The 57,439-nt window shown below is 61.9% G+C and carries 52 protein-coding genes and 1 tRNA gene; 34 read left to right on the top strand and 19 right to left on the bottom strand.

The annotated features are described in order from the left end of the window. The first annotated feature begins 114 nt into the window (after window positions 1-114). On the top strand, window positions 115-1,374 hold the full coding sequence (locus tag JQ580_RS25200; RefSeq protein WP_212282899.1) for an adenylate/guanylate cyclase domain-containing protein: 1,260 nt from the start codon (window positions 115-117) through the stop codon (window positions 1,372-1,374). A gap of 114 nt (window positions 1,375-1,488) precedes the next feature. Here the strand turns inward: JQ580_RS25200 and JQ580_RS25195 are convergent, their stop codons facing one another. Next, the gene (locus JQ580_RS25195) at window positions 1,489-2,733 is read right to left on the bottom strand and encodes an MFS transporter (RefSeq protein ID WP_212282898.1); all 1,245 of its coding nucleotides are present in this window, start codon (window positions 2,731-2,733) and stop codon (window positions 1,489-1,491) included. Window positions 2,734-2,901: 168 nt separating this feature from the next. Between JQ580_RS25195 and JQ580_RS25190 the strand changes: the two genes are divergently transcribed. The 5 genes from JQ580_RS25190 to JQ580_RS25170 all read left to right on the top strand — a co-directional run bounded on the left by JQ580_RS25190 (window position 2,902) and on the right by JQ580_RS25170 (window position 12,481). After that, on the top strand, window positions 2,902-4,254 hold the full coding sequence (locus tag JQ580_RS25190) for an Nramp family divalent metal transporter (protein WP_212282897.1): 1,353 nt from the start codon (window positions 2,902-2,904) through the stop codon (window positions 4,252-4,254). A gap of 662 nt (window positions 4,255-4,916) precedes the next feature. Next, the gene (locus JQ580_RS25185; RefSeq protein ID WP_249134414.1) at window positions 4,917-7,940 is read left to right on the top strand and encodes an ATP-binding protein; all 3,024 of its coding nucleotides are present in this window, start codon (window positions 4,917-4,919) and stop codon (window positions 7,938-7,940) included. After that, window positions 7,937-9,217 (top strand): cytochrome P450, encoded by a 1,281-nt coding sequence (locus JQ580_RS25180; protein WP_212282895.1) that lies wholly within the window; start codon window positions 7,937-7,939, stop codon window positions 9,215-9,217. Before JQ580_RS25185 ends, JQ580_RS25180 begins: the two co-directional genes overlap by 4 nt. A gap of 19 nt (window positions 9,218-9,236) precedes the next feature. Continuing rightward, the gene (locus tag JQ580_RS25175) at window positions 9,237-11,048 is read left to right on the top strand and encodes a hypothetical protein (RefSeq protein WP_212282894.1); all 1,812 of its coding nucleotides are present in this window, start codon (window positions 9,237-9,239) and stop codon (window positions 11,046-11,048) included. Between the two features lie 44 nt (window positions 11,049-11,092). Beyond that, the gene (locus JQ580_RS25170) at window positions 11,093-12,481 is read left to right on the top strand and encodes a Dyp-type peroxidase (RefSeq protein ID WP_249134413.1); all 1,389 of its coding nucleotides are present in this window, start codon (window positions 11,093-11,095) and stop codon (window positions 12,479-12,481) included. Window positions 12,482-12,502: 21 nt separating this feature from the next. On the opposite strand, the gene JQ580_RS25165 is transcribed toward JQ580_RS25170, so the two are convergent. From JQ580_RS25165 to hemB, 3 genes are all read right to left on the bottom strand, one after another. Further along, complete coding sequence (locus JQ580_RS25165; protein WP_028144274.1) at window positions 12,503-13,279, bottom strand: arginyltransferase; 777 nt, start codon at window positions 13,277-13,279, stop codon at window positions 12,503-12,505. Between the two features lie 141 nt (window positions 13,280-13,420). Further along, a complete protein-coding gene (locus JQ580_RS25160) occupies window positions 13,421-13,960 on the bottom strand; it encodes an RDD family protein (RefSeq protein ID WP_212282892.1) in 540 nt (179 codons plus the stop codon). A gap of 133 nt (window positions 13,961-14,093) precedes the next feature. After that, complete coding sequence (hemB, locus tag JQ580_RS25155; protein WP_212282891.1) at window positions 14,094-15,155, bottom strand: porphobilinogen synthase; 1,062 nt, start codon at window positions 15,153-15,155, stop codon at window positions 14,094-14,096. A gap of 134 nt (window positions 15,156-15,289) precedes the next feature. Here hemB and JQ580_RS25150 point away from each other — a divergent pair, with 134 nt between their 5' ends. The 12 genes from JQ580_RS25150 (at window position 15,290) to JQ580_RS25095 (ending at window position 25,950) form a co-directional block, all read left to right on the top strand. Beyond that, on the top strand, window positions 15,290-15,790 hold the full coding sequence (locus JQ580_RS25150; protein WP_212282890.1) for a DUF6163 family protein: 501 nt from the start codon (window positions 15,290-15,292) through the stop codon (window positions 15,788-15,790). Window positions 15,791-16,311: 521 nt separating this feature from the next. Further along, window positions 16,312-16,830, top strand: a complete 519-nt coding sequence (gene ldtR / locus JQ580_RS25145; protein WP_018320040.1) for a transcriptional regulator LdtR — start codon at window positions 16,312-16,314, stop codon at window positions 16,828-16,830. 200 nt (window positions 16,831-17,030) lie between these two features. Further along, window positions 17,031-17,267 (top strand): hypothetical protein, encoded by a 237-nt coding sequence (locus JQ580_RS25140; RefSeq protein WP_212282889.1) that lies wholly within the window; start codon window positions 17,031-17,033, stop codon window positions 17,265-17,267. Between the two features lie 37 nt (window positions 17,268-17,304). Then, complete coding sequence (locus JQ580_RS25135) at window positions 17,305-17,526, top strand: hypothetical protein (RefSeq protein ID WP_094977594.1); 222 nt, start codon at window positions 17,305-17,307, stop codon at window positions 17,524-17,526. Between the two features lie 250 nt (window positions 17,527-17,776). Beyond that, window positions 17,777-19,075 (top strand): serine hydroxymethyltransferase, encoded by a 1,299-nt coding sequence (glyA, locus tag JQ580_RS25130; protein ID WP_212282888.1) that lies wholly within the window; start codon window positions 17,777-17,779, stop codon window positions 19,073-19,075. A gap of 15 nt (window positions 19,076-19,090) precedes the next feature. Next, on the top strand, window positions 19,091-19,573 hold the full coding sequence (gene nrdR / locus JQ580_RS25125; protein WP_094891832.1) for a transcriptional regulator NrdR: 483 nt from the start codon (window positions 19,091-19,093) through the stop codon (window positions 19,571-19,573). Further along, a complete protein-coding gene (gene ribD / locus JQ580_RS25120) occupies window positions 19,570-20,718 on the top strand; it encodes a bifunctional diaminohydroxyphosphoribosylaminopyrimidine deaminase/5-amino-6-(5-phosphoribosylamino)uracil reductase RibD (RefSeq protein ID WP_212282887.1) in 1,149 nt (382 codons plus the stop codon). Before nrdR ends, ribD begins: the two co-directional genes overlap by 4 nt. Next, on the top strand, window positions 20,718-21,326 hold the full coding sequence (locus tag JQ580_RS25115) for a riboflavin synthase (RefSeq protein WP_212282886.1): 609 nt from the start codon (window positions 20,718-20,720) through the stop codon (window positions 21,324-21,326). The genes ribD and JQ580_RS25115 overlap by 1 nt, the downstream gene beginning before the upstream one ends. Before the next feature lie 110 nt (window positions 21,327-21,436). After that, complete coding sequence (gene ribH / locus JQ580_RS25110; protein ID WP_212282885.1) at window positions 21,437-21,928, top strand: 6,7-dimethyl-8-ribityllumazine synthase; 492 nt, start codon at window positions 21,437-21,439, stop codon at window positions 21,926-21,928. A 2-nt stretch (window positions 21,929-21,930) separates the two neighbouring features. Next, window positions 21,931-22,422 carry a transcription antitermination factor NusB gene (gene nusB, locus JQ580_RS25105; RefSeq protein ID WP_212282884.1) on the top strand — a complete coding sequence of 164 codons (492 nt, stop codon included), beginning with the start codon at window positions 21,931-21,933 and terminating at the stop codon, window positions 22,420-22,422. A 174-nt stretch (window positions 22,423-22,596) separates the two neighbouring features. Then, on the top strand, window positions 22,597-23,595 hold the full coding sequence (gene thiL / locus JQ580_RS25100; protein WP_311982482.1) for a thiamine-phosphate kinase: 999 nt from the start codon (window positions 22,597-22,599) through the stop codon (window positions 23,593-23,595). Window positions 23,596-23,829: 234 nt separating this feature from the next. Then, the gene (locus tag JQ580_RS25095; protein ID WP_212282882.1) at window positions 23,830-25,950 is read left to right on the top strand and encodes a sodium-translocating pyrophosphatase; all 2,121 of its coding nucleotides are present in this window, start codon (window positions 23,830-23,832) and stop codon (window positions 25,948-25,950) included. Between the two features lie 196 nt (window positions 25,951-26,146). On the opposite strand, the gene JQ580_RS25090 is transcribed toward JQ580_RS25095, so the two are convergent. Together JQ580_RS25090 and JQ580_RS25085 are read right to left on the bottom strand one after the other, a co-directional pair. Continuing rightward, window positions 26,147-27,148: a Bug family tripartite tricarboxylate transporter substrate binding protein gene (locus JQ580_RS25090; RefSeq protein WP_212282881.1), complete on the bottom strand. Its 1,002-nt coding sequence runs from the start codon at window positions 27,146-27,148 to the stop codon at window positions 26,147-26,149. Window positions 27,149-27,265: 117 nt separating this feature from the next. Continuing rightward, window positions 27,266-27,751, bottom strand: a complete 486-nt coding sequence (locus JQ580_RS25085) for an outer membrane protein assembly factor BamE (RefSeq protein ID WP_212282880.1) — start codon at window positions 27,749-27,751, stop codon at window positions 27,266-27,268. Between the two features lie 98 nt (window positions 27,752-27,849). Here JQ580_RS25085 and JQ580_RS25080 point away from each other — a divergent pair, with 98 nt between their 5' ends. The 10 genes from JQ580_RS25080 (at window position 27,850) to JQ580_RS25035 (ending at window position 38,686) form a co-directional block, all read left to right on the top strand. After that, a complete protein-coding gene (locus tag JQ580_RS25080) occupies window positions 27,850-28,413 on the top strand; it encodes a ubiquinol-cytochrome C chaperone family protein (RefSeq protein WP_212282879.1) in 564 nt (187 codons plus the stop codon). Beyond that, on the top strand, window positions 28,410-28,994 hold the full coding sequence (locus tag JQ580_RS25075; RefSeq protein WP_212282878.1) for a YceD family protein: 585 nt from the start codon (window positions 28,410-28,412) through the stop codon (window positions 28,992-28,994). Before JQ580_RS25080 ends, JQ580_RS25075 begins: the two co-directional genes overlap by 4 nt. A 298-nt stretch (window positions 28,995-29,292) precedes the next feature. After that, complete coding sequence (gene plsX, locus JQ580_RS25070; protein ID WP_212282877.1) at window positions 29,293-30,354, top strand: phosphate acyltransferase PlsX; 1,062 nt, start codon at window positions 29,293-29,295, stop codon at window positions 30,352-30,354. Then, window positions 30,351-31,331 (top strand): beta-ketoacyl-ACP synthase III, encoded by a 981-nt coding sequence (locus JQ580_RS25065; RefSeq protein WP_212282876.1) that lies wholly within the window; start codon window positions 30,351-30,353, stop codon window positions 31,329-31,331. The genes plsX and JQ580_RS25065 overlap by 4 nt, the downstream gene beginning before the upstream one ends. A 134-nt stretch (window positions 31,332-31,465) precedes the next feature. Further along, entirely contained in the window at window positions 31,466-31,807 is a 342-nt protein-coding gene (locus JQ580_RS25060) for an integration host factor subunit alpha (RefSeq protein WP_212282875.1), read from the top strand. Between the two features lie 26 nt (window positions 31,808-31,833). After that, window positions 31,834-32,418, top strand: coding sequence for a MerR family transcriptional regulator (locus JQ580_RS25055; RefSeq protein WP_212282874.1), 585 nt, complete (start codon window positions 31,834-31,836; stop codon window positions 32,416-32,418). 111 nt (window positions 32,419-32,529) lie between these two features. Then, a tRNA-Pro gene (locus tag JQ580_RS25050) sits at window positions 32,530-32,607 on the top strand. Window positions 32,608-33,048: 441 nt separating this feature from the next. Beyond that, a complete protein-coding gene (gene hsdR, locus JQ580_RS25045) occupies window positions 33,049-35,493 on the top strand; it encodes an EcoAI/FtnUII family type I restriction enzme subunit R (RefSeq protein WP_212282873.1) in 2,445 nt (814 codons plus the stop codon). A 2-nt stretch (window positions 35,494-35,495) separates the two neighbouring features. Beyond that, the gene (locus tag JQ580_RS25040; RefSeq protein ID WP_212282872.1) at window positions 35,496-36,950 is read left to right on the top strand and encodes an N-6 DNA methylase; all 1,455 of its coding nucleotides are present in this window, start codon (window positions 35,496-35,498) and stop codon (window positions 36,948-36,950) included. Next, a complete protein-coding gene (locus JQ580_RS25035) occupies window positions 36,947-38,686 on the top strand; it encodes a restriction endonuclease subunit S (protein ID WP_212282871.1) in 1,740 nt (579 codons plus the stop codon). The genes JQ580_RS25040 and JQ580_RS25035 overlap by 4 nt, the downstream gene beginning before the upstream one ends. 199 nt (window positions 38,687-38,885) lie before the next feature. On the opposite strand, the gene JQ580_RS25030 is transcribed toward JQ580_RS25035, so the two are convergent. Continuing rightward, a complete protein-coding gene (locus tag JQ580_RS25030; protein ID WP_212282870.1) occupies window positions 38,886-39,692 on the bottom strand; it encodes a helix-turn-helix domain-containing protein in 807 nt (268 codons plus the stop codon). Between the two features lie 143 nt (window positions 39,693-39,835). Here JQ580_RS25030 and JQ580_RS25025 point away from each other — a divergent pair, with 143 nt between their 5' ends. The 4 genes from JQ580_RS25025 (at window position 39,836) to JQ580_RS25010 (ending at window position 43,702) form a co-directional block, all read left to right on the top strand. Next, a complete protein-coding gene (locus JQ580_RS25025; protein WP_212282869.1) occupies window positions 39,836-40,816 on the top strand; it encodes a Bug family tripartite tricarboxylate transporter substrate binding protein in 981 nt (326 codons plus the stop codon). Window positions 40,817-40,818: 2 nt separating this feature from the next. Next, the gene (locus JQ580_RS25020) at window positions 40,819-41,715 is read left to right on the top strand and encodes an MBL fold metallo-hydrolase (protein ID WP_212282868.1); all 897 of its coding nucleotides are present in this window, start codon (window positions 40,819-40,821) and stop codon (window positions 41,713-41,715) included. 156 nt (window positions 41,716-41,871) lie between these two features. Then, a complete protein-coding gene (locus JQ580_RS25015) occupies window positions 41,872-42,633 on the top strand; it encodes an IS5 family transposase (RefSeq protein ID WP_212282867.1) in 762 nt (253 codons plus the stop codon). A gap of 94 nt (window positions 42,634-42,727) precedes the next feature. Continuing rightward, on the top strand, window positions 42,728-43,702 hold the full coding sequence (locus tag JQ580_RS25010; protein WP_212282866.1) for a hypothetical protein: 975 nt from the start codon (window positions 42,728-42,730) through the stop codon (window positions 43,700-43,702). A gap of 39 nt (window positions 43,703-43,741) precedes the next feature. On the opposite strand, the gene JQ580_RS25005 is transcribed toward JQ580_RS25010, so the two are convergent. Then, window positions 43,742-44,749, bottom strand: coding sequence for a DUF4238 domain-containing protein (locus JQ580_RS25005; RefSeq protein WP_212282865.1), 1,008 nt, complete (start codon window positions 44,747-44,749; stop codon window positions 43,742-43,744). Window positions 44,750-44,890: 141 nt separating this feature from the next. Between JQ580_RS25005 and JQ580_RS25000 the strand changes: the two genes are divergently transcribed. Beyond that, a complete protein-coding gene (locus tag JQ580_RS25000) occupies window positions 44,891-47,482 on the top strand; it encodes an AAA family ATPase (RefSeq protein WP_311982487.1) in 2,592 nt (863 codons plus the stop codon). 19 nt (window positions 47,483-47,501) lie between these two features. Here the strand turns inward: JQ580_RS25000 and JQ580_RS24995 are convergent, their stop codons facing one another. The 4 genes from JQ580_RS24995 to JQ580_RS24980 form a co-directional block, all read right to left on the bottom strand. Further along, entirely contained in the window at window positions 47,502-47,705 is a 204-nt protein-coding gene (locus JQ580_RS24995) for an AlpA family phage regulatory protein (protein WP_212282863.1), read from the bottom strand. 89 nt (window positions 47,706-47,794) lie between these two features. Beyond that, window positions 47,795-48,235, bottom strand: coding sequence for a hypothetical protein (locus JQ580_RS24990; RefSeq protein ID WP_212282862.1), 441 nt, complete (start codon window positions 48,233-48,235; stop codon window positions 47,795-47,797). Continuing rightward, window positions 48,235-48,459 (bottom strand): hypothetical protein, encoded by a 225-nt coding sequence (locus JQ580_RS24985; protein ID WP_212282861.1) that lies wholly within the window; start codon window positions 48,457-48,459, stop codon window positions 48,235-48,237. Before JQ580_RS24985 ends, JQ580_RS24990 begins: the two co-directional genes overlap by 1 nt. A gap of 225 nt (window positions 48,460-48,684) precedes the next feature. Beyond that, window positions 48,685-52,131 (bottom strand): phage tail tape measure protein, encoded by a 3,447-nt coding sequence (locus JQ580_RS24980; RefSeq protein WP_212282860.1) that lies wholly within the window; start codon window positions 52,129-52,131, stop codon window positions 48,685-48,687. A gap of 518 nt (window positions 52,132-52,649) precedes the next feature. Here JQ580_RS24980 and JQ580_RS24975 point away from each other — a divergent pair. Continuing rightward, complete coding sequence (locus JQ580_RS24975; RefSeq protein ID WP_212282859.1) at window positions 52,650-53,342, top strand: recombinase family protein; 693 nt, start codon at window positions 52,650-52,652, stop codon at window positions 53,340-53,342. 381 nt (window positions 53,343-53,723) lie between these two features. On the opposite strand, the gene JQ580_RS24970 is transcribed toward JQ580_RS24975, so the two are convergent. The 7 genes from JQ580_RS24970 to JQ580_RS24940 all read right to left on the bottom strand — a co-directional run. Then, on the bottom strand, window positions 53,724-53,987 hold the full coding sequence (locus tag JQ580_RS24970; RefSeq protein ID WP_212282858.1) for a hypothetical protein: 264 nt from the start codon (window positions 53,985-53,987) through the stop codon (window positions 53,724-53,726). Between the two features lie 13 nt (window positions 53,988-54,000). Continuing rightward, a complete protein-coding gene (locus JQ580_RS24965; RefSeq protein ID WP_212282857.1) occupies window positions 54,001-54,381 on the bottom strand; it encodes a hypothetical protein in 381 nt (126 codons plus the stop codon). Continuing rightward, window positions 54,381-54,572: a hypothetical protein gene (locus JQ580_RS24960; RefSeq protein WP_039227405.1), complete on the bottom strand. Its 192-nt coding sequence runs from the start codon at window positions 54,570-54,572 to the stop codon at window positions 54,381-54,383. Before JQ580_RS24960 ends, JQ580_RS24965 begins: the two co-directional genes overlap by 1 nt. 613 nt (window positions 54,573-55,185) lie before the next feature. After that, window positions 55,186-56,151 carry a helix-turn-helix domain-containing protein gene (locus tag JQ580_RS24955; protein WP_212282856.1) on the bottom strand — a complete coding sequence of 322 codons (966 nt, stop codon included), beginning with the start codon at window positions 56,149-56,151 and terminating at the stop codon, window positions 55,186-55,188. Window positions 56,152-56,193: 42 nt separating this feature from the next. Then, on the bottom strand, window positions 56,194-56,373 hold the full coding sequence (locus JQ580_RS24950; protein WP_212282855.1) for a ribbon-helix-helix protein, CopG family: 180 nt from the start codon (window positions 56,371-56,373) through the stop codon (window positions 56,194-56,196). Window positions 56,374-56,504: 131 nt separating this feature from the next. After that, the gene (locus JQ580_RS24945) at window positions 56,505-57,008 is read right to left on the bottom strand and encodes a hypothetical protein (protein ID WP_212282854.1); all 504 of its coding nucleotides are present in this window, start codon (window positions 57,006-57,008) and stop codon (window positions 56,505-56,507) included. After that, window positions 57,005-57,439, bottom strand: a 435-nt coding sequence (locus tag JQ580_RS24940) for a tyrosine-type recombinase/integrase (protein WP_212282853.1), incomplete at its 5' end; no start/stop codon positions are given. The genes JQ580_RS24945 and JQ580_RS24940, both read right to left, overlap by 4 nt.

The raw sequence follows: 57,439 nt of genomic DNA, 5'->3' as shown, positions 1-57,439 counted from the left end.
CCGCGGCTGCGGCATGTTTGGCCTGCCGCGGACGGGAGACTGAGACGGCGCCTTTGGTTGCATGACGTTCGTGCGTGGCCTTCCGCTCGTCACGAATGCACGCCATAATGGCGCATGCAATTGACCTCGCGCCTTGCACTGATGAACTGGCTGACCGGCCAGGGGCTCACGGGCCTGCCCGAAATCGAGCTGCTCCGCGGCTTCTGCGAGCGCTGCTGCGCCGAAGGGCTCGACCTGTCGCGCGCGCTGGTCGTGATCGACACGTTGCATCCGATCTACGAGGGCCGCGGCTTCCGCTGGAGCGACCGTCCCAGCAACGAGAGCGACGCGTTCGAATACGGCTCGACCGCCGACGGCGACGCTGCCGCAAGCTGGCGCCGCTCGGTGTTTTTCCACATGCTGGAGAATGGCCACGACGAGATGGTGATCGATCTCGCCGACGCACCGTCGCTGGATTTTTCGCAGATCGGCGAGCTCGCCGAAAAAGGCCACAAGCACTATCTCGCCTTCGTGCATCGCTTCGGCGAGAATGGCGCGCTCGGCCTGATGGACTGCCTTTATTCCTGCTGGACGACGCGCCGCGATAGCGGCTTCAGCGACAGTGAGCTGGAGGCTTTGCGCGATCTCGTGCCGGTGCTGGGGCTCGCGATCAAGTCGGCGCAGCAGGTCGACATCGCCCGCACGCTCGGCCGCGTCTATCTCGGCCGCGACGCCTCCGAGCAGGTCTTGCGCGGGCGCATCTCGCGCGGCGTCACCGAGCGTATCAATGCCGTTCTGTGGTATTCGGATTTGCGCGGCTCGACCGGGATCAGCGAGAGTATCGCGCCCGACGAGATCATCCCGTTCCTCAACGACTACGCGCAGGCCGTCATCGACCCGATCCACGAGGCCGGCGGCGACGTGCTCAAGCTGATCGGCGACGGCGTGCTCGCGATGTTCTGGGGCGAGGACATGGCGGATGCGCGCCGCGCGGCGCTGCGCGCCGAACATCTGTTCCGCAAGAACATCGCGGCGCTGAACAAGCGGCGCGAGGCCGCTGGCCGTCCCACCACCTCGGCCTATATCGGCCTGCATGTCGGCGAGGTCTTCTACGGCAATATCGGCAGCGAGGACCGGCTCGACTTCACCGTGGTCGGCCCGACGGTGAACGAGGTCAGCCGCATCGCCTCGATGAGCCGCTCGGTCGACCGCGAGCTGCTGGCCTCATCCGAATTTTATCAGGGCCTCGATGCCGCCGGGCGACGCTATCTCGTCTCCACCGGCCGCTACGCCCTGCGCGGCATCGGCCGGGCGCAGGATCTCTACACGCTCGATCCCGAAGTCGACGCCAGCGAGCCGGTGACGGGCAGCTACGAGCGGTATCTGGCGAACTAGCCCGGCTGTTTCCACGTACGCTGTCATCGTGAGTGAAGCGCAGCAATCCAGGCTGTCCCAGCGGAAAAATCCTGGATTGCTTCGTCGCTGCGCGCCTCGCAATGACGGTTGTGGTCAGCACCGCGCCGCAACCTCGTCGCCCACCATGCCCGGCTGCCGATCCAGCGCCACCGCCGGCGACAGCCAGATCACCAACGCCTGCAGGCCGAACACGGCGGCTGCGAGGTAGAGGCACACTTCCGCGCTCCAGAGGCCGCCGACGATGGCGCCCAGCGCCGAGCCGAGCGGGCGGGCGCCGTAGCTCATGATGTTGATGGCGGAGACGCGGCCGAGCAGGCGCGGCGGCGTCACCGACTGGCGCAGCGTCGTGGTCGAGATCACCCACAGGATCGGTCCGACGCCGAGCAGGAAGAAGCTCAGCGCGGCGAGAAAGGGCGAGGGGACCAGCACCGTCAGCGCCATCACCACCGCCGCAACGAAGCCGGTAACCGGGCCGAGGCCGACCACGGTGCCGAAGGCGATGCGCCGCATCACGCGGGTGGCAAGCAGCGCGCCGATCACCATGCCGACGCCGTACATGGTCAGCACCGTGCCGATTCCGGCGGCGGTGAGACCGAGATGGCGAACGGCATAGGGCACGAACACCGCGATCTGCAGGAACCAGCCGGTGTTGAAGATGAACTGGGTGATGAACACCGGCCGCAGCAGCTTATGGTGAAACACGAACGCCGCGCCCTCGCGGATGTCCTGCGACGGATGGCGCCGCGGGGCGGGCGCGCGTGCGGGTTCGTAGATGCCGGACAGCAGCACGACAGCGACGGCCGAGAGCGCCGCGGCAAAGCCGAAGGCCGGGCTCGCGCCCCACCAGCCCACCAGTGCGCCGCCAAGGGCAGGGCCGCTGGCAAAGGCGACGGTGCGCGCGAGCTCGATGCGGGCATTCGCCGCCGGCAGGAGATCGGAGCTCACCAGGGAGGGCACCAGCGCCGGAGCGGCCACGCTGTAGACGACGGTGCCGCACACGGCTGCGAAGCCGAGCAGCGCCAGCAGCGGAAGATTGAGCGCGTCGAGCGCGAGCAGCAGCACGATTGTCCCTAGGGCCACAGCCCGCAGCGCCTCGGCGCCGGCCATCAGCGAGCGCCGCGCGATGCGGTCGGCGAGCAGGCCGGCCGGAATTGCGAACAGCACGAAGGGCAGGGTCAGCGCGGTCTGCAACAGACCAGTCTGGCCTTCCGCGACCCCGAGCGTGAGCACGGCGACGATCGGGGCCGCGGCCAATGCGATCTGCTCGGCCGACTGGGCCGCGAGGTTGGACCAGGCGAGGCGGTTAAACGTGTCGGGGAGGCGAGGCGGCTTTGACATGGCTCATTTTCTGCAATGTCGGGTTGGCGCCAGTATCCGGCGCAAAGGGCCGCCGCACCCACCCGTTTCCCGACACGGCGGCGGATCACGGGCCGGAGCGGGGCCCCAAGCCACTAGATGCAGTTGCAAATGAGTTGCAATAAGCCGCGAACTCGGTATTCTGCTCGCATGGATGCCCGAACGCCTGATTTGACCCCCGACGCCGCCGGCTGGCGCGCTGATGCGCCCGTCACCAAGAGCCTCCCCGAGGTCAACGCCTCGGTTGCCGTCCCGGTTGGTGGCGTCTGGTGGCGCCGGCTGCTCGCCTTTGTCGGGCCGGGCTATCTGGTCTCCGTCGGCTACATGGACCCCGGCAATTGGGCGACCGACCTCGCCGGTGGCTCGAAGTTCGGCTACACGCTGCTCTCGGTCATCCTGCTCTCGAACCTTATGGCGATCCTGCTGCAGTCGCTGGCGGCACGGCTTGGCATCGTCACCGACCGCGACCTGGCGCAGGCCTGCCGCGGCACCTATTCGCCGCCGGTCAACTTCCTGCTCTGGCTGGCCTGCGAGGCGGCGATCATCGCCTGCGATCTCGCCGAAGTCATCGGCACCGCGATCGCACTGAAGCTGCTGTTCGGCATTCCCCTGATCGGCGGGGCGCTGCTCGCGGCGCTCGATGCCTTCCTGCTGCTGCTCCTGATGAACCGCGGCTTCCGTTTCCTCGAAGCCTTCGTCATCGCGCTGCTCGGGGTGATCGCGGTCTGCTTCGCGGTCCAGATCGTGGCGGCGGCGCCGCCGGTCGCCGCGGTCCTGCACGGCTTCATGCCGAAGAGCGAGATCTTCACCAACCCCGAGATGCTCTACATCGCAATCGGCATCATCGGCGCGACGGTGATGCCGCACAATCTCTATCTGCACTCCTCGATCGTGCAGACGCGCGCCTATGAGCGCAACGACGCGGGCCGCCGCGAGGCGATCAAATGGGCGACGACGGACTCGACCATCGCCCTGATGCTGGCGCTGTTCATCAACGCCGCGATCCTCATCGTGGCGGCGGCGACCTTTCACAAGAGCGGCCATTCCGACGTTGCCGAGATCGGCCAGGCCTTCGAGCTGCTGTCGCCGCTGCTCGGCCTCGGAATCGCCTCGACCTTGTTCGCGGTGGCGCTGCTCGCCTCGGGCCTGAATTCGACCGTGACGGCGACGCTCGCCGGCCAGATCGTGATGGAGGGCTTTCTCGACCTGCGCCTGCCGAGCTGGGCGCGCCGCCTGCTCACGCGCGGCATCGCCATCATTCCGGTGATCGTCGTCACCGCGATCTATGGCGAACGCGGCACGGCGGACCTCCTGGTGTTCAGCCAGGTCGTGCTATCGATGCAACTGCCCTTCGCGGTGATCCCGCTGGTTCGCTTTGTCTCCGACCGTCGCAAGATGGGACAGTTCGCGATTCCGGGATATGTCGCGGCGATCGCCTGGATCGTCGCCGGCGTCATCGTGGTCTTGAACGTGAAGCTGCTGGTGGACACGCTGTTCGGGTGAGGACGGCGGCGATCCGTACGGCCCGTCCAAGTGGGGCGTGCTCGACCGCCCCCGATCAGACAGCGGGTATGACCTTCCCGAATGCGAACCTCCGCCCCCCGCGAGATGTGTCGGATGGCGATTTGTTCCCGGTTTTCGCGCGCAGGTTGGCTGAGGGACATGTCGGGATCGGTTTGGTTCACTGTCACTTTTCAATTTGTGCGACAGGCGTATACGGGTTGCAATTGCTGGCCGGGCGTACAATAATAACCCGTGTTTCAGCATTGATTTTGCTTCCGGCGGGATGATCGGCGGATCCTGCGCCGGACCAGAGCGGCAACTGCAATTATCCGGATTCATCTTTCGGTTGTGCGCGAATATGATTGGCGCACGAATATTTGGTTTGATCTTTTGGATTGATCGACAGCTTGATTTCTACTGAGCGGGTGCGCGCCTCGAAGAGGCGATGTTCAAGCCAAGACGCATTTGTAATTCGTTCAAGTCATTGATGAGTGTGTGCTGCCGTGACCAGGTGCCCCGCTTGTTCAGCCAATATTTCCCCTGAGCATCGCTTCTGCTCTCAATGCGGCGCGAGTCTCAATCGTAACGCGGAAGAGCCGGGCGCCCTGAACCGCGATGCGCGCGTCGTTGAGCTGCACCATCATATTCCGGTTCGCTCGCAGATGCTGACTGAAAACAAGCAGGTCAGCGTGCTGTTCGTCGACCTCTGCAATTCGACCTCGCTGGTGCAGCATGTCGACCCCGAGGAAGCCCGCGCCTATCTCGGCAGGGCGCTGGACCGGTTGGCTGAGGCGGTCGAGACCTATGGCGGCACGGTGAGCCAGTTGCTCGGCGATGGCCTCGTCGCCTTGTTCGGCGCACCCGTGGCCCAGGAAGACCACGCCCTGCGGGCGTGCCTTGCCGCTCTCAAGATGCAGAGAGCATCCATTCCCGGCCACGACATCGGTGGCATCGTCAGCCCGATGCTGCGCATCGGTATCAACTCGGGCGAGGTGCTGGTCGGTATCGTCGGACAGTACCGATGGTCCCATTACGGCGCGGACGGAAAGACGATTCATCTCGCGTCGCGGCTCGAGAAGATGGCGCCGCCCGGCGGCATACTGATCAGCGCCGCGACGCAGCGGCTGGTCGCGCAGCAGATCGACACGCGTACGGCCGGCGTGCGGGCCGTACGCGGACTCGATGTTCCGATCGAAGTGCATGAAGTCGTGGTGGAGACCGAAAGTTCGGCGGCCGCGCCGTTGACGCGGAAGCCACGCTGGGCGCCTCTGATCGGACGCGAACACACGCTGAGAATCCTCGAAGAGACGTTGCAGACCGTTCAGACGTCCGGCATGCGAACGATCGGGTTGTGCGGCGATGCCGGGATCGGCAAGTCGCGCCTGATCGTCGACTGGATGGACAGCCTCGCACGAGAGGGGATCGAGATCTGCTTCTCGCAGGCAAGAGGGTATGCGAGCACGCGTGCCTACAGTACCGCCACCGATCTGACCGCAAGTCTGGTCGGGCTTCCGCAAACCAGTGCGGCCGACATTCGGGATTCCGCCAAGCAGGCGTTGATGGCGGAGTGGCCCGATGACGGCGCCGAGCATCTGGCGGCGGTCAATGATCTCCTGGGACTTGCGGCGCCGGATAAGGCCTGGTTGGCGCTGAACCCGGCGCAACGACGGCGCCGGATCGGCGAGGCGTTGCTTTGGCTCGTGCGCAGGCGCGTGCGGTCTGGCGCATTCGTGCTCGCGCTCGAGGATGTCTTCCTGGCCGATCGCGAGAGCCGGCGGCTGTTCGAGGGCCTGCTTCCCAAACTTCAGGGCCTGCCGGTCCTGATTTGCGTCACCTATCGTCCGGATTTCGAGCACCAGTGGGGGCGGGCGTCCTGGTTTGCCGAGCATACGATCGAGCCGCTCGGGGATGGAGAGATGCTCCGGCTCGCCCGCGCTTGTCTCGGCGACGATCCGTCCGTGCTCGGCATCACGAGCGAACTGGTCTCGCGCGCCGACGGCAATCCCTTCTTCCTGGAGCAACTCGTTTTTACGCTGATCGACGACGGATCGCTGGAGGGAACCCCCGGCGCCTACCGCTTGCAGAGGCCTTTCGGCGAGCTGCGCGTGCCGGGCTCCATCGCGGCGGTGATCGGGGCGCGCGTCGACAGGCTGCCCGACGCAGCCAAGTCGGCGATCGAGGCCGCGGCCATCCTCGGGGATCCCATCACGCACGACCTGGTTGCCGCGATGCAGGCCGTGGACCTCGAGCGCGCCGAAGAGTTGTTGGGTCTCTGTGTCGCGTCCGGCTTGTTGACGGGCCCGGATCAGGCGAGGAGCTCGCGCGGGTCGCACGCCTTCGCGTTCCGTCATGCGTTGGTTCGTGACGTCGTGCTCGGCGTCCTCACGCGTGCCAGGCTCAAGGCGCTGCATCGCCAGGCCTTCCTGGCGCTGCATGCGCAGCCCGGCGCGACCGATGTCGATGCCGCGCCGGCCCTGGCGCATCACGCCTTCGGGGGCGAGGAATGGGAGCAGGCGGCAAAATTCTCCGTCAAGTCGATGGCTCGTGCCATCTCGCGCTCGGCCAATCGGGAGGCCGTCCAATTGCTGGAGAAGGGCATTCAGGCGGCACAACGCGTCGAGGGAGCGACGACGGCGCAGACCCTTGAGCTCGCGCTGCGACTGGAGGCCATCGGTGCAATGATGGCGCTCGGGCAGATCGACGAGATCTTCGACAACATGGAGCGGGCTGAAGCCATCGCCGTGCAACTGAACGATCAGCGTGCAAGGGCAGCGGTTTCGACCGAGACCGCAGTATTTCTCTGGATGCGCGGTCGTTTCGAACAAGGGCTGCGCTACGCTTCGCAGGGCCTTGAAGCGGCGCGCCTCGCACAGCGTCGCCACATGATGATGGCGGCGCATCAGGCCCGCCTGATGCACTTGCATGCGCTCGGCCGATACGCGGAAGCGGCTGCCGAAGGCCGAGGCCTGCTGTCCGATTACCAACGCGAACTATCGGCGCACTATGTCCAGCCCGGCTGGGCCGCGATTCCGATCGTCAACCTGTACGCGTTTCTTGCCAGCACGCTGTGGCGCCTCGGGGATGGCGCCGCTGCCGATGATTTCTGTGCCAGAAGCTATGAGATTCTATCGAACATCGATCACCCATATTCCCGTCTGTTGATCGACACTGTCCAATCGCAGATCTGGATCGAACGCGACGAGCTCGACCGTGCCGAGTTCTTGATGCGCACGGGTGTGCAGCAATGCATGATGTACAACGTGCCGACCATGCTTTCCGTGTGCACCGGCGTTCTCGGCAGCGCGCTGGCGCGCAACGGCAAGGCCGCAGAAGCGGTGCCCATGCTGGAGAAGGGATTCGCCGATCGCATCTACGAGGCAGCCGGGCCTTACGGCAGGACGTTCATGCGCGTGAGCCTGGGCGTCGCCTATCGCAAGGTCGGCCGACTGGACGATGCGATGGTTGTCGGACGCAAGGCGGTGGAGCAGGCCGCTGAGGAATACGGACACCAGACCGAAGCCCTGTACGAGCTTGCGGAGACCTTGCGGCAGGCCGGCGATCTCGCAGGTGCCGAAGCGCATTTCAAGCGAGCAGCCGAGGCGGCGGAGCGTCTGGGCATGCCTCATTGCCGCAGACGGGCCGCCGCGGCGCTCGCAGATTGGCGGAAAGACGGGTACGCAGCATGAAACTCTCGACCTATGAACCCGACGCGTTGCCGCCGGGAGCGCGCAGTCTCTCCTACGGTCTGTTCTGCTGGCTCAACCGCCACACGACGGTTCTGCGTGCGATCGGGGCGCTGCTTCGGCGCTGGCCTGCGATCGGCGGCCGGTTCGGCGTGGTGGCACGTGCCAGCGCTGTCAAGGATGTGCTGGAGCGCACGCGCAGCTTTTCAAACACGGCGCATGCGGCCAACATGGTTTCCGGCGACTATCTGATCGGGATGGATCCCGGCCCGACCTACACGGCCGACAGAGATCTGGTGCACGAGCGCCTCGACGCCCTCGACGTTCCAAACGCGTCCGACGAGGAAGCCAGGAAACGGATCGCTATCCTTCAAGCCGGCGAGCGCACTTTCGATCTGATCGAAGGTTATCTGATGTGGGTCGTATTCCACGCCATGAAGCCGCTGTTCGGATCGGCGACCGACGCAGTGGTCGCGGGATCAACGGACCAATCTGCGCAAGGCGCCGTCGATGAGGGCCTGCAACGGCAGTACATGCTGGAGATCCGGTATGTTGCCGGTCAATTGCTGGCCGGCAGCCTGGCGACACTCGAGCTTCGGCGGCGGGCGGAGACCTGCGGAGATGCGCTTCAGGCGCGCATCGATCGCGTGACCGGCCCCATCGGCACCGCGTGGGGTATCAAGAGCGCATCTGAAGACATCGAACGAAACGCGGTCGGGCTTGCCTGGATTTCGCATCCGGTCACCGTTCAGTCGGGAGCCCTCGTCGTGCAGGAACTCCTCGGCCGCCCCAAGGTCTACGACCAGCTGTGGTTGCGGGCCAGGAGTCTCGGGGATCGCGTCTGGATCGACGCCGATTTCCGCAGAGACGTGCGCGACCATGTGCTCGAGCTCATGCGTTTCCGGCCGATCTTTCCGCTGTTGGCGCGCGACGTGCCCCGCGACACGGAGCTGCAGACGGGCGCCCGGCAAAACGCCAAATGCCCAGGTGGCGGCAAGATTTCCCTGCTGTCGGTCGCTGCTCTGTTCGATCCGAGCGCGGTCCCCGACAGCGGTCGTTTTTGTCCCAATCGCAACTGGGGCAAGGAAGATCCCTTGCGCTATCTCATGTTCGGATATGGCTATCGCCAATGTCCTGCCCGGGACCACGCGGTGGACATCCTGACGAGCGCTCTCATCGGATTGCTGACGTTGCCCCGGCTGCAACTGGCGCGCGGCGAAGGCAAGGCCATCACCTATGATGGGCCGCTGATGTTGTCCATGCGCATGCGGATCACCTGAGCGAGCGGAGAACACGGTCATGCTCGAGATCGTCCGGCAGCAGATGGTTTGCATCGTTGCGCCAGGCTGGAGCGGCGGGGCCAGGCTTTCAGAACCGTGTCGCAAGGCGTTGGACCGTCTCTTGCACGACGTCGCGGTGGTTCACTTCGCGTCGATCGGGCTGCTGCCGGCGGTGGCTGGTGCCGCAGATAAGCGGCCGTCGCTTCTGCTAGAGCTTGCGGTCGAGGAGGGCTTCCGCCCCTACGATCTGCTGTATCGGCTCGTCTACCATCCCGATGGGGCAATGTGGGCGCTGTTCGGCAGCATGATCGTTCCCAACGTCGCGGAGCCGACGGCACAGCAGAAGCAGCAATTGCTCGATAAGCTGATGAGCTGGCACAGCATCGCTGATGGCGGCTTCGTCGGCGCCCGCGACCGGTCGGTCCGGCAGATCGAAATGGAGAAGGACCTGCTCGATCGGGCGCGCGTCGAGGCGCGGAAGCTGAAGTCGAAATACAGCAACGATCGCGCCGCATTTGCGCTGGCGCTGTCACGTTGGGCTTACGCCAATCCCGATTTCGGATGGGCCGCCACGCCTGCGCCGCGATCCTATTGGCGCGGGAAGGGGGCGGGCATCGGTGCAAAGCTCATTTATCCCGTGGCAGCGATCGTGCTGTGGTTCCTGTTGCTCGGGATCGTCTGGACCCTGCCACGGGCCTCTAGCTGGTTCTTCGGCGCACCGGGAGAGGTGGGTAAGGCCATCGAACACGTCATCACCGGGACAACCGAATGCCTGTTCACGATGAGCTGGCATGGGCTGCTGGCGCTTGGGATCATTGTCTTCCTCGTCTGGCTGTTCCTGGTGCCGCTGCCTGCACAATTCGTGTCCTGGAGGCGCTGGCTGAACAGCGTTCAGCAAGAGCTGGATCGGCCGACCGAGACGCTGTCGTCGCTCGCCACCTATGTGGGCGGCTGGGTGATCGGCGTGCCCGTGCTCCTGGCCGTCTTCCTGTGCGCCATCGCCTACACGTTCGCTCCGTTGGCCTATGCGCTGGCTCCGGACTATATGCATCAAGTCATCGAACCGAAGCTGCCAAAGCTGACCGGGTTGCAGATCACGGCGATCGCGGTCGTCGCGATCATCGTCGTGCTTTGCATCGGCGCGCTGTTCTACCGGCTCAATCGCTATTTCACAGGGGCGAGCAGGACGTTCTTTCACCCGCTTGAAGAGGACGTTCCGCGCGCCCAGCAGATCCATCCGTCGGTCGAGCGTTGCGAGGCCGAGTTGGTCGACGGCACCCAGCACATGTTCAGCCTCACGGAGCTGCGCGGTCCGCAATGGTGGAGCGCATGGTGCATCCGCGCAGCGCTGCGCATCGTGACGTTTGCCGGACGGGTGTTCTTCACGCGAGGTTGGCTCGGCAACGCGCCAGGCATCCATTTCGGCCATTGGCACATCATCGACGGCGGTCGCCGCTTTCTGTTCTGCTCGAACTATGACGGCAATTTCGGCGGCTATCTCGACGACTTCATCAACGGCGCGGCCGTTGGCACCACGCTGGCCTGGCGCTGGACCGAGCTTCATCCGCGCGCGCCGGCATTGGAAGGTCAGCCCGGTATTGCAAACGCCCGCAGCTTTCCGCCGACGCGCTTTTTGGTTTTCCGCGGCGTCAAGTGCGAGCTGAGGTTCAAGTCCTATGCACGCGACAGCATGCTCCCGCATCTCTACCATTTCGACGCCTGCAACCGGACGGTCGACCAGATCAATCTCGCGACCGGACTGCGCGACGCCTTGTTCGGCGAGCGTAACGCGCACAACGACGATCTGATCATGAGGGCCATCGAGACATGAAGCACGCTCCGCGTCTCTCCGAGCAAAGCCACGACATCCAGGGCATGCTGAAGAGCGGCTTCGGCTGGCTCAAGTCCAGCCGATTTTGGCTGCTGACGATCCGTGACGGCTGTGAGGACCAGGCGCGAGGCTGGCTCGCGCGTCTGCTCGACAGCAAGCTGGTCGTCAGTGCCAAATGCGTCGGGAAGGGCAAGGCCAAGCCGGAAGCGTCGATCACGGAGGCCGTGTCGGTTGCTTTCAGTTTCGCAGGGCTCAAGCAACTCGGCTGTGCCGAGGCCGAGACGCATCCGTTTCCGACGCCCTTCAGCAGCGGCATGGGAAGCGCATTGCGCCGGGACCTGTTGAGAGACGCTCCGCGTGACGAATGGCGCTGGTCGGATGTCGAGGGCGTCGACGGTCGCCAGACCGTCCACATTCTCGTTGCGCAATGGTGGATGCTCGACTCAACCACGCGCATGGAAGAGCCGGATCCGGCCGTGTTCGTTGTCAGCACCGTCGAAAACAATCCCAGCTCGTTCGCGTGTCCGGACGGCAAGTTGCGTGAGCCGTTCGGCTTCCGCGACGGCTTGGCGCAGCCGGTGATCCGCGATCTCCGGGACGAGGAGGGTGCCACGCCGCAGCAGGCCCGAAAGGACGCCCGGTCTTTCTATGACGATCGTGTCGTCGAGCCCGGCGAGTTCATTCTGGGCTATCGAAACGAGTACGACGAACTCACCTACTGCCCCGACGTGAAGGGGTGGCCGCAATCGGGAAATCGCTTCACGCTGAACGGGAGTTACCTGGCGGTGCGGCAGATCGAGCAGTATGTCGATGCCTTCGATCAGTTCAGGAAAGCGAATGGCCAGGACGTCTGCGAGAAATTGATGGGTCGCCGCCAGGATGGCATGCCGCTCGGATGGCAGGGGCCTCCGGGGTCGGACTCGGCAGCCGACGCCTTCCGTTATCGCGTCGCGGACGCAAACGGCTTCGTCTGTCCGAAGGGCTCCCACATCCGTCGCTCAAACCCGCGCGACTCCCTGGGGATCGATGTGGAATCGAGCATCAAATCATCGAAGCTGCACCGGCTGCTTCGCCGGGGGCGCCCTTTCCGCGAGCAGACCGCCGCTGGGCATCGCGACGGCATCTTCTTCATCGCGTGCAACGCCGATCTCGAGCGCCAGTTTGAATTCATCCACCAGCGCTGGCTGCAAAATCCCCGTTTCGGCACGCTCGACAAGCAGGCCGATCCGGTCGTGGGGGCACCGCCCGGCGGTGGGACCTTCACCATTCCGGGATCGCCGAGCGGGAGCGAAGTCACGCTGGCTTCGTTCACCGGGACGCTCGGTGGCGGCTACTTCTTCCTGCCCGGGATCGCGGCGCTCAAGTTCATCGCGCAGAATCGCGCCGGCGCGAAGCTCGGCTCAACACTCCGCGTTGAAGCGGCGGCCTCCTGAAGGGCTCGATCCTGGAAAGACTCAATCCTGCGGCTCGGATGCCGCATCGCCCTGCGCGTCGACACGCAGCCAGCCCGACGGCGCGAGGCGCTGCTGCGGCAGGAAGCGGGCCTTGTAGTCCATCTTCTTGGAGCCTTCGATCCAGTAGCCCAGATAGACGTAAGGCAGCCCTTGCCGGCGGGCGCGGGCGATGTGGTCCAGGATCATGAAGGTGCCCATCGAGCGGCTGACCTGGCCCGGCTCGAAGAACGAATAGACCATCGACAGCCCGTCGCTAAGCACGTCGGTGAGAGCGACGGCGATCAGCTCCTCGCCGCGGCCGGTGATGCCGCTGTCGGGGCCGCGCTTGCGGTATTCGATGATGCGGGTCTCGACATGGCTGTCTTCCACCATCATGGCGTAGTCGAGCACGGTCATGTCGGCCATGCCGCCGTGGCGGTGGCGGGCGTCGAGATAGGCGCGGAACACTGAATATTGCTCGGAGGTCGGCACCGCGCTGCGCTGCTCGCCGATGATGTCGGAATTGCGCGCCATCACCTTGCGAAAGTTGCGGGAGGGGCGGAACTCGTTGGCGACGACCCGGACCGAGACGCAGGCGCGGCACTGGTCGCAGGCCGGCCGGTAGGCGATCGACTGGCTGCGGCGGAAACCGCCATGGGTCAGGAGGTCGTTGAGGTCGCCGGCGCGCTCCCCCACGAGATGCGTGAACACTTTTCGCTCATGCCGGCCCGGCAGATAGGGGCAGGGCGAGGGCGCCGTGAGGTAGAATTGGGGGGTGTCGCGCGAGTGCTGGGTCAAGGGACGTCGTGGGCCTCCGAAGTGAATAACAGCATCGCGCTACGAAAGCCCCCGGTCAATTGGCCTACTCGGCAGGTCAGATCAGCGATCAGCTTAGCGGACCCCGGTTAGCAGGCCGTTGATCGCGAGGGCCTTGGGTGATCACCAGGTTCTTGCCGTCTGTGCCACCGGCGCGCGAACGGAATTGTTGATCACGACCGTTCCCAGTACGAAATCATGCAGCAGGCGGCGGCGGCCGTTGAACAGGCCGATCAGCACCACGAAGGGCGTCAGGAACGAGACCGTGACCCAGAACAGCACCGCATGGGTGGCGCCGAGCACGAAGTAGCCCGGCGCGCCGTACCAGGTGCGCAGCTCCAGGTCCATCACCCGCATCCCGATCGTCGCCGATGAAGGACCGCCGATGCAGGCGCCATAATAGACGATGGCCCAGATCACGGAGGCCGGCCAGGCCAGCCAGAACAGCGCCCAGCCGATGCCGAGTGTGACCACGCCGAACACGGCGATGAAGATGTAGCCGAGGATGACCGGCACCGAGATCACGACCATGTCGATCAGGAACGCGAACACCCGCCGCGTCGCAACGCCGCGAAACAGTTCCGGGTGCAGATAGGGGTCGTAGGCGTGCGGCTGCGCCCCGCCGTCATTGCGCCACGTATTGCCCGAATCCGAATACGACATGTCCATCTCCCAAGGATTTCTCCCGTGGCAGGACATGGGAACAGGTCATCCCCGTGCCAAGGGCACCCGGACATTAACAAGCCGAAATATTCCGGCGATTCGGGGGCGGTGGGGGCGAGGGGTTCGCGCGCAGTCAGGCTTGGCTGCGCAGCTTCTCCGCCGCCTTCGGCGCGAAATAGCTCAGCACGCCATCGGCGCCGGCGCGCTTGAACGCCAGCAGGCTCTCCATCATCGCGCGCTCGCCGTCGAGCCAGCCGTTGTTCGCGGCGGCCGCGATCATCGCGTATTCGCCGGAGACCTGGTAGGCGAAGGTCGGCATCGCGAAGGTGTCCTTCACGCGGCGCACCACGTCGAGATAGGGCATGCCGGGCTTCACCATCACCATGTCGGCGCCCTCGGCGATGTCGAGCTCGACCTCGCGCAATGCTTCGTCGGTATTGGCGCTGTCCATCTGATAGGTGCGCTTGTCGCCGGTGAGCGTCTTGGCCGAGCCGATTGCGTCGCGGAACGGGCCGTAGAAGGCGGAGGCGTATTTGGCGGCGTAGGCCATGATCTGGACGTCGGACAGGCCGGAGTGATCCAGCCCCTCGCGGATCGCGGCAACGCGGCCGTCCATCATGTCGGAGGGCGCGATGATGTCGCAGCCGGCCTCGGCCTGCACCAGCGCCTGACGCACCAGCACCGCGACCGTCTCGTCGTTCAAGATCCTGCCGTCCGAGATCAGGCCGTCATGACCGTGGCTGGTGAACGGATCGAGCGCGACGTCGCAGAGGACGCCGATGTCCGGGAATTCCTTCTTAATTGCCCGCACGGCCTGACAGACCAGATTGTTCGGGTTGGTCGCTTCCGAACCCTCCTCGTCGCGCAAAGACGGCTCGGTGTAGGGAAACAGCGCGAGGCAGGGGATGGTGAGCTTCATCGCGCGCTCGGCCTCGCGCACCGCCTGGTCGACGCTGAGGCGCTCGACGCCGGGCATCGATGCGACCTGCTCGCGCTTGTTGTCGCCGTCGATCAGGAACAGGGGCCAGATCAGGTCGTCGGTGGTGAGCACGTTCTCCCGCACCATCCGCCGGGCCCATTCGGCTTTGCGGTTGCGGCGCGGCCGGACGGTCAGATCGAGGGCATGGGGCACCGCAGCACCCTCCCGGCGCGAGACCTCGCGCAGTTCGATCGGACGTCCGTATTTGATCGCCATCACTCTTCCTCCGGCTGGAATTATTCTTATACCAGCTCGCATGGTTCCCGCCACCGCGGCTTGACCTGCCGCAAAGCAGAATTGACCGGAAGGCCGCCGATTGATTTTGCCGCCCGAAGCAGCCAGAAGGGGCCATGTCCGAGATCACCACCCGCGATGCGGCCCGCGACGGCAGCCCCAGGGACGCCGTCCGAGACAGTGCCAGAGACAGCGCGATGTCGGTGGCTGCGATCTCGTCGGAGCGCCCGGAGTCCGACGACAATGTCTGGACGCGGCGGCTCGTGCTGTTCCTGCGGGTGATGGCGCTGCTCTCGATCCTCAAGGGCCTCTATCATTGGGCGCAGGTGACCGGCTTCGTCGGCGGTGAGGACGAGGCGTTCGAGAACCAGTCGATGGCCTGGCAGGCCGCCACCGTCTATTTCGCGGTGATCGAACTCGTCGCTGCGGTCGGCCTGTGGCTGGCGACGCCGTGGGGCGCGGTGGTGTGGCTCACGACCGTTGTGTCGATGGCGGTGATCGAGCTGATGTTCCCAGGGATCTATGGCGGCAGCCTGATCGTGGTCGGCGTCGAAGCCTTCATGCTCTCGGCCTATCTCGCACTCGCCTGGATGGCCGCGCGCGAGCGACCGCCATAGCGCGCAGGCGATTCCAACATTCACTCTCTTGTTCGGCGTTCACGCTCGTGCCCCGGACGCAGCGCAGCATGTAGTGATGCGCTGCTGAGCCGCGGCCCATTCGTCCACGAGCTCGTTTGTGGCCCCGGGTCCCGGATCTCGCTTCGCTCAGTCCGGGACACGAGAGCGCAGTTGTGCCGATTTGGTTGACCGCTGGTTGCCTAAAATTCGAGGTAACTTTTCGTTGACCTCGTGCATCCCGCCACAGCTGTTACGCGGCCGTTTCGAAACGGAGCGGGGCTGTTCTGGAATGCGACAAGGGCGACGGACGGAGGGTGAACAGGACCTTGCGAAGGTCAATAGAACGTTGCGAAAAGCCCTTGTGGCACAGGCTTAATCCGCAATTCACTGTCTTAAATTCATGATCTCTTTATTCTCTTATTTAAGCCGATCTTCAAACGCCCCCCTTAAGTTGCACCTATCAGGCGGGACACAAGTTTCGTCGAATAAGTGTCGATAAAAACGACAACAGGGGAAGTGTCATGATGAAAGCCGTCGCAACTGCGGCAGATACCGCGGAGCGCGTCTCCGGCCAGCAGGGTTCGGTGCAGTCGCTCTATCTGGAAGCCTTGACTCTGGTGGAGCGGCTGCATCGCCGGCTGCTCGACGTGATCAAGGACGAATTCGATCGCCGCGGCCGCGCGGACATCAACTCGGTGCAGGCTCTCCTGCTTTACAACATCGGCGACAAGGAGCTGACCGCGGGCGAGCTGCGCACGCGCGGCTACTATCTCGGCTCGAACGTCTCCTACAATCTGAAGAAGCTCGTCGAGCTCGGCTTCCTCGATCATCAGCGCTCGCGCGTCGATCGCCGCTCGGTGCGCATCCGCCTGACCCCGCAGGGCCAGGAAGTCCGCCGCATCGTCGATGCGCTCTACCAGAAGCACGTCAAGACGGTGGAGCAGGTCGGCGGCATCTCGGGCGAAGAATTCTCGACCCTCAACAAGTCGCTGCACCGCCTGGAGCGGTTCTGGACCGACCAGATCCTGTATCGGCTCTGAGTTTTAAACGGGATAGGCCAAGCCGGCCCGCAACAAGACCGGCAAGCCGACCAAACGTGCCTTAACTTCCCCAGCGCATCGGCCCGGAGTTGCCCCGGACCGGTGCGTTTTGCATTTTTGCACATGCGAAGAAAATCTTGCGGTCCCATGGAACCAGTTCCGGGCTTTGCACTTATTTCCTTCGGATCGGAGACAGGGCGATGCTGATCGAGCGCGGGCTTCAGGCGATGAATGTGGAACTCGTCAGCGAGGCTTACGCCATCGCCGCGAATTACCTCCGCCGCTCCGGCGCAATGCCCGACACGCTCGTGACTGATGAGCGCCTGCTCGGGATCATCGTCAAACTGCTGCACAACGGCGAAATCAACAAGATCAGGCTTGCCAACAAGGCGATCGCCCGGTTCCAGGCGCAGGCGGAGGCCCGCGCGGTTGCCTGATCGACAATCCCAGAACTTCGCACAACCAGAGGGTGCCATGGAAGCCGCCATCGACCGCATCATGCAGACCTACGACATGCTTGCCAACCGCACCGCCGCGGCAAGCGAGGAGGCGAGGGCCAAGGTCACGAACTACCTCAACACCCTGATGGAAGCTGGCGAGAAGGACACCCACAGGTTGACGGTGTGCGGCCTGACCTATCTGCGCCAGCTCGACGGCAGCGTGGACCCGGTGAAGGCGGGTTATACCGGCCTGTGAGGCAGCCGGCGGCAGGATGATGAGTTAGGGCCAAAGCGGCCCCGTTGCGACGCGGCGCTGGGCGGTTCCAAGCTCAGCCCAAACGCCGCAAACCGCTATCCTCCACCATATCTTGCACAAATATCCCGCCCGACCCGCAAACCCTTGGCCTGTTGCGGGCGATGTGGTAGATCGCGCTCGCCGCTTCCGATCGCCACACCAGACCGCCCGTAGCCCGCCAAAAGGCTGCGGCGGTGGAGATATTCGCAAGATGACCTTCGCCAAAACCGCCTCCGCGCCCGATTCGTTTTTCACCGCCTCGCTCGAGCAGGCCGACCCGGAAATCGCCACCGCCATCAAGGGCGAACTCGGCCGGCAGCGCCACGAGGTCGAGCTGATCGCCTCCGAGAACATCGTGAGCCGGGCCGTGCTGGAAGCGCAGGGTTCGGTGATGACCAACAAATACGCGGAAGGCTATCCGGGCGCGCGCTACTATGGCGGTTGCGAGTGGGTCGACGTCGCCGAGAACCTCGCGATCGACCGCGCCAAGAAGCTGTTCGGCGCCAAATTCGCCAACGTGCAACCGAACTCCGGCAGCCAGATGAACCAGGCGGTGTTCCTGGCGCTGCTGCAGCCCGGCGACACCTTCATGGGCCTCGACCTCGCGGCCGGCGGCCATCTCACCCACGGCTCGCCCGTTAACATGAGCGGCAAGTGGTTCAAGGCGGCGCACTACACCGTGCGCCGCGAGGACCAGATCATCGACATGGATGCGGTCGCCAAGCAGGCCGAAGAGGTCAAGCCGAAGCTGATCGTCGCGGGCGGCTCGGCCTATTCGCGCGCCTGGGACTTCAAGCGCTTCCGCGAGATCGCGGACAGCGTCGGTGCGTATCTGCTGGTCGACATGGCGCATTTCGCCGGCCTCGTCGCCGGCGGCGTGCATGCCTCGCCGGTGCCGCATGCCCACATCACCACGACGACGACGCACAAATCGTTGCGCGGTCCGCGCGGCGGCCTGATGCTGTGGAATGACGAGACGCTGACCAAGAAGTTCAACTCGGCGATCTTCCCGGGGCTGCAGGGCGGACCGCTGATGCATGTGATCGCGGCCAAGGCGGTCGCCTTCGGCGAGGCGCTGCGTCCGGACTTCAAGGTCTACGCCAAGAACGTCGTCGAGAACGCCAAGGCGCTCGCTGAAGCCATGAAGAGCCACGGCTTCGATATTGTTTCCGGCGGTACCGACAACCATCTGATGCTGGTCGATCTCAGACCCAAGGGCCTGAAGGGCAACGCCTCGGAGAAGGCGCTGGTTCGCGCTGCCATCACCTGCAACAAGAACGGCATTCCGTTCGATCCCGAGTCGCCGTTCGTCACCTCCGGTATTCGCCTGGGCACCCCGGCGGCGACCACCCGCGGCTTCGGCGTGGCCGAATTCCAGCAGGTCGGCGGCATGATCGCCGAGGTCCTCAACGCGATCGCGCAGTCCGACGACGGCAAGGCGCCGCTGGTCGAGGCCGCGATCAAGGAGCGGGTCAAGGCGCTCACCGATCGGTTCCCGATCTACCAGTAAGGCTTGGGTAAACGGATGCGCTGCCCGAACTGCAACAGTCTCGATACGCAGGTAAAGGACTCGCGTCCGACCGAGGACTCGTCCGTGATCCGCAGGCGGCGCGTGTGCGTCGCCTGCAATTTCCGCTTCACCACCTTTGAGCGCGTGCAGCTGCGCGAGCTCACCGTGGTCAAGCGCAATGGCCGCCGCGTGCCGTTCGACCGCGACAAGCTGATGCGCTCGGTGTCGATCTCGTTGCGCAAGCGGCAGGTCGAGCCGGAGCGCGTCGAGAAGATGGTCTCCACCATCGTGCGCGAGCTCGAGACCGGGGGCGAGGCCGAAATCTCCTCCGAGGTGATCGGCGAGACCGTGATGGAGCATTTGCGCACGCTCGACGACGTCGCCTACGTTCGTTTCGCCTCGGTCTACCGCAATTTCCGCGAGGCCAAGGATTTCGCCGATGTGCTCGGCGAGCTCTCCGGCGAGGAGGAAGCGCGGCTCGCCGCGATCCGCAAATGATCTTCCGTATCCTGGAAGATCAGTTCGCGCAGAAGGCCCGCGAGGCCAAGGACGCCGATCGCCGTTTCATGGAACTGGCCCTTGCGCTCGGCCGGCGCGGGCAGGGGCGGACCTGGCCCAATCCGGCCGTCGGCGCGGTCATCGTGAAGGACGGTGTCATCGTCGGCCGCGGCTGGACCCAGGCGGGCGGGCGTCCGCATGCCGAGCCCGAAGCCCTGCGACGGGCAGGCGAAGCCGCACGCGGCGCCACGCTCTACGTCACGCTCGAGCCTTGCTCGCATTTCGGCAGGTCGCCGCCCTGCGCCGACGCGGTGATCGCGGCCGGCATCAAGCGCGTGGTCGCGGCGATCGAAGATCCCAATCCGGTCGTCGCAGGCCAAGGCCACGCGCGGCTGCGCGCCGCCGGCATCAACGTGGATGTGGGCCTGTGCGCGGCGGAAGCCGCGTTCGACCATGCCGGGCATTTCCGCCGCATCCGGGACAAGCGCCCCCATGTGATCCTGAAGCTCGCAGTCTCGCCCGACGGCAAGATCGGCGCCGCCGGCGGCAAGCCGGTCGCGATCACGGGAGAGGCGGCGCGCAATCGCGTGCATCTGCTGCGCGCGCACAGTGATGCCATCCTGGTCGGTATCGGAACGGTGCTGGCGGACGATCCGCTTCTCACCTCCCGCCTGCCGGGCCTGGAAGCGCGTTCTCCGGTGCGAGTTGTCCTCGATCAGAATCTGCGCATTCCGGCCGCAAGCCAGCTGGTGCGCTCCGCGCGCGAGACGCCGCTCTGGGTGGTCGGTTCTGAACTCGCCGAAGCCGCCGCCGCGACCCGTCTTGGCGCTGCCGGCGCCCAGATCATCCGCGTACCGCCCGGGAGCGCGTCCGGGCTCGATCTTCCGTCCGTGCTCCATGCTCTGGCCGGGAAGGGCATCACGCGGCTGATGGTCGAAGGCGGCAGCCGGGTCGCCGCTTCGTTCATTGCCGCCGACCTCGTCGACGAAGTCTGGCTGTTCCGCGGAGCGGAAGCAGTCGGGCCCGGTGGGGTCGATGCGCTTGATGCATTGCCCCTGTCGAAAATCGCGCAGTCGCAGGCCTACAAGGTTCATGCTAGCGAAACATTCGACAAGGATACTCTCACTATCTACGAGCGCGCGTAATGTTCACTGGCATTGTCACCGATCTCGGCGAGATCGTCGGCTTCACGCCGACAGCGCAGGGGCAGCTGCACCGGCTGCGCATCGCCTGCCGCTATGACCGGACCACCATTGCCGACGGCGCCTCGATCGCCTGCAACGGCGTCTGCCTGACGGTGGTCGCCTCCGGCGTCGAAGGCGGCAGGACCTGGTTTGACGTCGATGCCGCGGCCGAGACGCTGGCGATGACGACGGCAAAGCACTGGAAGCTGGGCACACGGCTCAATCTCGAGCGGGCGCTGAAGATCGGTGACGAACTCGGTGGCCACATCGTCGCCGGGCATGCCGACGGTATCGCCACACTCGTCAGCCGCGAGGATCTGCCCGACATGGCGCGGTTCGAGCTGTCGACCACGCGGGAGCTGGCGCGCTTCATCGCCACCAAGGGCTCGATCACGCTCGACGGCGTCTCGCTGACGGTCAATACGGTGAAGGACGTGACGTTTTCGGTGCTGATCATCCCGCACACGCTCTCGGTCACGACGATTGGTGGCTGGAAGGCGGGCGACGAGGTCAATATCGAGGTCGATCTGATGGCCCGCTATGCGGCGCGGCTGACGGAAATGAAGTGACGGCGTACAAGGTCGTCATGCGCGGGCTTGACCGGCGCATCCATCCTCTTAAGAGGGGCTTACCCGATGAATTGCCGGGTCAAGCCCGGTAATGACAGAATAGGTTGACCATGGCAGACGCGCGGCGCGCACCCCTGAAGGACCAGACCGACATTTCCGGCGCGCGCGCGCTGATTGTCGAGGCGCGGTTCTATGACGATCTTCAGGACGCGCTCCTGGACGGCGCGGTGGCCGAGCTGAAGGCGGCCGGTGTGACGCATGACGTCATCACGGTTCCTGGCGCGTTGGAGATTCCGGCGGCGGTAGCGATCGCCGTCGACGCGGCTGCCGCCAACGGCAAGCCCTATGATGCGGCGATCGCGCTCGGCTGCGTCATCCGCGGCGATACCATTCATTTCGAGATCGTCTCGCAGGAATCCTCGCGCGCGCTGATGGACCTTGCGGTGGCGCGCAAGCTGCCGCTCGGCAACGGCATCCTCACGGTCAACAATGAGGACCAGGCCTGGGCGCGGGCGCGTGCCAGCGAGCTCAACAAGGGCGGAGATGCCGCGCGCGCGGCGATCGCGATGCTGCGCATCAAGCGCCGGCTGGCGCAGGCCTGATCATGGCTGACAACAAAAAGCCAGCGGGGCCGACGGAGAAGAAGGCGAATCGACGCGGTGCCGCACGGCTCGCAGCCGTGCAGGCGCTGTACCAGATGGACATCGCCGGCGCCGGCATCAACGACATCTTCGCCGAGTTCGAGAGCCACTGGCTCGGCAACGAGGTCGAAGGCGACACCTACCTGCCGGCCGAAGCTGCGTTCTTCCGAGACGTCGTCTCGGGCGTCGTGCGCGATCAGACAAAGCTCGATCCTCTGATTGATGAGGCGCTGTCGAAGGGCTGGCCCTTGAAGCGGATCGAAGCGATCCTGCGCGCGGTGTTGCGGGCAGGAGCCTATGAGCTGCAGCACCGCAAGGATGTGCCGGGCCGCGTCGTCGTCTCCGAATATGTCGATGTCGCCAACGCCTTTGTCGACCGCGAGGAGACCGGAATGGTCAACGCCGTGCTCGACCAGATCGGCCGCCAGTTTCGCGGCGACGAGTTCGGGCGGTAGTAGGGCTGAGGGGCGTCGCATTGAAGCAATACGCAAGCCCCATTCTCCGCTGCCATCACCCGCGAAGGCGGGTGATCCCGTACGCCGCGGCCTATCGATTTGACATGAACGTCTCTGGAATACTGGATCGCCCGGTCAAGCCGGGCGATGCCACCTGTTTGTGGGGCTAAGCCGGTGGCAAGTCCGCATAATCCGTCCCCAGAAGACTCCCTCATCGCACGCTATTTCAAGCCGCTGGCGACCGATCCCGGCGCGTTCGGCCTGGTCGATGATGCGGCGGTGCTGTCGTCGTCGGGCGACGACATCGTCGTCACCACCGACGCCGTCGTCGAAGGCGTGCACTATCTTGCCACCGATCCGCCTGACACGATCGCGCGAAAGGCGCTGCGGGTGAACCTGTCCGATCTCGCCGCCAAGGGCGCGGTGCCGGCCGGCTTCGTGCTGACGCTGGCGTTGCGCAGCAGGGAGGATGCCTGGCTGCGGCCGTTCGCGGACGCGCTGGGCGAAGATGCCAGAGAGTTCGCCTGCCCGCTGCTCGGCGGCGACACGGTGTCAACGCCGGGGCCGCAGATGATCTCGATCACCGCCTTCGGCCGCGTGCCGAAGGGGCGGATGGTCGGCCGCACCGGCGCGAAGCCAGGCGATCGCATCCTGGTAACCGGCACGATCGGGGATGCCGCGCTTGGCCTCGATGTGCTTACCGGCGGTGCCGCCGCGGCCGCGCTCGCGACCGATCCCGCTGCAAGGGATGCCCTGGTGTCACGCTATCGGGTGCCGCAGCCGCGCAACCCGCTGGCACAGGCCGTGCGCGATCATGCCACCGCGGCGATGGACGTCTCCGACGGCCTTGCCGGCGATCTGACGAAACTCTGCGCGGCGTCCGGGGTGTCGGCCACGGTCGATGTGGCGCAAGTGCCGCTCTCGGCCGCGGCAGCAGGCCTGATTGCCCGCAACGCCGTTTGCGTCGAGACGCTGCTTGCGGGCGGCGACGATTACGAGGTGCTGTGCACCGTGCCGCCGGCGCAGGCCGATGCGCTGATTGCCGCGGGGCGGGCGACCGGCCTTGCCGTCACCGCGATCGGCAGGATTATCGCGGGTCAGCGAGGGCCGCGCTTCCTGGACGGGCAGGGCCAGGAGTTGCTCTTGAGGCGGCTGTCCTACAGCCACTTCTAGGAATTGCTCCAAACCGGCATCATGGTTCTCGGCACTTCGCCTAAATACCTGCCGAGATCGGCGTTTTCCGCCTCATCCGGCGTTGCACCCTCAATTTGATTTTGGCAAGCTCGCGACCGACTGAGGCCGTCCCTTTTGGGCAAGGGGCGGCTTTGTTCGAAATCAAGGCGCCGCACCGCTCGACGGACAACAAAAGGCGCCGGGGGTACATCAAGGATCTGAGGCAAAAATCACATGACAGCATTATGGTTGATTGTGCTCTGCGGAGTGCTTTCCGTCGTCTACGCGATTTGGGCGACGTCTTCGGTGTTGAGCGCGGATGCGGGGTCGCCGCGCATGCAGGAGATCGCGGCGGCGGTCGCGGAGGGGGCACAGGCGTATCTGCGGCGCCAGTACACGACGATCGCCATCGTCGGCGTGGTTATCTTCGTCCTGCTGGTCTATTTCCTCGGAATCTACGTCGCTATCGGCTTTCTGATCGGCGCCGTCCTGTCGGGGGCGGCCGGCTTCATCGGCATGAACGTCTCGGTCCGCGCCAATGTGCGGACTGCGCAAGCCGCAACGACGTCACTCGCCGGCGGCCTCGAACTCGCTTTCAAGGCAGGCGCGATCACCGGCATGCTGGTGGCAGGTCTCGCATTGCTCGGCGTGACGCTCTATTTCGGCTTCCTGGTGCACTCGCTGAAGCTTGCGCCTGACAGCCGTGTCGTCATCGACGCCCTGGTGGCGCTCGGCTTCGGCGCCTCGCTGATCTCGATCTTCGCCCGTCTCGGCGGCGGCATCTTCACCAAGGGTGCGGACGTCGGCGGCGATCTCGTCGGCAAGGTCGAAGCCGGCATTCCCGAGGACGATCCGCGCAACCCCGCAACCATCGCCGACAACGTCGGCGACAACGTGGGCGACTGCGCCGGCATGGCCGCCGACTTGTTCGAGACCTATGCGGTGACCGCGGTCGCCACCATGGTGCTCGCTGCGATCTTCTTCGCCAAGACGCCGATCCTCGCCAACATGATGACGCTGCCGCTCGCGATCGGCGGCATCTGCATCATCACCTCGATCATCGGCACCTTCTTCGTCAAGCTCGGGCCGAGCCAGTCGATCATGGGCGCGCTCTACAAGGGCCTGATCGCAACCGGCGTCCTGTCGCTGATCGGCATCGCCGGCGTGATCTACAGCCTGATCGGCTTCGGCAAGCTTGATGGCGTCGACTACACCGGCATGGCGCTGTTCGAATGCGGCGTGGTCGGCCTCGTCGTCACCGCGCTGATCATCTGGATCACCGAATACTACACCGGCACCGACTATCGGCCGGTGAAGTCGATCGCGCAGGCCTCGGTGACCGGCCACGGCACCAACGTGATCCAGGGCCTCGCCGTCTCGATGGAGGCGACCGCGTTGCCTGCGATCGTGATCATCGCCGGCATCCTGGTTACCTACAGCCTTGCCGGCCTGTTCGGCATCGCGATCGCGACGGCCACCATGCTGGCGCTGGCCGGCATGATCGTCGCGCTCGACGCGTTCGGTCCAGTGACGGACAACGCGGGCGGCATCGCCGAGATGGCCGGCCTGCCGAAGGAGGTGCGCAAGTCGACCGACGCGCTCGACGCGGTCGGCAACACCACCAAGGCAGTGACGAAGGGCTACGCGATCGGTTCCGCCGGTCTCGGTGCGCTCGTGCTGTTTGCGGCGTACAACCAGGACCTCAAGTTCTTCGTTGCAGACTCAGCGCATCATCCCTACTTCGCCGGCGTCAATCCGGACTTCTCGTTGAACAATCCCTACGTCGTGGTGGGCCTGCTGTTCGGCGGCCTGCTGCCGTACCTGTTCGGCGCGATGGGCATGACCGCGGTGGGTCGTGCGGCGAGCGCGATCGTCGAGGAGGTCCGGCGCCAGTTCCGCGAGAAGCCGGGCATCATGCAGGGTACCGACAAGCCTGACTATGGCAAGGCGGTCGACCTGCTGACCAGGGCGGCGATCAAGGAGATGATCATCCCCTCGCTGCTCCCGGTGCTGTCGCCCATCTTCGTCTATTTCGTGATCTATGCGATCGCGGGTGGCGGCGTGGCCGGCAAGTCGGCGGCGTTCTCGGCCGTCGGCGCCATGCTGCTCGGCGTGATCGTGACCGGCCTGTTCGTCGCGATCTCCATGACCTCAGGCGGCGGCGCCTGGGACAACGCCAAGAAGTACATTGAGGACGGTCATTTCGGCGGCAAGGGCTCTGATGCCCACAAGTCGGCAGTGACCGGCGACACCGTCGGCGATCCCTACAAGGACACGGCGGGTCCCGCGGTGAACCCGATGATCAAGATCACCAACATCGTGGCCCTGCTGCTGCTGGCGATCCTGGCGCACTGAGCGACGCAGACGAGACAAGACAAACCCCGCGGCGCGAGCCGCGGGGTTTTTCGTTGTGGACGTCGCTTTGTCTGCGTTGTTCGCCTGACGCTGCGAGCTCACGAAGTGATGCGCTGCAGATCCGGGACGACGTTCGCGCGGCCGGGTCCCCGGTCAGCGGAGCAGTGTTATGCTGCCCTGCGTCCGGGGCACGAGCCTACTGGACGTCCATTTGCAGCCCTTCCTTCTGGATGATTCCGGCGAACTTCTTCGTCTCGGCATCCACGAAAGCGGCGAACTGTTCTGGCGTGCCGTAGTCGGCGCGGGCGCCCATGGCAGCGATCTGCTTCTTGATGTCGTCGCGCTCCAGCATCGCCTTGACCTGGAGATTGAGCGCACTCAGCACCTCGGGCGAGACGCCCTTCGGCAGGAACACCGAGAACCACGACGAAACGTCGAAATTCGCCAGCTCCGGCGCGGTCTCGCGCATGGTCGGCAGGTCTTTCGCAAGGTCGCTGCGCTCGGTCGTGGTGACGCACAGACCGTTGAGCGTGCCGTTCTGCACCTGCGGCAGGCTCGGATAAAGATTGTCGAACAGGATCTGGATGTCACCGGCGAGCGCGGCCTGGAGCGCCGGGCCCGCACCACGGAACGGGATGTGCGTCATCTTCAGGCCGGTGAGCTGGAGGAACCAGGCGCCGGTGAGGTGAGGGCTCTGGCCGACGCCGGAGGAGGCGTAGCTGAGCTTGTCCGGATTGGCCTTGAGATAGGCGATCAGCTCGGCGATCGACTTGATGCCGGTCTTCGGATGCGCCGACACGATGTTCGGGATCCGGATCATGTTGGAGACCGGCTGGAGCTGGTCCGGCTTGTAGGTCAAATTCTTGAATATGCTGTAGGCGATCGCGTTCGGACCGGGATTGCCCACCAGGATGGTGTGGCCGTCAGGCTTGGCGCGAACCACCTCGGCCGTGCCGATGGTGCCGCCGCCGCCGGAGCGGTTTTCCACGACGGCCGACTGGCCCCAGGCTGTCTGGAGATGCGCGGCCAGGAGCCGGCCCAACACGTCGGTCGAGCCGCCGGCTGCGGCCGGCACGACGAGACGGACGGTTTCGGTCGGCTTCCAGTCGGCAAGGCTCGATCGCGGCAGGATCGCTGCAGCCGTAAGGCCGGCCGCACCGGTGAGCACGCGACGTCGGGATAGCAAATTTATGGGCACGAATCCTCTCCCTGCTTCTTGTTTTGCAGGGAGCGTAGGGAACACGGCGCGCGACGGCAAGCCGCATGCGACCGCAACGGCTGCAACGACAGCGGCAGGACGCCGCAGGTGCGATCCTCAGTTAAAGCTGAGCAGCTTGAACAGCGGCGTGAGGTAGCTCATTTCCTGACCCGAGGTCGGCGTGGTTCGGCTGATGAAGTCGAAGATCTTGCCGTCCTGCAGGCCGTAATTCGCCAGCCGGCGCACGCGCCGGTTCTTGTCGAAATAGATCGCGATGACGCGCTGATCGACCACCCTCTGATTCATGAAGGCGACCATGCGCTCCGAGCGCTGCGAGATGTAATAGAACACCTCGCCGTCAAGGGTGGCGACGGTGGAGGGCGTGCCCATCACGATCAGCACCTGGTCCTGGCTCGCGCCGATCGGAATCTGCTCCAGCGCGCCGGGCGGCAGGATGTAGCCCTTCTGGAATTGCTCGCCGGTGCAGCCGGTGAGCGCGGCGCCGACCAGGGCGACGGCGGCCAGCATGCGCAAACCGCGCCAGCGTGCATGAAGGCCGCGCCGCTTATCCGCGCGCAGGCTGGTCTGGTTCGTTATCGTCATAGCGGAACTGATTCCGTCCCCTTGCGTCGCGCGAGGCGCTGAAGTACCGGGCTGGGCGTCTGAATGCAACACGCGCGCGCCCGCTTGCGGAAACCACAATGCTTTGGCCGTTCAATCACTTCAGGAAACCCCGGCTAACCCCGCGCGGCACCATTGAAGCCATCTATGGCATGATCGTGACGCAGGCGCGAGAACCCATATTTTACCGTGACTTGGGCGTGCCCGATACGGTTAACGGGCGTTTCGACCTGTTGCTGCTGCATCTCTGGTTGCTGCTGCGGCGCCTGCGTACGGTTCAGGGCGCCACCGCAGGCGCCTCGGAGCTGTCGCAGGCGCTGTTCGACCGCTTCTGCGAGGACATGGACGACAATCTGCGCGAGATGGGGGTCGGCGACCAGACGGTGCCGAAGCGGATGCGGGCCTTCGGCGAGGCATTTTACGGCCGCGTCCAGGCCTATGACCAGGCCGTCGAGGCCGGCGGCGAGGCCCTGGCAGAGGCGATCTGCAAGAATATCTTGAACGGGACCGGACTGGACCGGGCGAAGCGGCTCGCGGCCTATGCGCGGGCCAGCGAGGCCGAGCTCGGCCGGGCCGACGAGGCTGCGCTGCTGCGCGGCGCCTTCAGGTTTCCTCCAGCGCTTTCCGAGGGTGATACGCCATGAGCCGACCAAATGCCGGATCCGACGATCCCGATCCCTGGCGGGTCCCCATCGTCGTTGCGCAGATCCCCGACACCGGCCTGCACCGCAAGCTCGAGGCCTCGGCCGCCGAGCGGCAGGCGATGGCGGAGGCCGGTGGCCTGCGCGAGATCCTGTCCGCTCAGGCCGACTTCGATGTGGTGCCCAGGAGTGGCGGCCGCGTCCAGGTGACCGGCAGCGTCCGGGCCCGAATCGGCCAGACCTGCGTGGTCACGCTCGATCCGATCGAGAGCGAGGTCGATGAGGAGGTCGATCTGACGTTCGCCCCCGAGGCCGAGGCGCGCCGCCTGGCCGACCTGATCGCGGAGAGGCGGGACGACAAGGACCCGTCGGAGGTCGCCGACCCACCGGAGCCGATCGTCAACGGCATCATCGATCTCGGCCGCCTCGCCACCGACGCCCTGTTCCTGGCGGTCGATCCCTATCCCCGGAAGGAGGGGGTCGTGTTCGAGGCGGAGGTCACCGCCCCCGATCCGGAGGACCACCCGTTCGCGGTCCTGAAGGCGTTGCAAGACAAGAAGCAGGACAAGAAGAAAGGCAAATAGCTGGGCATTCCCGGGAGCAGCGCTTTGCAACGGGGCGCGAGGTGGTTGCGTCAGTGGTTTGAAAGGCAAGCCTATCTATCTGACTTCAATGTGTTTCCTCTGAACTTGCCGTTTTGCGACCGGATGCCTTGAAAGCAAAAGGCTGGGGGCAAGAGGTTGTTTCGGGGTAACAAAACGCTATTGTCGCGCCCCGGTCGGGGCGCGGCGTGGCGCTCGACCGATCGCCATGTCAGTGGCGAACCCCATTCTGCGGCCCCGCTCGTTCAAGACCGCACCAGACCAGGTTTCCGGGACTTTTATGCCAAGCAAGGTTCGCATCGCGCTGGACGCCATGGGGGGCGACGCCGGCGCCGCCGTGGTCATTCCAGGCGCCGCCATCTCGCTTCAGAAGCATCGGGAGACCGAGTTCCTGCTGGTCGGGAACCGCGCCATGATCGAGCCCGAGCTCGAGAAGCATCCCGCGCTCAGGGCCGCCTCGAAGATCATCCACACCGACGTGGCCGTCAGTGGCTCGGACAAGCCGAGCCAAGCGCTGCGGCGCGGCCGCAAGACCTCCTCGATGTGGCTTGCCATCGACGCCGTGAAGAAGGGCGAGGCGGATGTCGTGGTCTCCGCCGGCAATACCGGCGCGCTGATGGCGATGTCGCGCTTCCATCTGCGCACCTTGCCCGGGGTCGACCGTCCGGCAATCACCGGGATATGGCCGACCAAGCGAGGCGAATCCGTCGTGCTCGACCTCGGCGCAACCATTGGCGGCGACGCGCACCATCTGGTGTCGCTCGCGGTGATGGGCGCCGCGATGGCAAGCGTGCTGTTCGACAAGCCGCGCCCCACGGTCGGGCTGCTCAATATCGGGGTCGAGGAGATCAAGGGGCACGAGGAGATCCGTGAGGCCGGTGAAATCCTGCGCGCCAGAAACCTGCCGGAACTCGACTATATCGGTTTCGTCGAGGGTGACGGCATCGGCAAGGGGCATGCCGACGTCATCGTGACCGAAGGCTACAGCGGCAATATCGCGCTCAAAGCTGCCGAGGGAACCGCGCGGCAGATGGCGGAATTGCTGCGCGAAGGAATGCAGCGGAGCTGGATGACCAAGCTTGGCTATCTCCTGGCGCGGGACGCCTTTCAGGCGCTGCGCAGCAAGATGGACCCGAACAAGTCCAACGGGGGCGTGTTCCTGGGGTTGAACGGATTGGTGGTCAAGAGCCATGGCGGAATCAGCGCCGAAGGCTTTGCCTCTGCGATCAATGTTGGCTATGAGATGGTCAAATTCGATCTCCTGAACAAGATCAATCAGATGCTCAACCGCGAGGGTGGTGCACTCAATTCCGTGCAGCCCGCGCCGGAGGATGTTTCGTGACTCAAATTCGTTCGGTCGTGCTCGGCTGCGGCTCTTATCTGCCGGAGCAGGTGGTGACCAACGCCCAACTGGCGGCGCGTATCGACACCTCCGACGAGTGGATCGTGCAGCGCACCGGCATCCGCGAGCGGCATGTCGCAGGCGAGGGCGAGTTCACCTCGCATCTGGCGATCAAGGCGGCGCAGGCTGCGCTGACCGACGCCGGCCTGGATGCGCAGTCGATCGACCTGATCGTGCTGGCGACCTCGACGCCGGACAACACGTTTCCCGCGACCGCCGTCGCCGTGCAGCACGGCCTCGGCATCAACCACGGCGCAGCGTTCGACCTTCAGGCGGTGTGCTCTGGCTTCGTGTTCGCGCTCGCCACCGCCGACAATTTCCTGCGCACCGGCGCCTTCAAGCGCGCGCTGGTGATCGGCGCGGAGACCTTCTCGCGCATCCTCGACTGGAACGATCGCGGCACCTGCGTGCTGTTCGGCGACGGCGCGGGCGCGGTGGTGCTGGAGGCGCAGGAGCAGCCGGGCAAGGCTGCGACCGATCGCGGCATCGTCACCACGCATCTGCGCTCCGACGGCCGCCACAAGGCAAAACTGTTCGTCGACGGCGGCCCGTCCTCGACCCAGACCGTCGGCCATCTGCGCATGGAAGGCCGCGAGGTCTTCAAGCATGCGGTCGGCATGATCACCGACGTCATCGTCGACGCCTTCGAGGCGACCGGACTCAATGCCGACAGCATCGACTGGTTCGTGCCGCACCAGGCCAACAAGCGAATCATCGACGCGTCCGCGCACAAGCTGCATATCGCGCCGGAGAAGGTGGTGCTGACGGTGGACCGCCACGGCAACACCTCGGCTGCCTCGATTCCGCTGGCGCTGTCGGTGGCGCGCAAGGACGGTCGCATCAAGCGCGGCGACATGGTTCTGATGGAGGCCATGGGCGGCGGCTTCACCTGGGGCTCGGCGATGGTGCGCTGGTAGAGCCACAGTCGATAAAATTTTGCCGGAATTTGCCGCGATTATCGATGCGCCTGCATTGATGAGCGCTGTTGACCGCCGTATCGTAAGCTCATAATTTCAGACAACAATTGTTCGCCGTGATGTGGGGCAGGGCGATGACCGATCAAAGTAAAACCGTAACGCGTGTCGATCTGTGCGAAGCCGTCTACCAGAAGGTGGGCCTGTCGCGCACGGAATCGTCCGCCTTCGTGGAACTCGTGCTCAAGGAGATCACCGACTGCCTGGAAAAGGGCGAGACGGTGAAGCTGTCGTCGTTCGGGTCTTTCATGGTCCGCAAGAAGGGCCAGCGCATCGGTCGTAACCCGAAGACCGGCACCGAGGTGCCGATCTCGCCGCGCCGGGTCATGGTGTTCAAGCCGTCGGCCATCCTGAAGCAGCGGATCAACGGCCAGCACCGCGCCAATGGCGACGGTAGCAAGGTTCAACCGGAGGCTTAAGTCGCCTCGCGCAAAGGATTTGGCATTTGGACAAGGCGCCGGATGCGTTCCGAACCATCAGCGAAGTAGCGCAGGAACTCGACATTCCGCAGCACGTGCTGCGGTTCTGGGAGACCCGGTTCTCCCAGATCAAGCCGATGAAGCGCAGCGGCGGCCGTCGCTATTACCGCCCCGACGACGTCGACCTGCTCAAGGGCATCCGCCGCCTGCTCTACGGCGAGGGCTACACCATCCGCGGCGTGCAGCGGATCCTGAAGGAGCATGGCGTCAAATCGGTGCAGGGCCTCGCCGACAGCGCCGCCGCGGTTTCGTTCGGCGCCATCGAGGATGCCATCGGCGCCAGCCTGATGGAGCCCGAGGACGAGGATGCGCCGATCAAGGGCGTCACCGACAGCGACGAGGACGACTACCAGGGTGATGAAGAGGAAGGCATCGACTTCCGCTTCACCGAGGTCGACGACGAGGACATCCTCACCACCTTCCGCAAGGGCGGCACGACTGCCGCGGCCCCGGCCGGCCCCAGCGCACTGGACCGGGAACGGCTCGGCCGCGTCCTTGCCGACCTCGTCGCCTGCCGCGAGATGCTGGATCAGGCGCTGAAGGACGGCTGACAGGCATTTTTAGCCGCATTGCGGGCAGTTCCGGCGACTGTGGGCAGGGACGGCAAAATGCTGCGGCCTCGCCTTGCGCATCGCGCCGATCCTAGCTAATGGAACGACGTTCGGAGCGTGGCGCAGCCCGGTTAGCGCACTAGTCTGGGAGACTAGGGGTCGGAGGTTCAAATCCTCTCGCTCCGACCAAATTCAGCAAGTATTTCAGTGTCTTGCGTAATCGGCGATATTGCCCCTTAACCCGCGATATCGCTGGGGCAAGGCGGGGGCAAGGAATTGGGCAGTGCTCTGTCCGGGCGTCCACGCGAATCGCCAATCCAGTTTTCAGATTTGGAGTAGCGCGGTGCCCCGTAGCGCCGAAATTGGCTGAATACCGCCTAACGCGGAGGGACCAGTTTTCACGGCATTAGGCGGGCGCGAGATATGCAAGCCAAAGCGCAGCGGATCGAAAACTCAAGTCTCGGCTTGAGGCTTCCCAAATGCTCGAAGAACTTTCGACCATTGGACTGAAGGGCCGCGCTGGATGTGCTCAGATTCGGCGGCTACAATCGCTGATTGGCGGGGAGCTACCTCGCACTCATTGCCTGTAAAGAATTCAGAAGATTACCGTGATTGGGGTTCGGGCGGGGGATGAATAAGCGAGGGTTGAGCGAGCGCGACATTTGCACAAAGTTTATCACGCCTGCACTGCGCAGCGCAGGCTGGGATGAAATGCTGCAAATCCGCGAGGAAGTCGGTTTCACAAAGGGCCGTATCATTGTTCGCGGCAAGCTTGTCAGTCGCGGCCGAGCTAAGCGAGCAGACTATGTCTTGTATTATAAGCCCAACATCCCGCTGGCGCTGATTGAAGCCAAGGACAACACGCATTCGGTCGGCGACGGAATGCAACAGGGCCTCGACTACGCCGCGACGCTGGATATTCCCTTCGTGTTTTCCTCGAATGGCGACGGCTTCATCTTTCACGACCGCACAGGCCTGAGCGCGCCTGTCGAGACGAGCCTCGGCCTTGACGCCTTTCCGTCGCCCGCCGATCTGTGGGCGCGCTATCGCGCATGGAAGCGCCTCGACGCTGAAGCCGAACAGATTGTGCTTCAGGATTATTACGATGATGGGAGCGGTGAGGCCAAACGCTACTATCAAGTCATCGCAATCAATCGCACCATCGAGGCGATAGCGAAAGGGGCAAACCGCGTTTTGCTCGTGATGGCCACGGGAAGTGGGAAGACGAGAACCGCCTTCCAAATCATCTGGCGGCTGTGGAAGGCGGGCCGCAAGAAGCGTATCCTGTTTCTGGCGGATCGCAATGTGCTAATCGACCAAACGATGGTGAACGATTTTCGCCCCTTCGGCGCGGCGATGGCGAAGCTTTCCACCAATTCAAAGACCATCGAGCGGCAGGATGGCACTACGGTTGATTTGACGCTGGCGCTCGACAAGAAGCGGCGGATCGACACCGCTTTTGAGGTCTATCTCGGGCTCTATCAGGCGATTACCGGGCCGGAGGAGCGGCAGAAGCTCTATCGCGAGTTCTCGCCCGGCTTCTTCGATCTGATCGTCGTCGACGAATGCCATCGTGGCAGTGCTGCGGCAGATTCGGCGTGGCGGGAAATCCTCGACCATTTTTCCGACGCGACCCAGATAGGCCTTACCGCCACGCCGAAAGAAACCGAATACGTTTCCAACACCGATTATTTCGGCGAGCCAGTCTTCACTTATTCGCTGAAGCAGGGGATCAACGACGGCTTTCTCGCGCCCTACAAGGTCATCAAGGTTCACATCGACCGCGACGTGGAAGGCTATCGCCCCGAGCTCGGGCAGCTCGACCGCGACGGCAATGAGATCGAGGACCGAATTTACAATACCAAGGACTTCGATCGCAGCATCGTGCTCGACGACCGCACCCTGCTGACGGCGAAAAAGATCACCGAGTTCCTCAAAGAAAGCGGCGACCGCTTCCAGAAAACCATCGTGTTCTGCGTCGATGAGGAACACGCGGCGCGAATGCGGCAAGCGCTGGTTAATGAGAACGCCGATTTGGTCGCGGAAAACCAGCGCTACGTGATGCGCATCACGGGCAGCGACAAGGAAGGCCAGGATCAGCTCGGTAACTTCATCGACCCGGAATCGAAATATCCCGTGCTGGTAACGACCTCACGGCTCTTGTCGACGGGTGTCGATGCGCAGACCTGCCGGCTGATCGTGCTCGACCGGGCGGTCGGCTCGATGACCGAGTTCAAGCAGATCGTCGGGCGTGGGACCCGCATTCACGAAGACACAAAAAAGTTCTATTTCACGCTAATCGACTTTCGCGGCGCAACCGCGCATTTCGCAGACCCAGATTTCGACGGCGAACCGGTACAGATTTACGAGCCGGGAGAAGACCAGCCGATCGCGCCGCCCGACGATGCACCGACGACGGCCGAGGGCGATGACGCAATCCCCCCGGCTCCCGGCGAGGACGAAACCATCATCTATCAACCGGGCATGCCGACGTCACCCGGTGGAGGCCAACGCAAGATTTATGTCGATGGCGTCGGCGCTCGCATCCTCGCTGAACGAGTCGAATATCTCGACGAAAACGGCAAGCTCGTCACCGAGTCGCTGTGCGATTTCACCAGGAAGGCGCTGAAGAGGCGCTTTGCTAGTCTCGATGATTTTCTCAAACGCTGGAAATCGGTCGATCGCAAGCAGGCGATTGTCGAGGAATTGGAAGCAGAGGGGCTGGCCCTCGATGCCCTGGCTGATGAAGTTGGTAAGAACCTCGACCCGTTCGACCTCATCTGTCATGTTGCATTCGACAGAGAGCCGCTGACCCGCCGCGAGCGGGCCGACAACGTCAAGAAGCGCGACGTATTCAGTAAATACGGGGGGCAGGCTCGTGCGGTGCTCGACGCGCTTTTAGCCAAGTACGCCGACGAGGGTGTGCTCAACCTCGACGACGCGAATATTCTGCGGGTTCCACCGCTCAGCACGCTTGGTACTCCCTTGCAGCTCATCAAGGCGTTCGGTAACCGCGAGGATTTCGAGCGGGCCGTGCACGAACTGCAATCATCTCTCTATCAGGAAGTCGTCTGACCATGTCCGTTCGTACTACCGTCAAATCCATTCAGGACATTATGCGCCAGGATTCTGGCATTGATGGTGATGCGCAACGCATCAGTCAGTTGTGCTGGATGTTCTTTCTGAAGATCATAGACGATCAGGATCAAGAACTAGAAGTCACGCAGGACGGCTACCGCTCGCCGATCCCGAAGAAGTACCAGTGGCGAGCCTGGGCGGCGAACCCTGAGGGGATCACCGGCGAGGCGCTGCTCATGTTCATCAACGGGGATCTTTTCCCCGCACTGAAAGGCCTCTCTGTCTCGACGAAACCCGGTGACCGTCGCCGCGTGGTCAAAGACGTTTTCGAAGACGCTTACAACTACATGAAGTCTGGCCAGCTGATGCGGCAGGTCGTGAACAAGATCAACGAGGTCGATTTCAATAATCTGGCCGAGCGGCAGCATTTCGGCGATATCTATGAGCAGGTCCTCAACGATCTGCAATCGGCCGGCAATGCAGGCGAGTACTATACGCCGCGCGCCGTGACCGCCTTCATGGTGGATCGAATCGACCCGCATCCCGGGGAACTCTTGTTCGATCCCGCCTGCGGTACCGGCGGCTTTCTTACCTGCGCCATCCGTCACATGGAGAAGAACTACGTCAAGACACCCAAGCAGCGCGACAAGATGCAGGGCGCGTTACGCGCAGTAGAGAAGAAGCCGCTTCCCCACATGCTCTGCGTTACCAACATGCTGCTGCACGGGGTCGAAGACCCGAGCTTCGTACGTCACGACAACACGCTGGCCCGGCCACTCATTTCATGGGGCAAGGATGAGCGCGTCGATATCGTGCTCACTAATCCACCGTTCGGGGGGCGCGAGGAGGACGGAATCGAGAACAATTTCCCGACGTTCCGAACCAAGGAAACGGCAGATCTCTTCCTCGCCCTGATAGTTCGCCTGCTGAAAACGGACGGCCGCGCAGCTGTAGTGTTGCCAGACGGCACGCTGTTCGGCGACGGCGTCAAGACGCGGCTCAAGGAGCATTTGATGGAGGAATGCAATCTCCACACCATTGTCCGCCTGCCCAATTCCGTGTTCAAGCCTTATGCTGCGCTGGGCACGAACCTTTTGTTCTTCGAGAAAGGTTCGCCGACAAAGGACATCTGGTTCTATGAGCATCGGGTGCCAGAGGGCCAAAAGGCCTATTCGATGACCAAGCCGATCAGGCTGGAGCACTTTCAACCTTGCATCGACTGGTGGGGCGGCAATGCGCGCGAGGGTCGCGAGGAGACGCCGCAGGCGTGGCGTGTCACCGCTGAGGATGTTCGAGCGCGCGGCTACAATCTCGACATTAAGAACCCGCACGCAGTGGCTGACAATTATGGTGACCCGAAAACCCTGTTGGCGGACCTTGCTGTCGCCGAAGCTGCGACAGTCGCATTACGGGACCAGTTGAAATCGATCCTCGCTGAGGCGCTTGCCCGATGAGTGCAGAACGCCTGTTGGCGCATTACGATCGGATCGCCGACGCGCCAGACGCAATCGTCCAATTGCGCCGCCTCATTCTTGATCTGGCGGTTCGGGGCAAACTCGTGCCGCAAGAGCCGAACGACGAACCGGCGTCGGAGCTACTGAAGCGAATAGCTAACGAGAGGGCTCGGCTAATTAAGGTTGGCGAGATCCGAGATAAGCCTTCCCTCGAGAGGGTCGCAAATGCTGACGCGGCCTATCCAATTCCTTTGGCATGGGAATGGGTGCGATTTGCCAATATCGCTGACTTCTCTGCTGGACGAACGCCTTTACGCAATGACACGTCGTTTTGGAATACCGGCGATTATGCTTGGGTGAGCATCGGCGACATGGAGGACGGCCAAGTTCTTACAAGCACCAGGGAAACAGTCAGCGAAAAGGCGCGTGAAAAAGTTTTCGGATCGGAGCCGGAACCGCCTGGGACTATTCTCATGAGCTTCAAGCTCACGATCGGGAAAATCGCAAGGCTTGGGCTTCCGGCCTTTCATAACGAAGCGATCATTTCGATCCGGCCTCACCTCGCAGAACTGGACGCATATCTTTTCAAAATTCTTCCGAAATTTGCAAAGCAGGGAGACACCAAGGGCGCTATCAAGGGCGCAACACTCAATCGCGATTCAATCTCGAATATCTTGCTTCCCCTCCCACCACTCGGTGAGCAAGACCGCATCGTGTCTAAGATCGACGAGTTGATGGGATTATGTGATCAGTTGGAGACGGCGCGGGGAAGACGCGAGGGTATACGCGACCGATTGGCTGGGGCGAGCCTCCTCCGGCTCAACGCGCCTGATTCCGATAACTTTGAATTTGACGCGCGCTTCGCACTTGATGCGCTGCCTGCTCTCACAACGCGCCCTGACCAGATCAGGCAACTGCGTCAAACCATCCTGAACCTCGCCGCGCGTGGAAAGCTCGTGCGGCAGGACTCGAACGATGAACCGGCCTCAGAATTGCTGAAGCGGATCGCGGGAGAGCGGGCTGAACTCGTCAAGAAAAAGGAGATCAGGCGTGAAGATCCACTTGATCCCGTCCAGTCCGCTGAAGTTCCGTTTGATGTGCCGGCAACGTGGGTCTGGTCCCGCATTGGAGACGCTGTTCTCTTCACCCAGTATGGAACCTCTCAACAAGCGAGGCCTTCAGCCGATGGGGTACCTGTACTTACCATGGGCAATGTCCAAGATGGCTTGGTTGTCTGGAGCAATGAGAAGCGAATCCCTCAAAGCTCCGAAGATTTGCCTGCGCTTTATCTGCGGAAATTCGATCTTCTGTATAACCGCACAAACAGTGCCGAGCTTGTAGGAAAGACTGGAATCTATCTTGGTGACGATGGCGTGCGGACATTTGCCTCGTACTTGATCCGACTTCGCCCCTCGCTCCTGTCGAGCAATCCCAGATACTTGAACATAGCAATGAACGCGCCCGAGTTCCGCCAAACGCAGATCGTTCCGCTTATTAAGAAGCAAACTGGGCAAGCAAACGTGAACGGAACGGCTCTTAAGAACATGCTCATTCCGCTTCCACCCCTCGCGGAGCAGGAACGCATCGTCACCATGGTTGATTCGCTCATGGCGATCTGCGATCGGCTGGAGGCGAACCTTACCGCTGCCGCTATCATCCGCCGTCGCCTACTCGACGCGCTGTTGGCCGAAGCCGTGGCGCCGAACGACGACCGCGAACTGGAGGCTGCGGAATGAGTGCCCTGTGAGAAGGTCAGCGCCGACAAGTCTGTTTCGTGCCGACCTGAAGCTCGCCGGAAACTCGTGATCAATTAGACCTAGGCCGTGTACCCATAAACCCGGCGGCGTAATGCGACCAAAGCAATGTCTGCTTTGCCCCTATAGCGACCGACTTCGGGCGGCAGCACAATATATCGCGATGCGCCAACCGCGAACATCACCGCTTCGTTCGTCTTTGGACTGAACTTACAATTTCCGCCGCTGCGTTTTGAAGCTCGGCCAGATGATGAGCTGCGAAGGCTTCGATGGAGAACGCTTTTTTGAGCCAGAGCATGTTGATCGCTCCCAGCACGCGGGGACCATCGCGCAGGGGAACCGCGATCGAAAACAAGCCGTCCGAGTGCGGCGGCCCACCATAATAGCCCCCGCTGTGCATTGAGTTGCGTATGCCATAACCGCGCTCCCGCACCTCATCGAGAATAACGTTGAGCCGCCCCGGTTCACGTGCAAGCCGGTCTTCGGGACGGCTCGATTTGCGAAGTAAATCGAGCACGCGTTGACGTTCTTTCGTCGGACAGTACGCAAGATAGGCTGTCCCGACGGCAGACCACAGCCAGTTGACAGGCAGTCCGATCCGCTCCTGCTGCAACAGGAAGGGACTCCGGGCCCGAGTCGTTTCGCGGATTTGCATGTGATCGCCTGCGGGCACCATCAAATCTGATGGCCAGGAGACGCGCTCGCACAAGCGCTCCAGGATCGGCGCCGCGGCTTCCGCTATCCGGTCGTGATGTTCGCGACGCGAGGGTGCATGCGAAAGCATGGCACCGATCCGGTAACGCCCGTCACCAAGCCTCCGCGTCACAATACCTGATCGGGCGCAGGTGTGCAGGATGCGCAGTATGCTTGGTTTCGAGATGCCCGTGAGGAGGTAAAGCTCCTGCAGCGACGAATCCGGCTGCATCTGGAGCGCTTGCAGAACGCGTAATCCGCGTTCCAAGCTCTTGATAACTTTTGGCCCGGACATCGAGTGACCTCACACGTTCCACGGCGTGAAACGTACCATTTCACACTGCGGAACGCATGCCGATTTTTCTAGCTCGGCGCGAACAGGGGGCCGAACCTGGCGTGCGTGCTGAAGTTCACTTTCATCGTTTGATGGAGACTTCCATGACATCTCACCTGTTTCGCCACTCCACCGTCTTATCCGTTCCGATCCTGGCTCTGCTTGCCGCCACAGGATTGGCGCAGTCATCCTTCCCAACGGGGACGATTCGGTTCGTCGCGCCTAACTCGGCTAGTACCCCGCCCGACATCATCAGCCGCATTATTTCGAGGGAACTAACAGAATCCGAAGGTTGGCGGGTTATTGTGGAGAACCGGCCGGGCGGCGTCACCACGATTGCGGCGAGCGACGTCCTGAACCAGCCGTCGGACGGCAACAGCCTCTTTGCGATGTCTGTACCATCGGTTGCAGCACCGTCGCTGGTGCCGAAAATCGCGTACGACCTAAGCAAGGACTTCGACCCTGTCATCAAGGCTACCGTCTCCTACAATGTGCTGGTCGTGAATCCATCGGTGCCGGCCACGACGGTGGCCGAGCTGGTAGCGCTGCTGAAAAGCCAGCCGGACAAGTTGACGTTCTCCTCGGGTGGCTTCGGCACGCCCGCACATCTTATCGGCGAGCAGTTCAAGCAGCAGACCGGTACGCGCGCCCAGCACGTTCCCTACGCGCAATTTTCGCAAGCGATCGGCGATTTGCTCAACGGCACAAACACGTTTCAGTTCATCACCGTATTGCCGGTCGTTGACCTGATTAAGACGGGCAAGCTGCGCGCTTTGGCGGTGACTGGTCCGAAGCGTGTCCCGGCCCTTCCCGACGTCCCAACCATCATCGAAGCTGGCTATCCCTCTCTTGTGGTTGAGGACTGGACGGGTTTCGCGGTCAAGCACGGCACGCCCAAGGAAACTGTCGCGCGGCTTAATGCAGCGATTAACAAGGCGCTGCAAAAGCGATCGGTCCAGGAAGCGCTGGCAAAGATTGGCGCCGAACCGGCTGGCGGCACGCCGGAGCAATTTGGCCGCATGGTCGGCGACCAGGTCGCGCACTGGTATCAAATCGTCTCCGGCGCCGGCATAAAGGTAGAGTAGCAATGACCGCTGATTTCCGGGTGACGCTGCTCGGGACGGGGGTACCGATCCCCCATCCCGACCGGTTCGGGCCCAGCACGTTAATCGAGGCCGGCGGCCACACTCTCCTTATCGACGCCGGCCGCGGTGCTACGATGAGGCTATTTCAGCTCGGCGTTCCCATAGGCAGCATCGATGCACTCTTGCTCACGCATTTTCATTCCGACCACACTACAGGGATTCCAGACCTCTGGCTTACCGGCTGGCTGAGCTCTTATTTCGGCAACCGCCGGCGGCCTCTTAATGTGATCGGACCCGTCGGCACCGCCAAGCTGATGCATCATATTGAAGCAGCCTATGCGCACGATATCGACATCAGGGTCGCGGATGAGAAGCTCACCCGTGAGCACGCCGCTATCGACGTGAAGGAATTTGCTGATGACGGCGCCGTTTATCAGGCCGGCGACCTAAGGGTTGTTGCCTTCGCCGTCGACCATGGTGAGGCCATTAAGCCGGCTTACGGCTATCGAATCGAATACCAAAATCGGGTTGCCGTGATCTCCGGTGACACCCGCTACAACGTCAATGTGCTGCGCTACGGCGCCGGCGCTGACCTGCTGGTGCATGAGGTCGCCATGGCGCGGCCGGAACTTTTGTGCGAAGTTTACATCCGGCGCATTCTCAATCATCACACCTCGCCTCAGGAGGCTGGGCGCGTGTTTGCGCAGACCAAGCCGAAAATGGCCGCTTTTACCCATCTCGTCATGCTCGCGAGTAAGACCGTCGCGGCGCCTGCTATAGCCGATCTAGTAGCGGCGACACGCGAGACCTATTCCGGGCCGCTTGTCGTCGGCGAAGATCTGTCTAGCTTCGAGATAGGCGAGACAGTTACAATCGGACGTTCAAAATCGGTGATCTGAATATGTCCGCTTGGGGTCATTTTCGACCCATTTGGCAGAGATAGAGGACTGGTTGATGTCCGCTCCTGTCCGTAAGCGCCGTGCCAAGAGCGGGCCAGGAGCGTTGCGTTTGGCCGGGCTGCCGTGATTCAAACTCCCGAACTGGGGGCTCGAATCATGCGCTACGAACTCGCCGACCATGAATGGACCGCCATTAAGCCGATGCTACCGAACAAGCCGCGTGGCGTTCCTCGGGTGAACGACAGACGGGTCCTGAATGGCATCTTCTGGGTCCTCCGATCAGGAGCACCCTGGCGTGATCTGCCGACGGCGTTTGGCCCATACACCACTTGCTACAACCGCTTCGTTAGGTGGCGGCGGGCCGGTGTTTGGGGCCGTATCATAGAAGCGCTTGCCACTGCCCATGATGCCGCTGTCCAGATGATCGACACCTCCATTGTCCGCGTGCATCAGCATGGAGCCTGCATCACAAGGAACCAGCGCCAATCGATGGGAAGGTCGCGCGGCGGCTTGACGAGCAAAATCCATGCGGTAGTCGATGGCAATGGTCTGCCGATACGGCTGGCGCTGAGCCCGGGCGAGGCCCATGACGTTCGACTCGCCGGAAAACTTCTGTCTCGTCTAAAATCCGGGTCAATGCTGCTTGCCGACCGTGGGTATGATGCGGACTGGATCCGGGAGCTTGCCATGAAGAAGGGCGCGTGGGCCAACATCCCGCCGAAAAGCAATCGCAGCGATCCGATCTGCTTCAGCCCCTATCTCTATCGTGCTCGCAACCAGGTCGAGCGGTTCTTCAACAGGATCAAACAATGTCGTCGGGTGGCGACGCGCTACGACAGGCTTGCCGCCAACTACCTGGCATTCGTTCAACTTGCGTCAATCAGGCTATGGCTGCGCCTTAATGAGTCCGCGTCCTAGCTTTCCTCGCCAAGCAGAAGGCGTTCGACTGTCAGATTAGAGTGGGACACCGGGCGAGGTATTCGATCGAACCAAAGGGAGCCAAGAGACTAGCATGAAGGTGTTTATCGCCAACTTTGGTCGTGAGAATTATGCTTGGCCAGAGTGTCTATCGCGAAGCACAATCGCCACGATGAACGACGTGTCAGTGCAGGGCTTCTGGGAAGTCGGTGATCGCGAAAACTACATCCAAAACCGGATGAAGAATGACAAGACAGCTGCAGGAATAACTCCGACACGCCCTGTCGCGTCCCGTTGGTTTAATCTGATGACCACGATCGTTGAAAGCGCAGGCGATGTCTGGATCCACAGAGAAAAGGATAGGTTGTGGTGGACAACTTCGCTTGCGGAAGCTCCAATGTTCGAAAAATTGAAAGAACCTGTTGGAAATCATCGTGACGTGATCATCTGCCATAAGGCTTGTGAAGCTTGGTCGAACAAAAATCGCCGGGGCAACAGACTTGATTGGAGTGGACTTCATCCTCGGGCGCGAGAGTTCCTCTTTACAGAAGGTACGCTGCAACAACTCAAGCCCTCCAATGCCGAATATGCACAGACATTGATTGAAGGTGGCGATTTATCTCCTTGGCACGATCTTCGGGAGTGGCAAGTCAAGGCAAGTCGGAGAAGGGTGAACCCGGGAATTACGTTCAACGCGCGTCAGAAATCGATCGCATACATGGCGATGATGGCGAAGGGGACCGTAGCCAGATCGAACGGTCAGCAAGTGCTACGAACAGTCAAGAATAAGGAACTTCGCATTCCGGAAAATCAGCTTGAGACTTACTTGGCTGCCTTACTTGAGGCGCAAGAGGGTCTCTGCGCGATTACAGGCCTCCAACTTCAATTTCATGGAGACGAAGACGACAAAGAATTGCTTTGCTCCCTGGATCGGATCGACAGTAATGGCCACTACGAGATCGGCAATCTTCAGATAGTGTGCCAATTTGTTAACCGCTGGAAGAGTGACGGCGATGATGGCCAGTTTCGCCAACTGATCGAGCTGGTTCGAGAAGTCGATATCCGTTAGGGCGGCCCCTGGATCTCGCCCACCCAAGCGCGCAATGAGCTACTTGCTTCGCAGCTGGACAACGTTTTCGTCTTTAGGCTTTCCGGCTGCTAAGAATGTCTCGTCTTGACCGAGAGTCGCGCCACTCCCGATCTCTTTGGGAAATGGCCGCATGTAGCTGAAATTATGATCCCGAGAGTATACTTGATTTCGGGCGTTACTGATGATGACGGAATTGATGCTTCCAACTGTAAATACGTCAGCTTCAACGGTGTTCTCTTGGCCCTCGAAGCTCCCCATCATTGCTAGGTCGCTCGAAAGGGGAAAGATGACCCGCGTTCCAGATACACCGAAGCCCGGGCCAAACATGCCGTGATCCGCATCGTCTGACCAACGAAGACATACCGGCACGTCCGTTGTGACAAAACCGCCAGTACCGGCTTTCGCTTTGACGATCTGCCATCTGCGTGCCGCGACGTGTTCGAGCAGTCGTTCGTGCTGTTCGATTTCAACTCCGATGTTGAACTCTTTGGCTACCTCAATCTTGTAGTTTCGCTCCTTTACGAATTTCTGCATATCTTCGAAAGTTACATTGGTGCTTTCATCCCACGCGCCGGCGGCTTTCATTTGGGCGACTTGACTGTCCCATCTCTCTTTGGTTGCCAAAGCCATTTCTGCGGCGGCCTGAGCGATCTCGCCGACGAAGTCGTTTATTGTGGTCCGTTGACGAGGATTTCTAATCGCCAAGCCGCAGATGAGGCTCATCAACAGCTCCCGATCTGCTTTAACTGACAGGGATGCCGACGCCTTTATTCTCTCTAGCGCGGGTGCAACCTTGCCCTCGAATTCGGCAAGCCCCTTTTCGACAGCTTGAGGATCGATACCCTCGATGGTTACCGTATTGAAGTCGCGCTGAGCGGCTACGTTCTTAGGGTCAGTACGGAACGTCTTCCCGCTCGCGCGATCAGTTGCAAGAAGCTGCCCACTCTTGTCGGTAAAACCCCGCAAGTAGAATTGCGGCACGTAGTGGTGCTTACGTGCTGCCGTTCCTTTCTTCTCATTGCTCACTGATAGTGGTTTCCATTTCCGAAGGCCTGGTGCCGCGCCATTGGTCCTTGCCCGCCCGACTCGGCTAGAGACTAATTGACCCAGCTAATTTGGTTGTGCAACCTAAAGGGTATCTTTGGAGGTAGGAAATCCGCTTTGACTGTGATCCAAGAAATACTTGAATGGTCGTATGAGCGCCCGGCTTGGCAACGGGACGCTCTGCGCCGCCTTGTACGAAATGGCGAACTCTCCGAGGATGACATCGATTTCCTGACAACTATTTGCAAAAGCTCATACGGGCTCGCCGAACAAACTGAAATTGCACCGCTCACACAAGATGATGTGCCGGCCATGGCGGCTGGCGCTGCTCCGGCATCGCTCGTGTCTATCTTTCATCAGCGTGGTGTGAACGCGCTTGCCGAGGACCAAACACTTAGCTTTGGTCCCCACCTCACGGTAGTCTACGGTGACAATGCTGCTGGCAAGACAGGTTACACCCGAATACTCAAGAGCGCTTGCCGCGCGCGAGGCCAAGAGAAAATCTTAGGAAACGTTATCTCCGGCGGAGCGCCACCTTCGGTCGGAGTGTCGATCAAATACCGGGTTGGAGCCGAGCCTGAGACGCGCGAATGGACCGGATCCGATGAGGACGAATCCATTTCCAGGGTAAGCGTCTTCGATACGCAATCTGCCGCGGTCTACTTGACCGAAAAAACGGACGTTGCCTTTCGGCCATTCGGACTCGACTTGTTCGACAAGCTCGTGAAGGCTTGCAAGGCTATTCGCGCCAACCTCGAAGCCGAACAGCGCGCGCTGGCATCGAACGCATTGAGTGCTGTGCAGCCACAAATTCCGGATGGCACAGCCGTTGCCAAGCTTCTGGCGAGTATTAGCTCGCTTACCAATCCGGAGGCAGCCCAGGCTCTGGCGCGACTGTCTCCCGAGGAAGAAGCGCGACTTACCTTGCTGGAGAAGTCACTGGTCGATCTGCAAGCCAACGATCCAGAGAAGCTGGCCCAGCAACTCAGTGTACGCGCGGGCCGGGTCCAAGCGCTTGTACGACAGCTGAACGAGATCGAGTCCGTCTTATCAGCGAAAGCTGTAGCCGACGTGTTCGCGGTTCGGACAGATGGCCAGCGTAAACGCGAAGATGCAAGGCGGCTCCGCGAGGCGACTTTCCCCGTCGATATGCTGACAGGAACTGGCTCTGAAACTTGGACCGCGCTCTGGGAAGCGGCGCGAGAATTCTCTAATGAGAGCGCCTATCCCGGACAGACATTTCCTGTGGTTGAAGACGGGGCTCGGTGTGTGTTGTGCCAGCAGGACCTCGGTCACGCAGCGAGCCACAGGCTTAGACAATTCGAGGCGTTTGTAACGTCAAGTTCCGAAAAGGAATTGCGAGGGCTTAGGGAACGGTTCACGCAGCTAAGGAAGGGGTTCGTCGATATCAAAATTGGTACGGAAGCGGTTGACGACCTGCTCAACGAAATCCGGATCGATCATCGTCCGTTGGCCGACGCCATTTCAGCTGGCCTCGCTACAAACGAGCGACGCCGGACAGCGGTGGTTCTGGGGTTAACTAAGGACGAGCCACTTGCCGACGATTGTCCGGACTTGGTGAACATTGCTGACAAAGCCAGTGCTTTGACAGAGCAGCTTCAGTCGCGGATCGAGGCGCTTCATGATGCTAGAACCGGTGAACTGAAAGAAAAAATGAGCGCTGAGGTGAAGGAGCTTCGCGCCCGCAAGCTGCTTGCAAAGCATCTGCAAACGGTGCTGGACGAGATTGAACGCAAGAAGAAATATGCCGCTTACGGCTTAGCTATTGATGAGACAAAGACGCAGGCGATCACTCAAAAAAGTACGACCGTCACCAAAACGGTAGTTTCTCACAAACTAAAAGAAAGCTTTCGAGACGAGCTTACGAAGTTAAATTTCCGGCACGTCGAGGTCGAGCTTCGAGAGGCCGGTGGATCCGACGGTGTTCTATATCACAAGCTGGCACTAACGCGCGCCCCCGGCGTGGAATTGCCGAAAGTAGTGAGCGAAGGAGAGCAGCGTTGTCTCTCGATAGCGGCCTTCTTCGCTGAGCTTAGTACAGCCGATGATCCGTCAGGCATCGTGTTCGATGATCCTGTTTCATCGCTGGATTACAGATGGCGTGAGAGCGTCGCTCGGCGACTGGTGCAGGAATCGGAGGTCCGGCAGGTAATTGTGTTCACGCATGACGTGGTGTTCTTGCTCTTTCTCAAGCAGATCGCCGAAGAATTAAAAGTCGGGCAATTAGATCAACATATAAGACAGCTCTCCAAGGGAGCTGGCGTGTGTGTTGAAGAGTTGCCATGGGTCGCGATGCCGGTCAAAAAGAAGATCGGATACCTTAAGAACGCTCACCAGGCTGCCGACAAGCTCTATCGTAATGGCCATCAGGACGCCTACGAGAAAGACGCAAAGCACGCGTACGGGCTGCTGCGAGAGGCATGGGAGCGTGCGCTTGAGGAAGTTCTCCTCGGCGGAATCGTTGAGCGTTTCCGTCCCAGCATTCAAACACAGCAGGTCGCCATGGTTGCCGACGTCACCGCGGAGGATTGTCGAGAATTGGATGCGGCGATGGCGAAGTGTTCGAGATGGCTGACTGGTCATGATCAAGCAGCGGCGGCACGGGCTCCCGTGCCCGAGCCGGGAGAATTGAAGGGTGACATAGAGGCCCTTGAGAATTGGGTCGACGCTATCCGAAGGCGACGGAAGAAGTGAGATAGAACGGACGCTCCGCTCACGCGACGTCTCGGTCGAGAGTGAGCTGCCAAACCGTCAAGTCATCCTCGTACCACGCGATGCGGCGCGGCGCGATCTCGCGAGCCTTCGGAAAACGACCTTCATCCATCTCCCGATAGAGCGTTGCTCGGCTGAAAGGTACGATCTCCAGCACTTGCTTGAGATTGAGCATTTTGCGAGGTGTCTGGTGGTTGTCGTTCATGATCTAGGCTTCCTTTTTCAGACGTAGAAATAGCCCCTGACCAGATCGATCAGGGGCTTGCGTTGATGTGAGATGGAATAGGGACTCAATCAGGAGGCGGCCTCCAGCATTTCAAAGTTGGGCCGGTGTTTGATCGCCGAGTCCCCATTGCTGTGCTCCCATTTGGTTGGGGAAACGGCAATGAAATATCCGGCCCCTACGAGTCGCCTCAGCGCGATCCGGGCTTTGGACGTGCTGAAGCCTGTCCGGATACTGATCTGCTGCTTCGACAGGCTGACGTAGCCGTCCACAGGATCACATGCGCTCAGCAGCACCTTAGCGACTCTGCGATCTGACTCCTTCATCGCTGGATCGTTGGCGATGACCTCCATGAGTGCCCGCGGTAGGCCGGCCAGAGAGCCGAAGATGCCAGTCTCGACTAGGCAGCGTAAGTTTTCCGCTGCAGCGTTGGCCAAGGCTGCGCCCTCTCCATCGTCGATCTTCGAGAGCAGTCGGAGCAAATTCCAGATTTCTTGTTCGGTCGGATGCATCAATGAACACCGATCGCATCAAGATCAACTTCGCCCTGGCCGAGCATCATCGACGGCGGCGCGGCAGCATCAGCGAGAGCAGACCACAGACCGTCGATGGCGTTGTAAATGCGCCGCAGGTCGGCAGAGAGCATCTTGAAGGCGTCCGGCTCGCTCTTGTCGAGCGCGACATAACGACCGTCATCGTGTGTGGTGATGAGAAAATTTCGGTAGGTAATCCGCATTTTTAGCCCCTGTGATGAGATCGAAACCTGATTCCGCGTCACCTGATCTGATTTTGTATCTGGCATCAAGTTGTTGTTTTGTTTGCATTTCTGCGGTTTGCTTGCATTCGTGCAAACCGTGCAACATATGGGCCTGCAATCAGTGGGTTAGGCTCCAATTTGCATTTTCCCGGTAGAATCCCGGACCCCGCGTGTGGGGCCCGGGATCATCATGCATGCGAGTGCCTAGGTGTACTCGGACTCGCTGTCGTGGGTGCGCCAGTTCATCGACTCATCGACGCGACGCTGCACCAGCGTTGCCAGAGCTTCCGGATCGTGGCTGCTGCCGTTGATGTGGATCTGCGTGGGGCCGAAGCCGCCGCGCATCATGCCACCACCAACGCCCGGAGACGGAGGCGGAATGTTCGGCACTTTCTGAATCATACTCGTCGGAGGCACCTGACTGGTGACGCCTGCCGGCACATTGCCCGTAAGCGGGTTGCCGCGACGAACCATCAGGTTCTTGTCTGCATCGATCCAGCGCTCGCGCACCGAGTCGTTGTCGTTGCCGGCGCGCATCTTCACCTGAAGGCGACCGTTGGCCATCCTGGTCTCGCCAGTGGCCAGACCGACGTGACCGCCGGGCTGGTTGTAGCCGAGCCCCTTCGTCTGAAGCAGGACGTCGTTGCGTGCAACTGACGCTGCATCAACTCCGGTGCCCCACTTCTGGAAGCTGTTCGCGACCGCACTGCCCGTGCCCTTTCCGCCAGCAGACTCGAGAGCCTTATTGACGAAGCGAGCGCACCAGGCATTGGACTTGCCACGAACGTCACCGCCAAGGGCTGATGCCAGCACCTTGGTGTTGGTGTACTCGTTCATTCCCATGAACTTGTCAGTCCATGAGAGAGCGTCGCCGGAACCGGCCGAGCCAGTCGACGAGCCTGACAACTGATCCATGTTCTTTCGAACACCAGCCGGCCACCCGCCGTTCAGCCCGTTCGGGTCATTGGCTGCGCCCCTCGGTGCATAGAAGCCGCCCATCTTATCGACATCACCACCAGCCCCCCGGTAGTTCTTCGCCACCGTTTGCGCGGTCTTGCTTATACCGTCGTCCAGGCCAGCAAATTTCATCTTCTTAGCGAAGCCGGTTGTCGGGTCCATGATGCCACCCGGGTTATTACCGGACAGCACGACACCGTTTCCGGTCTCATGCGCGATGACTCCAGCAAGCAACGAAGGCGAGATGTTGTTCGCCTTGGCTGCGGCGACGATCTGATCGTACTTCCCCGCCAGCGGAGTGTTGGCGAACTTGCGTTCAAAAGCCGAGCGGCTGAGGCCGTCGGCCATGCTGCCACCAGTGCCGCTGAAATTCGGAATGCTGGACCTCTTGATGATGCCGCCGCTGCCAAGGACTGAACCGGGCAGCGCAGTGCCCGCCTTATTCGTAGGCAGGGCGGGGACGCCACCCATGAAGCTACGCGCTCCACCGCCACCGCCGCCCGCGGTGATCAGGTCGTATCTCCCACCTGTGTAGATGGCCCTGGTTACGTTACCTCCGTTGATGAAGGCCGCGCGCTCGACCTTTCCCGTGAACTTCTTCAGGTTGTCGGCAAGGTCTTGACCCGTGGGGTATCCGGACGGCTGGAACATCGGATCACCGGAGGGCTTGTAGTTCTGCAAGCGCCTGAGCTTCTGCCTCGCTTCGCGATCAAGACCAAGCGCCTTGTTCTTCTGGCGCTCCTCCCTGTAGACATCTTGCAGCCCCTTCAAATCCTCAACGTGATTATCGGGGCGGCCGTCACCCATCGCTGCTGCTGCGGCCGCAGGATTGGTGAGCCTTGCGAGGAAGGCGAGGACCCGCATCGCAACTGCACTGCCGCCGATTAGGCCGAGCGCAGTGCCGAGCCCGGTAAGGCCAAGCGTGATCGCCGACAGAACGGACAGAAGCGGCGACATGACTGCCAGAGCGACGGTGAGGCCGGTCAGCTTCGCGACCAGGTTGCCCATCTCCTTCGCATCGGCCGGATTTTTCCCAGCAAGGAAGCCTAGTGCTGAGAAGGCGACCTTCAAGCCGCTGGCAAGCTCGCGGATGCCTTCAGCGACGCCCTTACCGAAGTCCCGCCACTTCGCGATGGTGCTGGCGCTGAAGTTCTTGGCAAGCGAGGTGATCGCCTCGCCCCAATCCTTCAACCCGAAACCCTCGCGTAGTCCATCGACCAGCGCATCAACGTGCTGCTTGATCGAGTCGAAGTTGAAGGAGTCGGCGAGGCCAATGAAGGCATCAGAAATCTGGTCAAACCATTTTTCGAAACCGGCGCCGACTTCTTCCCAGACAAGGCCGAACGCAGCGGCGACGGACGCCCATCTGCCCTGCATCGATCGGATCTTTTGCAGAGCCGTCTTGTCCAAAAAGCCGGGCTTGCCTTCGATATCCTTCAGGACGTCCGTCAGCTTGTCGCGGCCGAGAACGAGAGTCAGTAATTCGTCCATCCACTCGCGGCCGCCGATTTGCTTGGCTACCTTGGTTCTCAGCGCCTCCGGCATCTTCGCGAGGTTGTCGAGAATTTTGTAAATCGTTTCCATCGGCCGGTCTCGCATGGCTTCCGACATGGCGCTCCTACCACCAAATCCGAGTGCATTGGCAGCAGATGAAAGGTCGTTCGCTTGCTGACCATGCGCGGAGCCTGCGCCCGCAATCTGAGAAGTCAGGAATGAAACGAACGTGCCCATCTTGAAGGGTTGGACGCCCAGGCTGATGCCGGTAGCATCGAGTGCTGCAAGTTGCTCCGGCGTCATCTTCGTGGTCGCGAGCGCCGACAGACTGCGCCGCATTGCTTCGATGATCTCGTTTCCGTCCGCTGCAGTCGCGTTGTTCGCAACGGCAACCGAGTTCAAGATCTTGCTGAAGCGGTCTTTCGACCAGGGCATTTGAGTTGCGAGGCGGCCAAGCAACTTGCCAACGCCTTGAGTGTCAACGTCGAGACCGGCCTGTGCTTTCAGCGCAAGGTCAGCAAATTCACCGGCAACGTCCTTGGCGATGCCGGCCTTGAGCCCTTCGACTGCCGCGTCGATAACTTTGGTGGTGCCGACGCCGAACTTGATGCCGGCCTTGTCCGCGAAGCCCTTTCGCAGCGACGCAACGTCCGCCGCCGTGAGATCGCCGAACATCTGCGCCCGGACTTCAGCGGCTTGAACTTCCATCCGCTTTTTGAGGGCGCTGCCAACGCCAGCACCTGCAATGCCGGCACCGATGGCCATGCTGCGGATGCTTGGCGCAGGCAATCGGGCAACACCTCTAGACGATGACGCACTGGCGAGTGATGCACGGCGTTCTGCGGCCATACGGCGTTCAAGCTGGCGCTGATATCCGGCCTCCATCCTCTCAAGGCTCTGGTACATGCGCCGCGCGTCACTCAGGCGTTTGCTGGTTGCCCGATCCCAATCAGCCGCGTAGTTGCGGGCACTGGATTTGCTGACGTTGCTAAGGCCTCGCATCTGTGCTGCGGCAGCTTTGATCGTTCGGTCGAAACCCGCCATCGAATCCATGCCGGCGCGCCCGACGTTGGAGAAGGATGCGCTGAAACTCTTGGCGGCAGCCTTCAGCTTTTCGATATCTGCGATGACCCGCCGGATTGCCGGAGACATTTCGTTGGTCGCAACCAGTGTGGCGCGGACGTTGATCGAATCGGACACTCTCGTTTTTCCTGGTGATGGTGGAGCGCTGCTAAGAGCGCGGTGGTTGTGGTGCCGGCGTGGAGGCCGGCGTGGATAAATCGTCTTTTAGGAGTGCTTGCTCACACGCAGCGGGAAACGGTGCGGGGTCTTTCCGAAAGCCGGGGGTCAGAAAAGGCCCTTTTGCGAGTTCGTAATCTGAACGCCTTGGCCAACGGTGCCCCTATGCCGAATAAAAAAAACGTTTCGCACGTGCCCGATTGGGTGCTGGGAACGTCTTTCACTTTGACAGAGGTGCAAGAGGCGACGGCGAACAGACGGGTGCACAAACTGGCAGGGATGTTCTTGGCCCGGCGATGCCATGGGATCGTTCGATGATGCGAGCGCCTGATCGTCTCCAAGCGGGGCATGCAGCAGAGTCCCGAAGGCATCGAGCCCAGCCCCCATCCTAGTGAGCACGGAAGATTTCGATTGACGGGGCGTGTTGGCGCGTTACAAATACGTCAACGGACGTTGAAGCATTTGTAACAAAGCGCAGCATGGCCCAGCACAACGGAAAGTTCGTGACTTACTACCGTGTCTCCACCGGCAAGCAGGGCAAGTCTGGTCTGGGCATCGAAGCCCAGCGCGCGGCAGTGGCCACCTACCTCAACGGAGGCGACTGGTCGATCGTTGCCGAGTTCACTGAGGTGGAGTCAGGCAAGCGGTCTGACCGGCCGGCACTTGAGCAAGCACTGGCCGCAGCCCGGCTACATCGCGCCGCCTTGGTGGTGTCCAAGGTTGATCGCCTTACGCGCTCCGTGGCCTTCCTGTCGCGGCTGCTAGAGGCTGGTGTTGATGTTCGGTTCGCCGACCTGCCTGTGATCGAGGGCGCCACCGGCCGCTTCCTTCTTCAGCAGATGGTTGCCGTTGCGGAGCTTGAAGCTGGCATGATTTCGGCTCGCACCAAGGCGGCACTGGCGGCGGCCAAGCGGCGCGGCAAGACGCTAGGCGGCAATCGCGGCGTTGTTCCCGACGCCAAGATGCAGGAAGCATCCAGGAAAGCTCTACAGACGCGTTCTGCGGCGAGGGCGGCGGACATCGCGCCAGTCATCCGAGAGCTTCAAGCGGCCGGCAAAACCAGCTTGCGCGCTATAGCCGACGGATTGAACGAAAAAGGCATCCCGACCAGCCGCGGAAATGGCCAGTGGTCCGCAGTCCAGGTTTCAAGAGTGCTTGAGCGGCTTCCGTAGCCGTCTGAATATCATCGGAACGCCTTGCAGGCATCGCCGCTGCGGAACGTACCGGATGGGCAGGCCTTTCCTGGGATCACCGGAAAGGCGCGAGGCGTGTCGGCGTGTAGGGCTTCGCATTTGCCCCCTTTACCGACGTAACCAGTTGGGCAGGTGCCGGTGCGCTGGATGCGTTCCCGGCCGTCGCGAGTCGGCGTCGAATATGCGCTCTCAGCCCTTGCCGGTGCTGGATGCGAGAGAAGGACGGGAGGCGCGACGACAGCGAGAGCCATCGCGAGGGCGTGCAGTTCCGCAAGTCTCAACATCGCCTGTGTCGCGCCTCCCAAAGAACGGCGGCCTGCCGAGAGTGAAGCCGCTACCGCCGCTCTATCTGATTTCAGCCTAGCCGGCCATCAAGACGTTGCCTCCTTGAAGTTCGGTAAGCTTTGCTTCGACCTCAGCCTGCTCTCGCAGCGCTTCTTCCAACTCGCGCCGCAGTCCGAACACGTCAACCGCCTCAAGCCGGTCCCGTGCTGTCTCGACTCGACGGTCAGCCTCATCCTTTCTGCGGCGTAGATCGAACAGTTGAAGTGCGGTTCCTCGGGAGGCTCGCACTGCGGCAGAGGCCTTGGGAATGATCGCTGAATTGAGTTTGCGGAACTTCATCGTTGCATGGTCCTTACTTTGCTTTGGCGGCGCCGTACCGCTCTTCCAGGTGCTGCCGAGTGATGCCGCTATATCGGGCTAGGTCGGCTTCAGTGATGCGGGACTGCGTCCGGCTGGCGGCGATCTCCGCTTTATAGCGTTCGGTGAGGTTGCCAGCCGCTTTGGCGGTGGGGGCCTGACTGTCGATGGTGCCGAAGCATTCCGGCATCCGGCTGTGCAGGTCGCGAACGAAATCGGCCGGGCTGATGCAGCCACGACCGGGCAGATTAATCAGCCCTTGGCTGGTCAAGGACGCACCAGCGAGGTCTACGCCTGCCTGCCGTATGGCGTCCTGGTTGGCTCTACGGCCCTGCCGGTCCGCTTCCTTCACGATCAGGGTTTCAAGATCGCTCATCACGCTGACTCCGGCGCTGATGCGTCACCGGCATCTTTGTTCAGTTCAGCCAGAAGGACACGGCGCATCCAACTCGACTTGGCGAGCAGTTCAGCTTTGGCGCGTTGCTCGATTGCATCAGCGAGCGAGCGAGGCAGCACGACGCCAATGGTTTGGGTGGGCTCAAGCCGAGCCCGATCAAGATCAATCATAGGAACTTTCTTCAGACAGCAGTAATCGCCGGCACCGCGAGACGCGGTCCGGTGGACGTAGGTTGAAACGAGGGGAGAAGAATCAAAAAGGCCGTCAGCGTGATCAGCTTGACGGCGTTTTGGTAGCTTGCCGATATACTACTCTCAAAAGCAGAAAAAGTCAAGCGCTCTCCGACCCACGTACAGATCGCGATGGGCTTCTAACCTATATGAGGGAGTTTCAGGGAATTTAAGAATGCGAATAGATGCCTTGTTTTATAGGGTTTTGGCTCGCTTCGTCTGAAATTACAATTTAACTCGGTCTTTTATGGCTCACGTAAGTGCGAGGCGGCGAACTCATCCGCTTCCCTGTCCTTCAGGCGTTGTAGCGAGCGGCGGAAAGTGCACTGACGAGTCCGCTCTGGCAGGGTTGCCACATTCACAATGCCGCCTATGCGAACGTGCCTCAATGCCTCCAGCGCGGCTCATGGTGCGCCGGGTGATGGCGGCTGTGCAAGAGCTGCTCTGTCCCTAAGCCATCTATACGGCCTCGCTACGGCCCGTTGAAAGTACACGCCATGCCAGGTCTCGCCTGCTCAATAAGAACAGGCGGGAACTCTGAAACGGATGAGGATCAGAATGGTGGATCGTTCTCCCAATCGATCCCGCTGGCCTTGCGCTCTACGGGCGGCCGGTTGTCGTTCGTAGCTAAAAGCTCCCCATCCGGCGGGATGTATAGGTCTGGCTGATCCGGATCGAGATAGTCATGCAGATGGCCGGTCAGGAAGCTGGCGAAGCTACGGGACCAGTGTTGATCTTCCTCTTTGCTCTTCAGAAAGCGCAGCGCGGCCTGCTTGATGCGATGCGCAGGGACACCTGACTTCAAAAGGCGATAGTAGTGGACCGATGCGCCCTTGTCAGAGTCGTGGCGTGGCTGGTATTCGGCGTCCTTTGACGGTGCCGGCCATGCTTGTTTGATCTCTTCCAGCGTCTGCTTGGCTTCCTCGCTGGTCTGCCGGAAATCCGACCGGTCTGCGCCGTAGGCGCTATCACCCTCAACACTTGCACGCATGCCCGGAGCGGAGCGGCCGGGAATGAGAGCGCTATCCAGATCGGCGCTATAATGATCAGCACTATAGGGACCAGTTTTCTGGTCTTCCGGATGTACGGTTTTCTGGTCTTCCGGAAATACAATTTTCTGGTCTTCCGGCTTCTCTTGCTGTTGAGCCATCCGATCCCAGTTCGGCCGAATCAGACTTGAGGTGTTCGGGCGGCGCTTTACGATGATCCAGCCCCGGGCCTTCAACGCATTGGTAGCGGTCGTGATGGTCGTCTCTGAGTCGCGCCCGATGCAATCGGCGAGTGTGTCACGACGCGCCCAGGCATATCCGCTGAAACGATGGGACTTATCACCACAGGTCCATCTGACCAATTGATATCCGACAACCCTTGCTGTCATTGGCAACTCAGAGTCCGCCATCATGGCGTCAAGAAAGCGCAACTCTTGAACGGGCGAGATCGAGCGGAAGTTGTCGTTGGAATGTTTGTCTTTGCTGGCCGTTTGTGTCATGGTGATCTTGTGATTGTTGAACTGCTGCAAGCCCCTTGGCGTTGGCGCGCCGGGGGCTTTTCCTTTTGGTGGTTACTTCGAGGCGGCGTGAAGCTGTTGCAGCTGCGCCGCGATGGCACGCCGCAGGAACTCCGATCTCGACAAGCGTAGGTCGATACGCGCTCGATCCAGATCAGCCAGTTGCTGAACTGGCAGTCTGACGCCGATGTACGGGCGTTCGGTATTGGGGTCGTAAAAGAGTCGGTAGCTCATGGTTCCTCCAAAGCGAAACGCCCCGGCGGGATGCCGAGGCGTGGGCGTGGACACGACAAAGCCCCGCTGGGGCGGGGCCTCTGATCAAAAACTGCGATGATGTTTTCTCTTACTACAATTTCAGGGCGGCGTCAAAAATTTGCATAGTCGTCCTCTGGTAAGGCTGGCGAAGCGCTTGAAAGTTTCCGCTCAAGCTCTGCATCGCGAAATTTTGCTTCAGCCCTGTTGAGTTCCTTTTGTAAGCGCTGATGCCTCATCGCTCTCACATGCTGCATCATCGCTTCGTGGCTCGTGATCTGAACGCCAACGTTATTCGCCGCGACACAGATTGCTTGCTCTGCAAGGTGGACCGGCACGTCATAGCGGCCGGAAACTAAGCGAGAGTTCAGAAGTTGCGACACCTCGTTGACAACGCGCTTTGCGAATTGGTCGTTTGCACACCAAGCAATGATCCGAGCAGGCTCCCCGATCCTGCGGGGGTCTCTACCGGTCCAGCCGAGTCGTAGCGCCTGGTCCTTGCCGGCAAAATAGATTGCGCAATAGCCGTGCTGATCGAAGAGCTTCCTCTCGGTCTTGCCGCCATCGTACTTCGATCGGCTGAACCACTGTAGGTCGCCTGAAATTGCGAAGGTCATGCCGCCACCTTGGTAATAGACGTCGCAGCCACCGCAGGGCGCTCGCCGACGATGCGACGAAGCTCGCTTGCGAGCAAGTTTACTACCTGCCGCTTTTCCTTCAGCATGTCGTACTTGTCGTACACCTCGGTGACATCGCCGTTGACGTGATCCAGCAACGCCTTCACGTCCGGCCGGGGGGCGCCGGCGCGGCGGGCGATCGTTGCAGCGGTGCGCCGCAGGTCATGCGCGGTGAAGTGCTCCAAGCCAAGGAACTCCCGGATGCCGGTGCGGTCCTCTGTCTTGTCGCCGACCTTCTTTCCGTTCTTCTTGCCGGCCAAAGCCTGCGACAGAGACGCCCGCGCGATCGGAACGTCGCCGTCGCTGAACTTCGACGGGAAAACCGCGGTCTGCTCATCGTCGCTGATGGCTTCCTCGATCACTTCGACGGC

The sequence above is a fragment of the Bradyrhizobium sp. SZCCT0148 genome (assembly GCF_018129985.1).
GTDB classification, from domain to species: Bacteria; Pseudomonadota; Alphaproteobacteria; order Rhizobiales; family Xanthobacteraceae; genus Bradyrhizobium; species Bradyrhizobium japonicum_H.
This window is presented reverse-complemented; position numbering and strand designations above follow the sequence as displayed.

Bases quoted from the DNA above. Each gene is read 5' to 3' on its own strand.
- JQ580_RS25015 (WP_212282867.1), top strand. From the start codon at position 41,872: ATGCGCTACGAACTCGCCGACCATGAATGGACCGCCATTAAGCCGATG.
- JQ580_RS24950 (WP_212282855.1), bottom strand. From the start codon at position 56,373: ATGAGCTACCGACTCTTTTACGACCCCAATACCGAACGCCCGTACATC.
- JQ580_RS25170 (WP_249134413.1), top strand. From the start codon at position 11,093: ATGCTGAAGAGCGGCTTCGGCTGGCTCAAGTCCAGCCGATTTTGGCTG.
- nusB (WP_212282884.1), top strand. From the start codon at position 21,931: ATGGCTGACAACAAAAAGCCAGCGGGGCCGACGGAGAAGAAGGCGAAT.
- JQ580_RS24985 (WP_212282861.1), bottom strand. From the start codon at position 48,459: ATGCGGATTACCTACCGAAATTTTCTCATCACCACACACGATGACGGT.
- JQ580_RS25025 (WP_212282869.1), top strand. From the start codon at position 39,836: ATGACATCTCACCTGTTTCGCCACTCCACCGTCTTATCCGTTCCGATC.
- hemB (WP_212282891.1), bottom strand. From the start codon at position 15,155: ATGGCGATCAAATACGGACGTCCGATCGAACTGCGCGAGGTCTCGCGC.
- hsdR (WP_212282873.1), top strand. From the start codon at position 33,049: ATGAATAAGCGAGGGTTGAGCGAGCGCGACATTTGCACAAAGTTTATC.
- ribD (WP_212282887.1), top strand. From the start codon at position 19,570: ATGATCTTCCGTATCCTGGAAGATCAGTTCGCGCAGAAGGCCCGCGAG.
- JQ580_RS25040 (WP_212282872.1), top strand. From the start codon at position 35,496: ATGTCCGTTCGTACTACCGTCAAATCCATTCAGGACATTATGCGCCAG.
- plsX (WP_212282877.1), top strand. From the start codon at position 29,293: ATGCCAAGCAAGGTTCGCATCGCGCTGGACGCCATGGGGGGCGACGCC.
- JQ580_RS24990 (WP_212282862.1), bottom strand. From the start codon at position 48,235: ATGCATCCGACCGAACAAGAAATCTGGAATTTGCTCCGACTGCTCTCG.
- glyA (WP_212282888.1), top strand. From the start codon at position 17,777: ATGACCTTCGCCAAAACCGCCTCCGCGCCCGATTCGTTTTTCACCGCC.
- JQ580_RS25175 (WP_212282894.1), top strand. From the start codon at position 9,237: ATGCTCGAGATCGTCCGGCAGCAGATGGTTTGCATCGTTGCGCCAGGC.
- JQ580_RS25085 (WP_212282880.1), bottom strand. From the start codon at position 27,751: ATGACGATAACGAACCAGACCAGCCTGCGCGCGGATAAGCGGCGCGGC.
- JQ580_RS24965 (WP_212282857.1), bottom strand. From the start codon at position 54,381: ATGAGCGATCTTGAAACCCTGATCGTGAAGGAAGCGGACCGGCAGGGC.
- JQ580_RS25195 (WP_212282898.1), bottom strand. From the start codon at position 2,733: ATGTCAAAGCCGCCTCGCCTCCCCGACACGTTTAACCGCCTCGCCTGG.
- JQ580_RS25185 (WP_249134414.1), top strand. From the start codon at position 4,917: ATGCTGACTGAAAACAAGCAGGTCAGCGTGCTGTTCGTCGACCTCTGC.
- ribH (WP_212282885.1), top strand. From the start codon at position 21,437: ATGGCAGACGCGCGGCGCGCACCCCTGAAGGACCAGACCGACATTTCC.
- JQ580_RS25075 (WP_212282878.1), top strand. From the start codon at position 28,410: ATGAGCCGACCAAATGCCGGATCCGACGATCCCGATCCCTGGCGGGTC.
- JQ580_RS25140 (WP_212282889.1), top strand. From the start codon at position 17,031: ATGCTGATCGAGCGCGGGCTTCAGGCGATGAATGTGGAACTCGTCAGC.
- JQ580_RS25115 (WP_212282886.1), top strand. From the start codon at position 20,718: ATGTTCACTGGCATTGTCACCGATCTCGGCGAGATCGTCGGCTTCACG.
- JQ580_RS25200 (WP_212282899.1), top strand. From the start codon at position 115: ATGCAATTGACCTCGCGCCTTGCACTGATGAACTGGCTGACCGGCCAG.
- JQ580_RS25150 (WP_212282890.1), top strand. From the start codon at position 15,290: ATGTCCGAGATCACCACCCGCGATGCGGCCCGCGACGGCAGCCCCAGG.
- JQ580_RS25010 (WP_212282866.1), top strand. From the start codon at position 42,728: ATGAAGGTGTTTATCGCCAACTTTGGTCGTGAGAATTATGCTTGGCCA.
- JQ580_RS25180 (WP_212282895.1), top strand. From the start codon at position 7,937: ATGAAACTCTCGACCTATGAACCCGACGCGTTGCCGCCGGGAGCGCGC.
- JQ580_RS24960 (WP_039227405.1), bottom strand. From the start codon at position 54,572: ATGATTGATCTTGATCGGGCTCGGCTTGAGCCCACCCAAACCATTGGC.
- JQ580_RS24975 (WP_212282859.1), top strand. From the start codon at position 52,650: ATGGCCCAGCACAACGGAAAGTTCGTGACTTACTACCGTGTCTCCACC.
- JQ580_RS25160 (WP_212282892.1), bottom strand. From the start codon at position 13,960: ATGTCGTATTCGGATTCGGGCAATACGTGGCGCAATGACGGCGGGGCG.
- ldtR (WP_018320040.1), top strand. From the start codon at position 16,312: ATGATGAAAGCCGTCGCAACTGCGGCAGATACCGCGGAGCGCGTCTCC.
- JQ580_RS25020 (WP_212282868.1), top strand. From the start codon at position 40,819: ATGACCGCTGATTTCCGGGTGACGCTGCTCGGGACGGGGGTACCGATC.
- JQ580_RS25190 (WP_212282897.1), top strand. From the start codon at position 2,902: ATGGATGCCCGAACGCCTGATTTGACCCCCGACGCCGCCGGCTGGCGC.
- JQ580_RS25080 (WP_212282879.1), top strand. From the start codon at position 27,850: ATGCTTTGGCCGTTCAATCACTTCAGGAAACCCCGGCTAACCCCGCGC.
- JQ580_RS24970 (WP_212282858.1), bottom strand. From the start codon at position 53,987: ATGAAGTTCCGCAAACTCAATTCAGCGATCATTCCCAAGGCCTCTGCC.
- JQ580_RS25030 (WP_212282870.1), bottom strand. From the start codon at position 39,692: ATGTCCGGGCCAAAAGTTATCAAGAGCTTGGAACGCGGATTACGCGTT.
- JQ580_RS24945 (WP_212282854.1), bottom strand. From the start codon at position 57,008: ATGACCTTCGCAATTTCAGGCGACCTACAGTGGTTCAGCCGATCGAAG.
- JQ580_RS25035 (WP_212282871.1), top strand. From the start codon at position 36,947: ATGAGTGCAGAACGCCTGTTGGCGCATTACGATCGGATCGCCGACGCG.
- JQ580_RS25135 (WP_094977594.1), top strand. From the start codon at position 17,305: ATGGAAGCCGCCATCGACCGCATCATGCAGACCTACGACATGCTTGCC.
- JQ580_RS24995 (WP_212282863.1), bottom strand. From the start codon at position 47,705: ATGAACGACAACCACCAGACACCTCGCAAAATGCTCAATCTCAAGCAA.
- nrdR (WP_094891832.1), top strand. From the start codon at position 19,091: ATGCGCTGCCCGAACTGCAACAGTCTCGATACGCAGGTAAAGGACTCG.
- JQ580_RS25095 (WP_212282882.1), top strand. From the start codon at position 23,830: ATGACAGCATTATGGTTGATTGTGCTCTGCGGAGTGCTTTCCGTCGTC.
- JQ580_RS25060 (WP_212282875.1), top strand. From the start codon at position 31,466: ATGACCGATCAAAGTAAAACCGTAACGCGTGTCGATCTGTGCGAAGCC.